This window comes from Escherichia sp. E2562 (assembly GCF_005781075.1).
GTDB lineage: Bacteria > Pseudomonadota > Gammaproteobacteria > Enterobacterales > Enterobacteriaceae > Escherichia.
The window spans coordinates 57,672-112,977 of the sequence record NZ_VATM01000012.1 but is presented as its reverse complement, the minus strand read 5'-3'; the positions used below and the strand labels follow the sequence as shown (position 1 = coordinate 112,977).

The 55,306-nt window shown below is 49.5% G+C and carries 55 protein-coding genes and 1 pseudogene (1 of these 56 running past the window's edge); 25 read left to right on the top strand and 31 right to left on the bottom strand.

What is annotated here, in order from left to right:
* From rsxC to blr, 6 genes are all read right to left on the bottom strand, one after another.
* A partial coding sequence (gene rsxC, locus FEK43_RS17160) for an electron transport complex subunit RsxC (protein WP_138158649.1) occupies positions 1 to 1,981 on the bottom strand: 1,981 nt, incomplete at its 3' end.
* Entirely contained in the window at positions 1,974 to 2,552 is a 579-nt protein-coding gene (gene rsxB, locus FEK43_RS17155; RefSeq protein WP_130209361.1) for an electron transport complex subunit RsxB, read from the bottom strand. The genes rsxC and rsxB, both read right to left, overlap by 8 nt.
* Entirely contained in the window at positions 2,552 to 3,133 is a 582-nt protein-coding gene (rsxA, locus tag FEK43_RS17150; protein ID WP_000133193.1) for an electron transport complex subunit RsxA, read from the bottom strand. The genes rsxB and rsxA overlap by 1 nt, the downstream gene beginning before the upstream one ends.
* A gap of 76 nt (positions 3,134 to 3,209) precedes the next feature.
* The gene (locus FEK43_RS17145) at positions 3,210 to 3,650 is read right to left on the bottom strand and encodes a DUF2569 domain-containing protein (RefSeq protein WP_130209359.1); all 441 of its coding nucleotides are present in this window, start codon (positions 3,648 to 3,650) and stop codon (positions 3,210 to 3,212) included.
* Positions 3,651 to 3,736: 86 nt separating this feature from the next.
* Positions 3,737 to 3,952 carry a transcription modulator YdgT gene (gene ydgT, locus FEK43_RS17140; RefSeq protein ID WP_064530017.1) on the bottom strand — a complete coding sequence of 72 codons (216 nt, stop codon included), beginning with the start codon at positions 3,950 to 3,952 and terminating at the stop codon, positions 3,737 to 3,739.
* Between the two features lie 272 nt (positions 3,953 to 4,224).
* A complete protein-coding gene (gene blr, locus FEK43_RS17135) occupies positions 4,225 to 4,350 on the bottom strand; it encodes a division septum protein Blr (RefSeq protein ID WP_032147885.1) in 126 nt (41 codons plus the stop codon).
* Positions 4,351 to 4,592: 242 nt separating this feature from the next.
* Here blr and FEK43_RS17130 point away from each other — a divergent pair, with 242 nt between their 5' ends.
* Positions 4,593 to 5,633 (top strand): oxidoreductase, encoded by a 1,041-nt coding sequence (locus FEK43_RS17130; protein ID WP_135406742.1) that lies wholly within the window; start codon positions 4,593 to 4,595, stop codon positions 5,631 to 5,633.
* Positions 5,634 to 5,668: 35 nt separating this feature from the next.
* On the opposite strand, the gene add is transcribed toward FEK43_RS17130, so the two are convergent.
* The 3 genes from add to malX form a co-directional block, all read right to left on the bottom strand.
* On the bottom strand, positions 5,669 to 6,670 hold the full coding sequence (gene add, locus FEK43_RS17125; protein WP_138158647.1) for an adenosine deaminase: 1,002 nt from the start codon (positions 6,668 to 6,670) through the stop codon (positions 5,669 to 5,671).
* A gap of 103 nt (positions 6,671 to 6,773) precedes the next feature.
* Positions 6,774 to 7,946: a bifunctional maltose regulon transcriptional repressor/cystathionine beta-lyase MalY gene (gene malY, locus FEK43_RS17120; RefSeq protein WP_135406739.1), complete on the bottom strand. Its 1,173-nt coding sequence runs from the start codon at positions 7,944 to 7,946 to the stop codon at positions 6,774 to 6,776.
* 9 nt (positions 7,947 to 7,955) lie between these two features.
* A complete protein-coding gene (malX, locus tag FEK43_RS17115; protein ID WP_130258952.1) occupies positions 7,956 to 9,548 on the bottom strand; it encodes a PTS maltose transporter subunit IICB in 1,593 nt (530 codons plus the stop codon).
* A gap of 174 nt (positions 9,549 to 9,722) precedes the next feature.
* On the opposite strand from malX, the gene malI reads away from it, so the two are divergent.
* The 6 genes from malI (at position 9,723) to uidC (ending at position 17,321) form a co-directional block, all read left to right on the top strand.
* On the top strand, positions 9,723 to 10,751 hold the full coding sequence (gene malI, locus FEK43_RS17110; protein ID WP_135406734.1) for a mal regulon transcriptional regulator MalI: 1,029 nt from the start codon (positions 9,723 to 9,725) through the stop codon (positions 10,749 to 10,751).
* A 111-nt stretch (positions 10,752 to 10,862) separates the two neighbouring features.
* Complete coding sequence (gene hdhA / locus FEK43_RS17105; protein ID WP_130209347.1) at positions 10,863 to 11,630, top strand: 7-alpha-hydroxysteroid dehydrogenase; 768 nt, start codon at positions 10,863 to 10,865, stop codon at positions 11,628 to 11,630.
* Positions 11,631 to 11,863: 233 nt separating this feature from the next.
* Positions 11,864 to 12,451: a DNA-binding transcriptional regulator UidR gene (gene uidR / locus FEK43_RS17100; protein WP_130209345.1), complete on the top strand. Its 588-nt coding sequence runs from the start codon at positions 11,864 to 11,866 to the stop codon at positions 12,449 to 12,451.
* Positions 12,452 to 12,835: 384 nt separating this feature from the next.
* On the top strand, positions 12,836 to 14,647 hold the full coding sequence (gene uidA / locus FEK43_RS17095; RefSeq protein WP_135406731.1) for a beta-glucuronidase: 1,812 nt from the start codon (positions 12,836 to 12,838) through the stop codon (positions 14,645 to 14,647).
* On the top strand, positions 14,644 to 16,017 hold the full coding sequence (uidB, locus tag FEK43_RS17090; protein WP_130260597.1) for a glucuronide transporter: 1,374 nt from the start codon (positions 14,644 to 14,646) through the stop codon (positions 16,015 to 16,017). Before uidA ends, uidB begins: the two co-directional genes overlap by 4 nt.
* Positions 16,018 to 16,055: 38 nt before the next feature.
* Positions 16,056 to 17,321, top strand: coding sequence for a glucuronide uptake porin UidC (uidC, locus tag FEK43_RS17085; RefSeq protein ID WP_138158645.1), 1,266 nt, complete (start codon positions 16,056 to 16,058; stop codon positions 17,319 to 17,321).
* Positions 17,322 to 17,365: 44 nt separating this feature from the next.
* Here uidC and FEK43_RS17080 read toward each other — a convergent pair whose 3' ends face one another.
* On the bottom strand, positions 17,366 to 18,874 hold the full coding sequence (locus tag FEK43_RS17080) for a YdgA family protein (protein WP_130209337.1): 1,509 nt from the start codon (positions 18,872 to 18,874) through the stop codon (positions 17,366 to 17,368).
* A gap of 100 nt (positions 18,875 to 18,974) precedes the next feature.
* A complete protein-coding gene (manA, locus tag FEK43_RS17075; RefSeq protein ID WP_135406727.1) occupies positions 18,975 to 20,150 on the bottom strand; it encodes a mannose-6-phosphate isomerase in 1,176 nt (391 codons plus the stop codon).
* 198 nt (positions 20,151 to 20,348) lie between these two features.
* Here manA and fumB point away from each other — a divergent pair, with 198 nt between their 5' ends.
* Both fumB and fumC read left to right on the top strand, forming a co-directional pair.
* The gene (gene fumB, locus FEK43_RS17070; protein WP_130209333.1) at positions 20,349 to 21,995 is read left to right on the top strand and encodes a class I fumarate hydratase; all 1,647 of its coding nucleotides are present in this window, start codon (positions 20,349 to 20,351) and stop codon (positions 21,993 to 21,995) included.
* A gap of 137 nt (positions 21,996 to 22,132) precedes the next feature.
* Positions 22,133 to 23,536 (top strand): class II fumarate hydratase, encoded by a 1,404-nt coding sequence (fumC, locus tag FEK43_RS17065; protein ID WP_135405875.1) that lies wholly within the window; start codon positions 22,133 to 22,135, stop codon positions 23,534 to 23,536.
* Here fumC and tus read toward each other — a convergent pair.
* The 3 genes from tus to rstA form a co-directional block, all read right to left on the bottom strand.
* Positions 23,533 to 24,462: a DNA replication terminus site-binding protein gene (gene tus, locus FEK43_RS17060; RefSeq protein WP_135406723.1), complete on the bottom strand. Its 930-nt coding sequence runs from the start codon at positions 24,460 to 24,462 to the stop codon at positions 23,533 to 23,535. The two genes, fumC and tus, sit on opposite strands and share 4 nt — an antisense overlap.
* Before the next feature lie 74 nt (positions 24,463 to 24,536).
* On the bottom strand, positions 24,537 to 25,838 hold the full coding sequence (rstB, locus tag FEK43_RS17055; protein WP_135406720.1) for a two-component system sensor histidine kinase RstB: 1,302 nt from the start codon (positions 25,836 to 25,838) through the stop codon (positions 24,537 to 24,539).
* Positions 25,839 to 25,841: 3 nt separating this feature from the next.
* On the bottom strand, positions 25,842 to 26,561 hold the full coding sequence (gene rstA, locus FEK43_RS17050; protein ID WP_130209325.1) for a two-component system response regulator RstA: 720 nt from the start codon (positions 26,559 to 26,561) through the stop codon (positions 25,842 to 25,844).
* 128 nt (positions 26,562 to 26,689) lie between these two features.
* Here rstA and FEK43_RS17045 point away from each other — a divergent pair, with 128 nt between their 5' ends.
* Positions 26,690 to 27,025, top strand: coding sequence for a GlpM family protein (locus FEK43_RS17045; RefSeq protein ID WP_135406715.1), 336 nt, complete (start codon positions 26,690 to 26,692; stop codon positions 27,023 to 27,025).
* Here FEK43_RS17045 and folM read toward each other — a convergent pair.
* The 3 genes from folM to ydgH form a co-directional block, all read right to left on the bottom strand.
* Positions 27,022 to 27,744, bottom strand: coding sequence for a dihydromonapterin reductase (gene folM, locus FEK43_RS17040; protein ID WP_130209321.1), 723 nt, complete (start codon positions 27,742 to 27,744; stop codon positions 27,022 to 27,024). The two genes, FEK43_RS17045 and folM, sit on opposite strands and share 4 nt — an antisense overlap.
* A 37-nt stretch (positions 27,745 to 27,781) precedes the next feature.
* A complete protein-coding gene (locus FEK43_RS17035) occupies positions 27,782 to 29,164 on the bottom strand; it encodes an amino acid permease (RefSeq protein WP_130209319.1) in 1,383 nt (460 codons plus the stop codon).
* Between the two features lie 188 nt (positions 29,165 to 29,352).
* Positions 29,353 to 30,297, bottom strand: a complete 945-nt coding sequence (ydgH, locus tag FEK43_RS17030) for a DUF1471 family protein YdgH (protein WP_130209317.1) — start codon at positions 30,295 to 30,297, stop codon at positions 29,353 to 29,355.
* A gap of 521 nt (positions 30,298 to 30,818) precedes the next feature.
* Between ydgH and pntA the strand changes: the two genes are divergently transcribed.
* A complete protein-coding gene (gene pntA, locus FEK43_RS17025) occupies positions 30,819 to 32,351 on the top strand; it encodes a Re/Si-specific NAD(P)(+) transhydrogenase subunit alpha (protein ID WP_130219055.1) in 1,533 nt (510 codons plus the stop codon).
* A 10-nt stretch (positions 32,352 to 32,361) separates the two neighbouring features.
* A complete protein-coding gene (gene pntB, locus FEK43_RS17020; RefSeq protein WP_130209313.1) occupies positions 32,362 to 33,750 on the top strand; it encodes a Re/Si-specific NAD(P)(+) transhydrogenase subunit beta in 1,389 nt (462 codons plus the stop codon).
* A 24-nt stretch (positions 33,751 to 33,774) separates the two neighbouring features.
* Here pntB and tqsA read toward each other — a convergent pair whose 3' ends face one another.
* Complete coding sequence (gene tqsA / locus FEK43_RS17015) at positions 33,775 to 34,809, bottom strand: AI-2 transporter TqsA (RefSeq protein ID WP_130209311.1); 1,035 nt, start codon at positions 34,807 to 34,809, stop codon at positions 33,775 to 33,777.
* Positions 34,810 to 35,215: 406 nt separating this feature from the next.
* Between tqsA and mdtJ the strand changes: the two genes are divergently transcribed.
* Positions 35,216 to 35,581 (top strand): multidrug/spermidine efflux SMR transporter subunit MdtJ, encoded by a 366-nt coding sequence (gene mdtJ / locus FEK43_RS17005; protein ID WP_130209307.1) that lies wholly within the window; start codon positions 35,216 to 35,218, stop codon positions 35,579 to 35,581.
* Entirely contained in the window at positions 35,568 to 35,897 is a 330-nt protein-coding gene (gene mdtI / locus FEK43_RS17000; RefSeq protein ID WP_130219061.1) for a multidrug/spermidine efflux SMR transporter subunit MdtI, read from the top strand. Before mdtJ ends, mdtI begins: the two co-directional genes overlap by 14 nt.
* A 38-nt stretch (positions 35,898 to 35,935) precedes the next feature.
* On the opposite strand, the gene FEK43_RS16995 is transcribed toward mdtI, so the two are convergent.
* The 4 genes from FEK43_RS16995 to FEK43_RS16980 form a co-directional block, all read right to left on the bottom strand.
* Positions 35,936 to 36,757: a serine protease gene (locus FEK43_RS16995; RefSeq protein ID WP_130209303.1), complete on the bottom strand. Its 822-nt coding sequence runs from the start codon at positions 36,755 to 36,757 to the stop codon at positions 35,936 to 35,938.
* Between the two features lie 99 nt (positions 36,758 to 36,856).
* Entirely contained in the window at positions 36,857 to 36,940 is an 84-nt protein-coding gene (locus FEK43_RS16990) for a hypothetical protein (protein WP_000233091.1), read from the bottom strand.
* 92 nt (positions 36,941 to 37,032) lie between these two features.
* The gene (gene asr / locus FEK43_RS16985) at positions 37,033 to 37,341 is read right to left on the bottom strand and encodes an acid resistance repetitive basic protein Asr (protein WP_214251102.1); all 309 of its coding nucleotides are present in this window, start codon (positions 37,339 to 37,341) and stop codon (positions 37,033 to 37,035) included.
* A 413-nt stretch (positions 37,342 to 37,754) separates the two neighbouring features.
* Positions 37,755 to 39,008, bottom strand: coding sequence for an MFS transporter (locus FEK43_RS16980; RefSeq protein ID WP_135406712.1), 1,254 nt, complete (start codon positions 39,006 to 39,008; stop codon positions 37,755 to 37,757).
* A 106-nt stretch (positions 39,009 to 39,114) separates the two neighbouring features.
* Between FEK43_RS16980 and FEK43_RS16975 the strand changes: the two genes are divergently transcribed.
* The 3 genes from FEK43_RS16975 (at position 39,115) to bioD (ending at position 42,184) form a co-directional block, all read left to right on the top strand.
* Positions 39,115 to 40,008 carry a LysR family transcriptional regulator gene (locus FEK43_RS16975; protein ID WP_130209297.1) on the top strand — a complete coding sequence of 298 codons (894 nt, stop codon included), beginning with the start codon at positions 39,115 to 39,117 and terminating at the stop codon, positions 40,006 to 40,008.
* A gap of 134 nt (positions 40,009 to 40,142) precedes the next feature.
* Positions 40,143 to 41,363, top strand: a complete 1,221-nt coding sequence (gene mlc, locus FEK43_RS16970) for a sugar metabolism global transcriptional regulator Mlc (RefSeq protein ID WP_130209295.1) — start codon at positions 40,143 to 40,145, stop codon at positions 41,361 to 41,363.
* A gap of 125 nt (positions 41,364 to 41,488) precedes the next feature.
* Entirely contained in the window at positions 41,489 to 42,184 is a 696-nt protein-coding gene (gene bioD / locus FEK43_RS16965; protein WP_130209293.1) for a dethiobiotin synthase, read from the top strand.
* On the opposite strand, the gene clcB is transcribed toward bioD, so the two are convergent.
* The 4 genes and pseudogenes from clcB to FEK43_RS16945 form a co-directional block, all read right to left on the bottom strand.
* Positions 42,137 to 43,429 (bottom strand): voltage-gated ClC-type chloride channel ClcB, encoded by a 1,293-nt coding sequence (clcB, locus tag FEK43_RS16960; protein WP_135406709.1) that lies wholly within the window; start codon positions 43,427 to 43,429, stop codon positions 42,137 to 42,139. The genes bioD and clcB overlap by 48 nt on opposite strands.
* Positions 43,430 to 43,588: 159 nt before the next feature.
* Positions 43,589 to 44,203: a Tat proofreading chaperone DmsD gene (gene dmsD / locus FEK43_RS16955; protein ID WP_135406705.1), complete on the bottom strand. Its 615-nt coding sequence runs from the start codon at positions 44,201 to 44,203 to the stop codon at positions 43,589 to 43,591.
* Positions 44,204 to 44,245: 42 nt separating this feature from the next.
* Positions 44,246 to 44,332 (bottom strand): annotated as a pseudogene (locus FEK43_RS23160) (hypothetical protein); the annotation flags it as partial.
* A gap of 52 nt (positions 44,333 to 44,384) precedes the next feature.
* Positions 44,385 to 44,690: a DUF1161 domain-containing protein gene (locus tag FEK43_RS16945; RefSeq protein WP_130219129.1), complete on the bottom strand. Its 306-nt coding sequence runs from the start codon at positions 44,688 to 44,690 to the stop codon at positions 44,385 to 44,387.
* A gap of 106 nt (positions 44,691 to 44,796) precedes the next feature.
* On the opposite strand from FEK43_RS16945, the gene FEK43_RS16940 reads away from it, so the two are divergent.
* A complete protein-coding gene (locus tag FEK43_RS16940) occupies positions 44,797 to 45,507 on the top strand; it encodes a YnfC family lipoprotein (protein WP_135491348.1) in 711 nt (236 codons plus the stop codon).
* Positions 45,508 to 45,509: 2 nt separating this feature from the next.
* On the opposite strand, the gene speG is transcribed toward FEK43_RS16940, so the two are convergent.
* Both speG and FEK43_RS16930 read right to left on the bottom strand, forming a co-directional pair.
* A complete protein-coding gene (speG, locus tag FEK43_RS16935) occupies positions 45,510 to 46,070 on the bottom strand; it encodes a spermidine N1-acetyltransferase (protein WP_064529978.1) in 561 nt (186 codons plus the stop codon).
* Between the two features lie 34 nt (positions 46,071 to 46,104).
* On the bottom strand, positions 46,105 to 46,446 hold the full coding sequence (locus FEK43_RS16930; protein WP_135406702.1) for a DUF1283 family protein: 342 nt from the start codon (positions 46,444 to 46,446) through the stop codon (positions 46,105 to 46,107).
* A 134-nt stretch (positions 46,447 to 46,580) separates the two neighbouring features.
* Between FEK43_RS16930 and FEK43_RS16925 the strand changes: the two genes are divergently transcribed.
* From FEK43_RS16925 to FEK43_RS16895, 7 genes are all read left to right on the top strand, one after another.
* Entirely contained in the window at positions 46,581 to 46,907 is a 327-nt protein-coding gene (locus tag FEK43_RS16925) for a YnfA family protein (RefSeq protein WP_135406698.1), read from the top strand.
* A gap of 219 nt (positions 46,908 to 47,126) precedes the next feature.
* Complete coding sequence (rspA, locus tag FEK43_RS16920) at positions 47,127 to 48,341, top strand: starvation-sensing protein RspA (protein WP_135406695.1); 1,215 nt, start codon at positions 47,127 to 47,129, stop codon at positions 48,339 to 48,341.
* 11 nt (positions 48,342 to 48,352) lie between these two features.
* Positions 48,353 to 49,372 carry a Zn-dependent oxidoreductase gene (locus FEK43_RS16915; protein WP_130260609.1) on the top strand — a complete coding sequence of 340 codons (1,020 nt, stop codon included), beginning with the start codon at positions 48,353 to 48,355 and terminating at the stop codon, positions 49,370 to 49,372.
* A 44-nt stretch (positions 49,373 to 49,416) separates the two neighbouring features.
* Entirely contained in the window at positions 49,417 to 50,391 is a 975-nt protein-coding gene (locus tag FEK43_RS16910) for a TRAP transporter substrate-binding protein (protein ID WP_130209277.1), read from the top strand.
* A gap of 50 nt (positions 50,392 to 50,441) precedes the next feature.
* On the top strand, positions 50,442 to 50,918 hold the full coding sequence (locus FEK43_RS16905; RefSeq protein WP_130209275.1) for a TRAP transporter small permease: 477 nt from the start codon (positions 50,442 to 50,444) through the stop codon (positions 50,916 to 50,918).
* Between the two features lie 24 nt (positions 50,919 to 50,942).
* Positions 50,943 to 52,226 (top strand): TRAP transporter large permease, encoded by a 1,284-nt coding sequence (locus FEK43_RS16900; RefSeq protein WP_130260610.1) that lies wholly within the window; start codon positions 50,943 to 50,945, stop codon positions 52,224 to 52,226.
* A gap of 135 nt (positions 52,227 to 52,361) precedes the next feature.
* Positions 52,362 to 53,822: a mannitol dehydrogenase family protein gene (locus tag FEK43_RS16895; RefSeq protein WP_135406691.1), complete on the top strand. Its 1,461-nt coding sequence runs from the start codon at positions 52,362 to 52,364 to the stop codon at positions 53,820 to 53,822.
* Between the two features lie 39 nt (positions 53,823 to 53,861).
* Here FEK43_RS16895 and ydfZ read toward each other — a convergent pair whose 3' ends face one another.
* The 3 genes from ydfZ to ydfG all read right to left on the bottom strand — a co-directional run.
* A complete protein-coding gene (gene ydfZ, locus FEK43_RS16890) occupies positions 53,862 to 54,065 on the bottom strand; it encodes a putative selenium delivery protein YdfZ (RefSeq protein ID WP_000214710.1) in 204 nt (67 codons plus the stop codon).
* A 175-nt stretch (positions 54,066 to 54,240) separates the two neighbouring features.
* Positions 54,241 to 54,927, bottom strand: a complete 687-nt coding sequence (rspR, locus tag FEK43_RS16885) for a DNA-binding transcriptional regulator rspR (protein ID WP_130209269.1) — start codon at positions 54,925 to 54,927, stop codon at positions 54,241 to 54,243.
* Between the two features lie 88 nt (positions 54,928 to 55,015).
* Positions 55,016 to 55,306, bottom strand: the 3' end of a protein-coding gene (gene ydfG, locus FEK43_RS16880) for a bifunctional NADP-dependent 3-hydroxy acid dehydrogenase/3-hydroxypropionate dehydrogenase YdfG (protein WP_130260613.1). Its footprint extends 456 nt past the window's final position; only the last 291 of its 747 coding nucleotides appear in the window; the start codon falls outside the window, past its right edge; it ends in the stop codon at positions 55,016 to 55,018.

Below are 55,306 nucleotides of genomic sequence, written 5' to 3'. Positions count from 1 at the left end.
GGGCGATAGCGGCTTCAACGGCAGCTTTACGCGGATCAACCTGTTCCTGCGGTTCTTCGTTAGCAGGCTGCTGTTCCAGCTTGCGCGCTTTGGCACGGGCGATAGCGGCTTCAACGGCAGCTTTACGCGGATCAACCTGTTCCTGCGGTTCTTCGTTAGCAGGCTGTTGCTCCTGCTTGCGAGCTTTAGCACGGGCGATAGCCGCTTCGACGGCAGCTTTACGCGGGTCAACCTGTTTCTGCGGCTCTTCGTTAGCAGTCTGTTGCTCCTGCTTGCGTGCTTTGGCGCGAGCAATTGCGGCTTCCACTGCCGCTTTCCGCGGATCGGCAACGGTTGCGGCTTCGTTAGTCTGTTGCAATTCAGCCTGTTTCGCTCTGGCTTGCGCTTTACGCGCTTCCCGTGCCGCAATAATCGCGCTGTTATCCGGGCGTTCGCCAGCTTTTATCACAATAGGCTGTGTGGCCTGGGCCTGTTTTTCTTTTACGCGTGCCAGTGCGGCAGCAATCGCATCTTTGTCTTTGGCCGCAGGTTGAACCGCCGCGTTCTTGTGTCGTTCAAGACGTGCGGCTTTTTCACGTTCCAGACGTGCCTGACGAGCTTCAAAGCGTGCTTTTGCTTCGGCTGCGCGTTTTTCTTCCTGACGAATGGCGGCAATCTCGGCTTTTTCCTGACGGAAATATTGCACAAGAGGGATATTGCTTGGGCAAACCCACGCACAGGCCCCGCATTCAATACAATCGGCAATGTTATGTGTAGTGGCTTTATCGTGCTGCTGGCCTTTGCTGAACCAGTACAACTGTTGCGGCAGGAGATCTGCAGGGCAGGCATCAGCACAGGCGCTACAACGGATGCAGCTTTGTTCTTCCTGTGGTTCGCCAAGTTCATTGGCAGACGGTGCCAGTAAACAGTTGGTGATTTTTACGACCGGAACATCCAGCCACGGCAAGGTAAAGCCCATTAGCGGGCCGCCCATAATCACCATTTGATCGGCAGAAGGGCAGAATCCTGCATCGTTCAATAAATGACGGACCGGCGTACCCAGTCGTGCCCAGACGTTGCCGGGGCGTGCAATTGCTTCGCCAGTCAGCGTCACGACACGCTCGGTAATCGGCTCGCCATCAATAACGGCTCGTTTCACTGCGTAAGCCGTGCCGACGTTTTGCATTAACACGCCGATATCTGATGAACGACCGCCGTGTGGAACCTGCTTTCCGGTCAGGATGTAGGTTAACTGTTTGGCGCCGCCAGAGGGATATTTGGTCGGAATAACTCGCAGAGAAATATCGTGAGAATCCGCCAACACTGCACGCAGCATGGAAATTGCCTGCGGTTTGTTATCTTCAATTCCGATCAGAATTTCGCGTGGCTGTAGAATATGCCCGAGAATGCGAATACCTTCTACGACCTGGGCGGCGCAATCCTGCATCAAACGGTCATCGGCGGTAATGTATGGCTCGCATTCTGCGGCATTAATGATCAACGTTTCGATTTTATCGCCGCCGCCCTGCAATTTAACGCCAGTAGGGAAGCCAGCACCACCCAGTCCGGCGACGCCAAATTGATGAATGCGTTCGATTAATTCTTCCCGAGTGCGTGAGCGATAATCGGTCCAACCGTCACGTGGGATCCAGCAATCTTCCCCATCGGCATCAATAATCACGCTTAATTCAGCTAACGCTGAAGGATGAGCCGTAGAGTGGGGCGCAATAGCCGTAACGGTGCCAGACGTTGGTGCGTGAACCGGTAGCATTTTGCCGCGTCCACGGGTGAGTGGCTGTCCGCGCAGTACCTTATCACCAACGTTAACGCACAGCTCGCCTTCAGCACCAATATGCTGTTTCAGTGGAATAACAAATCGCTGCGCCAGCGGAACCTGGCGCAGGGGAGTACCGTTGGACTGAGTTTTCATCTCCGGTGGATGAATGCCGCCATCGAAGTCCCAGATTTTATTTTTTTTGAAAGCAGAGAATAACTTAAGCATGGTGTTCCACGGGAATGATGCGCACGGGAATGGTGTTCAGATCCCATTTCCAGCTGTCTGGCGTTTCTGCAACCGGTTGTAAGGAGATGCAATGCGTTGGGCATGGGTCTACACACAGATTACAACCTGTGCACAGATCGCTCATGACGGTATGCATTGCTCGGGTAGCGCCGACAATGGCGTCCACCGGACACGCCTGAATACACTTAGTGCAGCCAATACAGTTATTTTCATCGATAACCGCTACCATACGCGCAGGCGTCAACTCCTGCGCTTCGCCATCCAGCGGCTGTGGTTCGACGTTGAGCAACTCGGCAATTTTCAGCATTACAGCTTCGCCACCAGGGGCGCAGCGGTTGATTTTTTCACCGTTGCAACTGATAGCCTCCGCATACGGCCGGCAGCCAGGATAACCGCATTGACCACACTGGCTCTGCGGTAAAATTTCGTCAATTTTCTCAACGACCGGATCGTCTTCCACCGCAAAACGGCGGGAGGCATAACCCAGAATGGCGCCAAACGCCAGGCCCAGCAGGCTGATGGCGGCAACGGCAATCCAGATAGCATTCATTACAACTTCACCAAACCACTAAAGCCCATAAAGGCCAGAGACATAAGACCTGCGGTAATCAGCGCAATGGCATTACCACGAAAAGGTGCCGGGACATCAGCCACAGCCAGGCGCTCGCGGATGGCTGCGAAAAGCACCATCACCAACGAGAAGCCGACAGCTGCTGAAAAACCGTACAGCGCCGACTGCAAGAAATTATGCCCGAGATTAATATTCAGCAACGCGACACCAAGCACCGCACAGTTGGTGGTAATAAGCGGCAGAAAAATCCCCAGCAGACGATAAAGCACCGGGCTGGTTTTACGCACCACCATCTCGGTGAACTGCACCACTACAGCGATCACTAAAATAAACGCTAACGTGCGCAGGTAAATCAGGTTGAGTGGAATCAAGATCCACGTGTCGATAAGCCAGGCGCAGATTGACGCCAGCGTCATCACAAATGTTGTTGCCAGCCCCATCCCCATTGCAGTTTCCAGCTTTTTGGAAACGCCCATAAACGGACAGAGGCCCAGAAACTTAACCAGTACAAAGTTATTGACCAGTACAGTTCCGACAAACAGTAACAGGTAGTCAGTCATTTTTCGGCCTGAAATAAAAAAGCCGCCTATTATCCGTTAATCCAGAGCAGGCGACAACAGGTTAACTGTAAGGTTATTACGGATTCACAAACGTCGCTTTGACCCGCAACGAGCGTTTGAAATAGGGGACTATCAATGCGGTTGCCAGCAAAGTGAACAACAACTGGCGCACGGCTACGCCATCTGCAACTGGCGAAAAAGCGAAGGTTTTAACAGCCAGTAATACGGAGATCAGTAGCCAGATAATATAGTGTTTAGGAACACAACGCCGACGTTTAAAGAAAGCGATGGTCAACCACAAAGTGTAATACCACATGGCGATGGCGGTAATAAAAGAAACGCCCCATAAGATTTGCGTTGTCAGTGCTTGTTCGCCGATCGTTTTATATGTTTGAGGAGAAGATAACGCTGCGGTATACAGTAACAGCGTCAGCGTCGTACTCAATAGAGCGACTAACAGCCAGGCCAAAGGGCCAAGCAACCAGCCTCCAATACGTTGTGGCGTTGTGGTGGTCATAGGTTCTCCAGAATAGCGACAGCAAACAGGCAAATCTAATTTTAGGGGCGTTATTATAAGGTTTTTATTATCAATCGCTACTTTCTTTATTGGACATAATGCCAGACGGACTTCGGCACCTGGCCCAGGTCAAACAAACGCCCGCCAGACACCAGCTCTGCGCGGCGGTGATCGGCGGCGCGATACATGTTGATAAGGTCCTGATCGTCCGTCAGTGTGTAATTAAGATGATCGTAGAGTTTTTCCAGGCTTTCGAGTGAACTGATTTTGCGAAATTTTAATAAGTAGTCCTGAACAGTCATAAAAGGCCTATAAAATAATTAATACCAAAGTGGTAGGTATTATATGTAATGATAAAACTTCACCAAAAGTGAACGCTTATTTAATAACAATAATAAGAATGTGCTGATGGTAAATATTCAGGGATGAAATACTGTCATGAAAAGAGTAACGCGCTTTACTATCCCTGCCAATCGCCGACAACACACCACAAGATAATAAATTCCTGGTTTAATACCCGACAAGTTAAAACATGCATCCGGACGGGCTGCATGCTGTTCTGCAAGTGCAGGTATTACTTATGTTGTACTGGTGTACTCTGTTCTGGCGGCTGGTAGTTGTCAATGTGACTCGCCACGCCAAGGAGAATGACAGAAACGACAAGAACGATCCAACCTGTTAATTCAATAAGACGATTCATTACTGCCCACATCTATGTTGAGTGATCCATTAACTTCAGGGGGTAAATGTTACTTAGCAATAATTGCCCCAGCAAGATTTTTGCTGAGGTTTTTGCGATATTTAGCTTTTATCATTAGAAAATTCGCCATTTCTTTGACTTAAGTTAAATAACATCCCTTATTGCGGGCTGGTTATTAAACTGTTGAGAGAGGGTAAAGGATAGTGTCAAATAGCGATCGTACTTCTCTGAGAGGCAATGAAATGAGCGACAACATCCGTGTTGGGTTGATTGGGTATGGTTATGCGAGCAAAACCTTCCATGCGCCCCTGATTGCGGGCACGCCCGGACTAGAACTGGCAGTAATTTCCAGCAGTGACGAAACAAAAGTAAAAGCCGACTGGCCAACAGTGGCGGTTGTCTCTGAACCAAAGCATCTTTTTAATGATCCCAACATAGACTTGATTGTCATTCCCACACCAAATGATACCCATTTCCCGTTAGCCAAAGCGGCGCTTGAAGCGGGTAAACATGTGGTCGTCGACAAGCCTTTTACCGTGACACTGTCACAAGCTCGAGAACTGGATGCGTTGGCAAAAAGTCTGGGTCGCGTATTGTCGGTGTTTCATAATCGTCGCTGGGATAGCGATTTTTTGACACTAAAAGGTTTGCTCGCGGAAGGCTCGCTGGGTGAAGTTGCGTACTTTGAGTCTCATTTTGACCGCTTTCGGCCGCAGGTGCGCGATCGCTGGCGTGAACAGGGCGGCCCTGGCAGCGGTATCTGGTACGATTTGGCACCGCATTTGCTCGATCAAGCTATTACGCTTTTTGGCTTACCCGTCAGTATGACGGTGGATTTAGCACAGTTGCGCCCAGGGGCGCAGTCGACTGATTATTTCCACGCCATTTTGTCCTACCCACAGCGGCGGGTCATTTTACACGGCACCATGTTGGCGGCAGCTGAGTCAGCACGTTATATCGTGCATGGCTCCCGTGGCAGCTATGTTAAATACGGCCTCGATCCGCAGGAAGAGCGGTTGAAAAATGGTGAGCGTCTGCCGCAGGAAGACTGGGGCTACGATATGCGTGACGGTGTACTAACCCGTGTTGAAGGCGAGGAACGTGTTGAAGAAACGCTGTTGACCGTGCCGGGGAATTATCCGGCTTACTATGCTGCCATTCGTGATGCGTTGAGTGGCGACGGTGAAAACCCGGTGCCAGCAAGTCAGGCCATTCAGGTAATGGAGTTGATTGAGCTGGGCATCGAGTCCGCCAAACATCGCTCGACTTTGTGCCTTGCTTGAAAAGGGGATGGTGCAATTAGCACCATCCATTTTTGTTACTTCGCTGCGACTGTTTCTCGCAGTGCGCGTTTTTCCTCTGCGCTGAGGAAAGCCATTTCCAGACCATTAATCTGCGCCTGGCGGATTTGCTCGCGAGATAAACCTGCAGCGGGCGCGGCAACGGTATATTCGTGAATGATATCGACGCCCTGAACACCCGGGTCGTCGGTGTTAATACTGGCGCAGATACCATGCTCAAGGAACGTTTTCAGCGGATGTGCCGCCAGAGATGCCACGGTACTGGTCTGAATATTGGAGGTCAGGCAGGATTCTATGCCAATTTGTTGCTCGGCGAGGAAATCCATCAGCGCCCGATCTTCAATGGCTTTTACGCCATGCCCAATGCGTTCAGCTCCCAGCTCACGAATGGCTTGCCAGATACTTTCTGCCCCGGCAGCTTCGCCTGCATGGACGGTAATATGCCAGCCTGCATCACGCGCGTGGTTGAAGTGAGAGAGGAACAAACTCCCCGGAAAACCAAGTTCATCACCGGCTAAATCCAGTGCGGTAATCTGATCACGGTGGGCTAAAAATGCCTCCAGCTCTTGCTGGCAGGCAGCTTCGCCAAAGGTCCGGCTCATAATGCCGATAAGTTTCGCCTGCACACCAAAGGTGCGGCAACCGTCACGTACGCCGTCAATAACGGCTTCGACAACGCCCGCAACAGGCAACTGATGCGTCATTGCCATATAACCTGGCGAAAAACGCAGTTCGACATAGTGCAGACCGTTTCGGGCAGCATCTTCAATATTTTCAAACGCCACGCGACGGCATGCGTCGAGCGAGGCGAGAACTTTAACGCCCCAGTCAAGCTTAGTCAGAAAACTCACCAGATCGGGTTCGTTGGCAATGACCTGAACGTGTGGAATTAGCGTTTCCAGGGATTGTGCAGGTAGCGAGATATTATACTGGCGGCCAAGTTCAAGGACGGTCTGGGGACGAATGTTGCCATCAAGGTGGCGATGGATATCAGTTAATGGCAGGGTGGTATCAATCATGGTCGCACTCTTTTTCTGGATATAAAAGTGCGCACCATTATAAAAACAAAGCAGGGTAAAAATCTACGATTGCGCAACGATTATTTGCGTTGCGCAATCGCAATTAGCGTACAGCTCGGATGGCGTTAATTAATCCAGCGACACCTTTTTCCAGTTTAGAACGTGGGCATCCGGCATTGAGCCGAACAAAGCCACGGCCTTCTTCACCGTAGGTATATCCCGGCATGATTGCCACTTTTTCTTGTTCAATCAGGACTTTTTGCAACGCGTTGTCATCAATGTTCAACGGACGTAAATCAAGCCATGCGAGATAAGTGGATTGGGGAATCTGCCAGTTGAGTTCAGGGAACGCGGCGTTCATCGTCTCTGCGATATACGTCAGGTTATCTTTCAGATAAACGCGTAAGGCATCTAGCCATGGCGCGCCTTGCTGATAGGCGGCGATATGGGCGGTTAACGCCAGTACCGCAGGGGAGGAAAGCCCATCACGGCTTTTCAGGGCCGATAAATACGCTTCACGGCTGTCGTTATTTTCAATAATCCCGTAAGCCCCGGTCAGAGCCGGAATATTGAAACTTTTCGAACCAGAAGTCAGTAGCGCCCAGTCGCCGCGAGCTACATTGCTCCAGGGAATATGCGGTTGCTCACCCCATACCATATCCATATGGATTTCATCGGAGATAACGCGCACACCATAGCGTTCGCACAGGTCAGCCATTGTTTCCAGTTCATCGCAAGTCCAGACTTTACCGGTAGGATTCTGAGGGCTACACAGGAGCATAATTTTACACTCCGGTTTCGCCAACACGGCTTCCAGTTTACCCATATCGCAAAACCAACCATCAACCCGCTTCTCTAAAGCAACGGGCATCACGGTGCGCTGATTACCTTCAATGGCTTTGTAAAATGCGTCGTAGGCCGGGGTATGGATCACCACACCTTCACCGACAGCGGACCACTGACGAATCAGCTCCGACACCATATAGATAACGGAAGGGCCATATACCACCGACTGCGTATCAATGGCGGTGTAATGCTGTGTGGAAAACCAGTGGGCGATAGCCGCGAGAAATTCATCGTTTTTCCAGCGACTGTAGCCAAACACGCCGTGCATCAGGCGCTGGTTCAGCGCCTCGATAATGCAGGGAGCGGTGGCAAAATCCATGTCTGAAATCGTGAACGGTAACAGGTCAGCAGTGCCGAAACGGTCAGCGACATAATCCCACTGTGTGCACCATGTGCCATGACGATCCACGACCTTCGAAAAATCGAACATATCTTATCCTTATGCCTGAACAGTACGCATCAGACCGGCCATTTCATCTTTGACTGACTGAACTTGCGGCCCGATAACAACCTGCAGGTTATGTTGATTAAGTTGTACTACGCCAATTGCCCGATTGTCCTTCAGTGCCTGCACATTAACAAGGGACATATCTTTCACTGACAAACGCAGACGAGTAATGCAGTTATCGAGGCTGACAATATTGTCGGCACCGCCTAAGGCTTCGAGGATTGCCGGAACGTTGTAACCTGATTTACCTGGCGTACCGGCAACGGCTTTTTCGATTGAGCTGGCAATTTCGCTATCGCGGCCAGGGGTTTTCAAATTGAAGCGGGTGATAGCGAAACGGAAGATGACATAGTAAACAACAAACCAGATTGCCGCCACCACTGGCACCATGTACCACTTGGTTGACAGTCCATGCAGAATACCGAACACCACAAAGTCGATGATATTGCCGTCGGTATTACCGATGGTGACACCGAGCACAGACATGACGGTGAAGCCGAGGCCGGTTAACAGCGCGTGGATGACATACAGAACTGGCGCTACGAACAGGAACAGGAATTCCAGCGGTTCGGTAGTGCCGCCAACGACACAGGCGATCAGGCCAGAAATCAGCAGGCCTTTAATTTTATGGCGATTTTCCGGGCGCGCACAGTGATACATAGCTAACGCTGCGCCTGGCAGACCACCGAGGAATGCAGGCATTTTGCCCTGCGAGAGGAAACGCGTGGCGCTTTCAGAAAAACCGTGAGTGGTCGGGCAACTCAATTGCGCCTGGAAGATGGTTAGTGCGCCGCTGACGGTTTGACCGCAGACTTCCTGCGTGCCGCCTGCGTCGGTAAAGCGAATTAATGCCACCAGAATGTGATGCAGACCAAATGGTAACAGCAGACGCTCACCCGTACCAAACAGCATAGGTCCGAAATCACCCGCGCTGTTAATCATATGGCCTAATCCACTAATGCCCATGGCGAAGATCGGCCAGACCAATGGAATCACCAGACCGACAAGGCCCATCACCAGCGAGGAGATGATTGGTACGAAGCGCGTACCGCCGAAGAATGCCAGCGCATCCGGCAGGCGGATATTATGGAAACGCTCATGCAGCATCCAGACGATAATACCGGCGATCACCGCACCGAGGATCCCGGTGTCGATCGACTGGATCCCAAGAATGCTTTGAATGTTATTGGCTTTCAGCACAGCAGCATCGGTGGTCGGCAGAATGCCTTTATTGGTCAACCAGAAGTTCACCGCCAGGTTCATTACCGCGTAACCAACAAAACCAGCGAACGCCGCGACGCCTTTGTTTTCGCGCGCCAGACCCAGCGGGATGGCGATACAGAACATCACTGGCAGGAAACTAAACGCGAACGAACCAACCTTACTCATCCAGGTAAAGATGGCCTGCAACACAGGATTACCCAATGCCGGGATCAGTGTGATGACATCGTGGCTACTAAGGGAACTGCCAATCCCCAACATAATGCCGCAGAACGACAGTAATGCGACAGGCAACATAAAGGTTTTGCCTAGCTGCTGGAAGAATTCCCACAGTGTGACTTTTGGTGCTGCTTTCGCCGTCATAAAACGACTCCTCGTAGAGAACAATCTGGATTCAGTAAATTGCGCGAGAAGATAAAACGTTTTATCAAATTTTAGTGAGGCATAAATCACATTACGCAACGATAATAGCGGGTATAAGATAAATAAAAGGTAAAACGTTTTATCTGTCACAAAATCAGGGAGTAGGTCATCTGCATGGCTACCGCCAAAAAAATCACCATTCATGATGTTGCGCTGGCTGCGGGCGTGTCGGTCAGTACTGTTTCGCTGGTGCTAAGTGGCAAAGGGCGAATATCTACCGCTACAGGAGAACGTGTTAACGCCGCCATTGAAGAACTGGGGTTTGTGCGCAATCGCCAGGCGTCGGCACTACGCGGCGGGCAGAGTGGTGTGGTTGGCTTAATTGTGCGTGACTTGTCTGCGCCGTTTTACGCTGAATTAACAGCCGGGCTGACGGAGGCACTGGAAGCGCAGGGGCGAATGGTTTTTTTGCTCCACGGCGGTAAAGACGGCGAGCAACTGACCCAGCGCTTTTCACTGCTACTGAACCAGGGCGTCGATGGCGTCGTCATTGCCGGTGCGGCGGGTAGCAGTGATGACCTGCGGCGCATGGCAGAAGAAAAAGGTATCCCGGTGATTTTCGCTTCCCGAGCCAGTTATCTTGATGATGTTGATACTGTTCGCCCGGATAACATGCAGGCAGCGCAGTTATTGACGGAGCATCTCATTCGCAATGGACACCAGCGTATTGCCTGGCTGGGAGGGCAAAGTTCCTCTTTAACCCGGGCGGAACGAGTGGGTGGCTATTGCGCGACACTATTAAAATTCAGCCTGCCGTTTCACAGTGATTGGGTACTGGAGTGTGCCTCGAGTCAGAAGCAAGCTGCGGAAGCCATTACGGCGCTTTTGCGTCATAACCCGACCATCAGCGCCGTGGTTTGTTACAACGAAACCATTGCAATGGGGGCATGGTTTGGCTTGCTGAAAGCAGGACGACAAAGTGGCGAAAGTGGCGTCGATCGTTACTTTGAACAACAGGTTTCACTGGCGGCATTTACCGATGCGACGTCAACTGCACTTGATGATATACCCGTTACCTGGGCCAGCACGCCTGTGCGGGAACTTGGTACGACACTTGCGGATCGCATGATGCAAAAAATCACCCATGAAGAGACGCATTCACGTAATCTTATTATTCCCGCCCGGCTCATTGCGGCGAAATAATCCTCTCTTTATCTGCTATACCTGGTAGTGTCCTTTCCTCAAGGTTAATGATAAAAAATGTGGCACACAGGCGGTGCCTTTTATTTTTACTGAAGTTCACAGGAGGTTTATGTGTTTAATTCTGACAACCTGAGACTCGACGGAAAATGCGCCATCATTACAGGTGCGGGTGCAGGTATTGGTAAAGAAATCGCCATTACGTTCGCGACAGCTGGCGCATCTGTAGTGGTCAGTGATATTAACGCCGATGCAGCTAATCATGTTGTAGATGAAATTCAACAGTTGGGTGGGCAGGCATTTGCCTGGCGCTGTGATATTACTTCCGAACAGGAGTTATCTGCTCTGGCAGGCTTTGCCATCAGTAAGCTGGGCAAAGTTGATATTCTGGTTAACAATGCTGGTGGTGGTGGTCCTAAACCGTTTGATATGCCAATGGCGGATTTCCGCCGCGCTTATGAACTGAATGTGTTTTCTTTTTTCCGTCTGTCACAACTCATTGCGCCTGAAATGGAAAAAAATGGCGGAGGCGTTATTTTGACCATCACATCTATGGCGGCAGAAAATAAAAATAAAAACATGACCTCCTATGCGTCATCTAAAGCGGCGGCCAGCCATCTGGTCAGGAATATGGCGTTTGACCTGGGTGAAAAAAATATTCGGGTGAATGGCATAGCGCCTGGGGCAATATTAACTGATGCCCTGAAATCCGTTATTACACCAGAAATTGAACAGAAAATGTTGCAGCACACGCCAATCAGGCGTCTGGGCCAACCGCAAGATATTGCCAACGCGGCGCTATTCCTCTGTTCACCAGCTGCCAGCTGGATAAGCGGGCAAATACTCACCGTCTCCGGCGGTGGGGTACAGGAACTTAATTAATACGCTAACAGGTCGGTAAACAACCGAGTGAGTGTTGTTTACCGACACCGCTTGTCGAGTAGGGAAAAGCCTCCACCAGACAACTGGTAGCCAAATTCCGCCTGTTGGTTGACCAATTATCGTGCAAATAGTAAACGAAACGGGTGTACCTTCGCACAATTCAACTGCAATGATAGGCGCTCACCGGACAACGCGGTAAACTAGTTATTCATGCTAACTATATTGGTTTAACGATGGATAACATGCAAACTGAAGCACAACCGACACGGACCCGGATCCTCAATGCTGCCAGAGAGATTTTTTCAGAAAATGGATTTCACAGTGCCTCAATGAAAGCCATCTGTAAATCCTGCGCTATCAGTCCCGGGACGCTTTATCACCACTTCATTTCGAAAGAAGCCTTGATTCAGGCGATTATTCTCCAGGACCAGGAGAGGGCGTTGGCCCGCTTCCGGGAACCGATTGAAGGGATCCATTTCGTTGACTATATGGTCGAGTCGATAGTCTCTCTCACCCATGAAGCCTTTGGACAACGAGCGCTGGTGGTCGAAATTATGGCAGAAGGGATGCGCAATCCACAGGTTGCCACCATGCTTAAGAATAAACATCTGACCATCACGGAATGTATTGCCCAGCGCATGAGGGATGCCCAGCAAAAAGGCGAGATAAGCCCTGATATTAACACGGCAATGACCTCTCGTTTACTGCTGGATCTGACCTATGGCGTGCTGGCCGATATCGAAGCGGAAGACCTGGCGCGAGAAGCGTTATTTGCCCAGGGGCTACGTGCGATGATTGGCGGTATCTTGACCGCATCCTGATCCTCACTTTCCGCGGGCCGGTGAAGAGAGTGCCCGCGTTCAATGCCTCAACACTGCTGAACAAAAAGCGTTCTCCCCTGGTCGAAAAATCCCACTAAAACATTCGTCGAAACCATATGTCATGGGAATTTATCGCTTTATAAGCACTCGAACGAGCGTTCGATTGCTTATTTTGTGTCTTCTGTCAACGCTGTTTTAAATATTAATGCGATCCATATCACGCTGTGGGTATTGCAGTTTTGGGTTTTTTGATCGCGGTGTCAGTTCTTTTTATTTCCATTTCTCTTCCATGGGTTTCTCACAGATAACTGTGTGCAACACAGAATTGGTTAACTAATCAGATTAAAGGTTGACCAGTATTTTTATCTTAATGAGGAGTCCCTTATGTTACGTCCTGTAGAAACCCCAACTCGTGAAATCAAAAAACTCGACGGCCTGTGGGCATTCAGCCTGGATCGGGAAAACTGTGGAATCTCTCAGCGTTGGTGGGAAAGCGCGTTACAAGAAAGCCGGGCAATTGCTGTGCCTGGCAGTTTTAACGATCAGTTCGCCGATGCAGATATTCGTAATTATGTGGGCAACGTCTGGTATCAGCGCGAAGTCTTTATACCGAAAGGCTGGACGGGGCAGCGTATCGTCCTGCGTTTCGATGCGGTCACTCATTACGGCAAAGTGTGGGTAAATAATCAGGAAGTGATGGAGCATCAGGGCGGCTATACGCCGTTTGAAGCCGATGTCACGCCGTATGTTATTGCCGGGAAAAGTGTACGTATTACCGTTTGTGTGAACAACGAACTGAACTGGCAGACTATCCCGCCGGGAATGGTGATTACCGACGAAAACGGCAAGAAAAAGCAGTCTTACTTCCATGATTTCTTTAACTACGCCGGGATCCATCGCAGCGTAATGCTCTACACCACACCGAACACCTGGGTGGGCGATATCACCGTGGTGACGCATGTCGCGCAAGACTGTAACCACGCGTCTATTGACTGGCAGGTGGTGGCAAATGGTGATGTCAGCGTTGAACTGCGTGATGCAGATCAACAGGTTGTTGCAACTGGACAAGGTACCAGCGGGACTTTGCAAGTGGTGAATCCGCACCTCTGGCAACCGGGTGAAGGTTATCTCTATGAACTGTGCGTCACAGCCAAAAGCCAGACAGAGTGTGATATCTACCCGCTGCGCGTCGGCATCCGGTCAGTGGCAGTGAAGGGCGAACAGTTCCTGATCAACCACAAACCGTTCTACTTCACTGGTTTTGGTCGTCATGAAGATGCGGATTTACGCGGTAAAGGATTCGATAACGTGCTGATGGTGCACGATCACGCATTGATGGACTGGATTGGTGCCAACTCTTACCGTACCTCGCATTACCCTTACGCTGAAGAGATGCTCGACTGGGCTGATGAAAATGGCATTGTGGTGATTGATGAAACTGCTGCCGTCGGCTTTAACCTCTCTTTAGGCATTGGATTTGAAGCGGGTAACAAGCCAAAAGAACTCTACAGCGAAGAGGCCGTCAACGGGGAAACTCAGCAGGCGCACTTACAGGCGATTAAAGAGCTGATTGCGCGTGACAAAAACCACCCCAGCGTGGTGATGTGGAGTATTGCCAACGAACCGGATACCCGTCCGCAAGGTGCACGGGAATATTTCGCACCACTGGCGGAAGCAACGCGTAAACTCGACCCGACGCGACCGATCACCTGCGTCAATGTAATGTTCTGCGACGCTCACACCGATACCATCAGCGATCTCTTTGATGTGCTGTGCCTGAATCGTTATTACGGTTGGTATGTCCAAAGCGGCGATTTGGAAACGGCAGAGAAGGTACTGGAAAAAGAACTGCTTGCCTGGCAAGAGAAACTGCATCAGCCGATTATCATCACCGAATACGGCGTAGATACGTTAGCGGGTCTGCACTCGATGTACACCGACATGTGGAGTGAAGAGTATCAGTGTGCATGGCTGGATATGTATCACCGCGTCTTTGATCGCGTCAGCGCCGTCGTCGGTGAACAGGTATGGAACTTCGCTGATTTTGCGACCTCGCAGGGCATTATGCGCGTTGGCGGCAACAAGAAAGGGATCTTCACCCGCGACCGCAAACCGAAATCGGCGGCTTTCCTGCTGCAAAAACGCTGGACTGGCATGAATTTCGGTGAAAAACCGCAGCAGGGAGGCAAACAATGAATCAACAACTCTCCTGGCGCACCATCGTCGGCTACAGCCTCGGTGACGTCGCCAATAACTTCGCCTTCGCAATGGGGGCGCTCTTCCTGTTGAGTTACTACACCGACGTCGCAGGCGTCGGTGCCGCTGCGGCGGGCACCATGCTGTTACTGGTGCGGGTATTCGATGCCTTTGCCGACGTCCTGGCCGGGCGAGTAGTGGACAGTGTGAATACCCGCTGGGGAAAATTCCGCCCATTTTTACTCTTCGGCACAGCGCCGTTAATGATCTTCAGCGTACTGGTATTCTGGGTGCCGACCGACTGGAGCCATAGCAGCAAAGTGGTGTATGCATATTTGACCTACATGGGCCTCGGGCTTTGCTACAGCCTGGTGAATATTCCTTATGGTTCACTTGCTACCGCGATGACCCAACAACCACAATCCCGCGCCCGTCTGGGCGCGGCTCGCGGGATTGCCGCTTCATTGACCTTTGTCTGCCTGGCATTTCTGATAGGACCGAGCATTAAGAACTCCAGCCCGGAGGAGATGGTGTCGGTATACCATTTCTGGACGATTGTGCTGGCGATGGCCGGAATGGTGCTTTACTTCATCTGCTTTAAATCGACGCGCGAGAATGTGGTACGCATCGTGGCACAGCCGTCATTGAAGATCAGTCTGCAAACGCTGAAACGGAATCGTCCGCTGTTTATGTTGTGCATCGGAGCGCTGTGTGTGCTGATTTCGACCTTCGCTGTTAGCGCCTCGTTGTTGTTCTATGTGCGCTATGTGTTGAATGATACTGGCTTGTTCACCGTACTGGTGCTGGTGCAAAACCTGGTCGGTACCGTGGCATCGGCACCGCTGGTGCCGGGGATGGTCGCCAGAATCGGTAAAAAGAACACCTTCCTGATTGGCGCGCTGCTGGGAACCTGTGGTTATCTGCTGTTCTTCTGGGTTTCCGTCTGGTCGCTGCCGGTGGCACTGGTTGCGTTAGCCATTGCCTCAATTGGTCAGGGCGTTACCATGACCGTGATGTGGGCGCTGGAAGCCGATACCGTAGAATACGGTGAATACCTGACCGGTGTGCGGATTGAAGGACTTACCTATTCGCTATTCTCATTTACGCGCAAATGCGGCCAGGCAATAGGAGGATCAATTCCCGCCTTTATTTTGGGATTAAGCGGATATATTGCCAATCAGGTGCAAACACCGGAAGTTATTATGGGGATCCGCACATCAATTGCCTTAGTACCCTGCGGGTTTATGCTACTGGCATTTATAATAATCTGGTTTTATCCGCTCACGGATAAAAAATTCAAAGAAATCGTAGTTGAAATTGATAATCGCAAACAAATGCAGCAGCAATTAATCAGCGATATCACTAATTAATATTCCATAAAAATAATCAGAACATCAAAGGTGCAACTATGAGAAAAATAGTGGCCATGGCCGTTATTTCCCTGACGGCTGCCTCTGGCCTTACCACCGCTTACGCGGCACAACTGGCTGACGATGAAGCGGGACTACGCATCAGACTGAAAAATGAATTGCGCAGGGCCGACAAGCCCAGTGTTGGCGCGGGAAGAGACATTTACGCATGGGTACAGGGAGGATTACTCGATTTTAATAGTGGCTATTATTCTAATATTATTGGTGTCGAAGGTGGGGCGTATTATGTTTATAAATTAGGTGCTCGTGCTGATATGAGTACCCGGTGGTATCTTGATGGTGATAAAAGTTTTGGCTTTGCCCTGGGGGCAGTAAAAATAAAACCCAGTGAAAATAGCCTGCTTAAATTAGGTCGCTTCGGGACGGATTATAGTTATGGCAGCTTACCTTATCGCATTCCGTTAATTGCTGGTAGTTCGCAACGGACATTGCCGACTGTTTCCGAAGGGGCGTTAGGTTACTGGGCTTTAACGCCAAATATTGAATTGTGGGGAATGTGGCGTTCACGAGTATTTTTATGGACCGATTCAACAACCGGTATTCGTGATGAAGGGGTTTATAACAGCCAGACGGGAAAATACGATAAACATCGCGCACGTTCTTTTTTAGCCGCCAGTTGGCATGATGATACCAGTCGCTATTCTCTGGGGGCATCGGTACAGAAAGATGTTTCCAATCAGATACAAAGTATTCTCGAGAAAAGCATACCGCTCGACCCGAATTATACGTTGAAAGGGGAGTTGCTCGGCTTTTATGCGCAACTCGAAGGTTTAAGTCGTAATACCAGCCAGCCCAATGAAACGGCGTTGGTTAGTGGACAATTGACCTGGATCGCGCCGTGGGGAAGCGTATTTGGCAGTGGCGGTTATTTGCGTCATGCGATGAATGGAGCCGTAGTGGACACCGACATTGGCTATCCCTTTTCATTAAGTCTTGATCGTAACCGCGAAGGAATGCAGTCCTGGCAATTGGGCGTCAATTATCGTTTAACCCCGCAATTTACGCTGACATTTGCACCGATTGTGACCCGCGGCTATGAATCCAGTAAACGAGACGTGCGGATTGAAGGCGCGGGTATCTTGGGTGGTATGAACTATCGGGTCAGCGAAGGGCCGCTACAAGGGATGAATTTCTTTCTTGCAGCCGATAAAGGGCGTGAAAAGCGTGACGGCAGCGCGTTAGGCGATCGCCTGAATTACTGGGATGTGAAAATGAGTATTCAGTATGACTTTATGCTGAAGTGAGAAAAAACGCCGGAGTGAAAATTCTCCGGCGTTTTGGCTGTGAATTACTGCTGCGGAATTGCCGGTACAGCCGGAACGTTAAGAGCTGGCATCGCAAACATGCCAACAAAATCTTCTAACGACATTTTCTGTCCGTTTAACGTGATCTGACCGTTAGCATATTGCAGGCTGGTGGTGATGGTATTGTCCTGCAAGGTGGTCAGACGGAACATCTGGCCCATTGCTGACGCACCTTCAACTTGCTGTTTCGCCAGTTTTTTCGCTTGATCTTCCTGATATCCTTCCAGCTTCGCTACCTGAGTCATCAGCTCAGTTGCCATATCCACCGGAATGGTCAGTTTCGCATCCAGAGATTTAACCGAGCGGTCTACTTCCTGCGCCAGCGTTTGCGGCGCTTCTTTAGTCGTTGCCGGATCTTTCAGGAACAGCGACAGATTCAGCGCACTTTCACCCTGACTGTTTTTCCAGCTCAGTGGTGCGATAGTAATCACCGGATCGCCTTTCAACATCAGCGGCAGGGCGCTAAAGAAGGCTTCCGTCACTTTCTCCTGATAAAGTTCGGGATTGTTGGCAATTTCTGGCTGTGACAGCAGCGCCTGAGTTTGCGCGTTATATTGCTGGCTAAACTGATGCCAGGCTTCGCCATCAATTTGGCCGACTTTTAAAGTCAGCTTGCCACTGCCCAGATCCTGATTCTGAACCTTCAGGCTATTTAGCGAGTAATCCAGTTGGCTATTGATCGTTTTCCCGTCATTGACCAGATCCGATTTACCGCTGATCTCCATGCCTTCCAGCAATGCCAGCTCTTTGCCTTCCACTGAAATGGTCATTTTTTCCAGCGAGACTTTTTGATTGCCCACGCGTTCACCAAAACTTGCCAGTGAGCTGGAACCGTCAGTTTTCAGATTATTAAAGGTCAACTGCACTTTCTGGTTGTATTCGTTAACCGCATCCACCCGACCGCTTTGTGCTTCCCCTGACAGGGAGATGGCTTTGCCGTCTCTGTCTGCATTTAACTGGAACTCGCCGCCGCTAAAGGCGACTTTTTCATCCTTTTGCTCGTAATTCAGTGGCTTGAGCGAAATATCGGAACTGGAATCACCGCTGTAACCAATGCGGGAGTTAATCTCAAAAGGCGTTTCACCTTTTGCCATATCAAACAGTGGTTTGCTTACTTCATTATTGACCAGCGTGGTTTGAATTGATGCCATCGACGGAATCAGGTTCAGTTTTTTAAGCTGGGCAAGGGGGAAGGGACCATGATCAACCGATTCGTTGAAGATGACGCTCTGACCGCTTTTAATCCACGGATTTTCTTTCCCGGCAATGGGTTTCACCACCAGTTGCAACTGGCTGCTGAATACGCCGCGATGATAGTTTTGATAACTCACTTCCAGGTTGGATTCAGGAGCTGTTAGTTTGAGTTGCGCGTTCGCCTGCGCGACCATGTCTTCGAGATGGGTTTCAATCTTCTTGCCTGTGTACCATGCGCCGCCTGTCCAGACTACGCCGAGCGCAACAATGACGCCTACCGCTACCAGCGATTTATTCATAATGATTATCCATAAAATAAAATCAGGCGGACTGGCCGCCTGAAGGTGTTATAAGCCTTTAATAAGCTTAGCAAGAGATGTTAATTTTTTCAGTAAGCTCTTACAGCTTGTTGTAAACCCGCGCTAAACGGCCGTGGCCTTTGACAGTCACCGGTGACTCGTTGGCGGCAATAAACGCTGATTCACCCGGTTTAAGCTGTAACTGCTGAGAACCTTTACACAGCGTTGCATCGCCCTCGACGCAGAACAAAATGGCGGCACTTTGCTGGCTGATGGTGGTTTCTTCATCGCTAAGGTCATGCAGCGAGAAGGCAAAATCATCAACCGGAATCGGGAAGTCCAGCTCTGAGCCTTGTTTCACTGGCTCGGTCAACAACTGGTTGGCCGGTTTGGCTGCAAACTTCACGTTGGCAACCAGCTCTGGAATATCAATGTATTTAGGCGTCAGACCCGCACGCAGCACGTTATCGGAGTTCGCCATCACTTCCAGCGCCACGCCTTGCAGGTAAGCGTGCGGTGTTTCAGCGAACAGAAACATCGCTTCGCCAGGATTCAATTTGACCACATTCAGCAATAGCGGGGAGAACAGACCGCTGTCATCCGGGTAAAATTCAGAAATTAAACGAATCGTTTGCCACGGTTCACCCTGCTGGCTGTCGAGCGCCGATTTTAAAATCGCCAGCGCGCGGGATTTTTCTTCACCCTGCATATTTAACAGGCTGGCAAACAGTTCACTTAAACTTTCGGCATTGGGCTGCTGCAAAAAGTGAGCAATCGCCGGATGTGCGCCCGCGACTGGCTGAAGCAGGGAGACAATGTCGGAAAACTCACGAAATGCGTTCATCGCGAGGAAAGGGGTCAGGGCGAAAACCAGCTCAGGCTTGTGATTAGGATCTTTATAATTACGCTCGGCGGCATTCATCGGAATACCGGCCGCATTTTCTTTGGCAAAACCGATTTCAGAATTGCGTTTGTTCGGATGCACTTGAATGGAGAGCGGCTGGGCTGCGCATAATACTTTGAACAGGAAAGGCAACTCGCCAAAGCGTTTGGCAACGGCATCTCCCAGCAGAGTCGCTTTATCACTCTCAATCACATCACGCAGTGAAACGATATCTCCTGCGGCATCGTGCACACGTGAACTGCTCTTTGGATGCGCGCCCATCCACAACTCGGCCATCGGCTGGCTGGACGGATTTTCCATGCCATAAAGTTCAGTCAACGCCGTTTTGCTGCCCCAGGCATAGTTTTGCACTGAGTTAATGAGTTTTTGCATGATCAATCCCTGTTTAGATGTGGAAATTAATCCCGCTATTAAAGCAAGAATCCTACGGGAAGTAACCTGGAGCCGCAAAAAGTCGTACTAGTCTCAGTTTTTGTTAAAAAAGTGTGTAGGATATTGTTACTCGCTTTTAACAGGGCAACGGAACACCCGCCCAGAGCATAACCAAACCAGGCAGTAAGTGAGAGAACAATGTCAAACAAACCCTTTCATTATCAGGCTCCTTTCCCACTCAAAAAAGATGATACCGAGTACTACCTGCTGACCAGCGAACATGTCAGCGTATCTGAATTTGAAGGGCAGGAGATTTTGAAAGTTGCACCAGAAGCGTTAACTCTTCTGGCGCGTCAGGCGTTTCATGATGCGTCATTCATGCTGCGTCCGGCCCATCAACAGCAGGTAGCCGATATTTTGCGTGATCCGGAAGCCAGCGAAAACGACAAGTATGTGGCACTGCAATTCCTGCGAAACTCCGATATCGCCGCAAAAGGTGTTCTGCCAACCTGCCAGGACACCGGCACCGCGATTATCGTTGGTAAAAAAGGGCAGCGTGTATGGACCGGTGGTGGCGACGAAGCGGCGCTGGCGCGCGGTGTCTATAACACTTACATCGAAGATAACCTGCGCTACTCGCAAAACGCGCCGCTGGATATGTATAAAGAGGTGAATACCGGCACTAACTTGCCAGCGCAGATCGATCTTTATGCCGTTGATGGCGACGAGTACAAATTCCTCTGTATCGCCAAAGGTGGCGGTTCGGCAAACAAGACGTATCTCTATCAGGAAACCAAAGCGTTACTGACGCCGGGAAAACTGAAAAATTATCTGGTTGAGAAAATGCGCACACTGGGTACGGCGGCGTGTCCTCCGTATCATATTGCGTTCGTTATTGGCGGAACTTCTGCGGAAACTAACCTTAAAACGGTGAAACTGGCTTCCGCTAAATACTATGACGAACTGCCAACGGAAGGGAACGAGCACGGTCAGGCGTTCCGCGATGTGGAACTGGAAAACGAATTGCTGATTGAAGCGCAAAATCTCGGTCTGGGCGCGCAGTTTGGCGGGAAATATTTCGCCCATGACATTCGCGTTATTCGCCTGCCACGCCACGGCGCATCCTGCCCGATTGGTATGGGCGTCTCCTGTTCTGCTGACCGTAATATCAAAGCGAAGATTAACCGTCAGGGGATCTGGATCGAAAAACTGGAACATAATCCTGGCAAATACATCCCTGAAGAACTGCGTAAAGCGGGAGAAGGCGAAGCGGTACGCGTTGACCTTAACCGTCCAATGAAAGAGATCCTCGCACAGTTGTCGCAGTATCCCGTTTCTACACGCTTATCGCTTAACGGCACGATTATCGTCGGTCGTGATATCGCTCATGCCAAACTGAAAGAGCGGATGGATAACGGCGAAGGGCTGCCGCAGTATATTAAAGATCATCCAATTTACTACGCGGGTCCGGCCAAAACGCCGGAAGGTTATGCCTCCGGTTCTCTTGGCCCAACGACTGCCGGACGTATGGATTCTTACGTCGATCAACTGCAAGCGCAGGGCGGCAGCATGATCATGCTGGCGAAAGGCAACCGCAGCCAGCAGGTGACGGATGCCTGTAAAAAACATGGCGGTTTCTATCTCGGCAGTATCGGCGGTCCTGCGGCAGTGCTGGCGCAGGGGAGTATTAAAAGTCTGGAATGTGTTGAATATCCGGAACTGGGAATGGAAGCCATCTGGAAAATCGAAGTGGAAGATTTCCCGGCGTTTATCCTGGTGGATGATAAAGGAAATGACTTCTTCCAGCAGATACAACTCACGCAGTGTAGCCGCTGCGTGAAATAAGCAGCCGCCCTTCGGGGCGGCTTTTTTACATGGCACGAAATACCAAACATTTGTTATCAAATAGTAAATAATAAGTGAGCTAAAAGTTGCTTAACGTAAGCAAAGAAGAAAAAAATTAATCAGGTGAGGAGCAGGCCATGAAAACAGTACGCAGCGAAAAAGATTCGATGGGTGCGATCGATGTCCCGGCAGATAAGCTGTGGGGCGCACAAACTCAACGTTCGCTGGAGCATTTCCGCATTTCGACGGAGAAAATGCCAACCTCACTGATTCATGCGCTGGCGCTAACCAAGCGCGCAGCGGCAAAAGTTAATGAAGATTTAGGCTTGCTGTCTGAAGAGAAAGCGAGCGCCATTCGTCAGGCGGCGGATGAAGTGCTGGCGGGGCTGCATGATGATGAATTCCCACTGGCAATCTGGCAGACCGGTTCCGGCACGCAAAGTAATATGAACATGAACGAAGTGCTGGCCAATCGAGCGAGCGAACTGCTCGGCGGTGTGCGCGGGATGGAACGTAAAGTTCACCCTAACGACGATGTGAACAAAAGCCAGAGTTCCAATGATGTCTTTCCAACAGCAATGCACGTTGCGGCGCTGCTGGCGCTGCGTAAGCAACTCATTCCACAACTTAAAACCCTGACACAGACGCTGAGTGAAAAATCCCGCGCATTTGCCGATATCGTCAAAATTGGTCGTACCCATTTGCAGGATGCTACGCCGCTGACCCTGGGGCAGGAGATTTCCGGCTGGGTAGCAATGCTTGAGCATAATCTCAAACATATCGAATACAGCCTGCCTCACGTGGCGGAACTGGCTCTGGGCGGTACAGCGGTGGGTACTGGACTAAACACCCATCCGGAATATGCCCGTCGCGTGGCGGACGAGCTTTCGGTCATTACCTGTGCGCCGTTTGTTACCGCACCGAACAAATTTGAAGCACTGGCGACCTGTGATGCGCTGGTTCAGGCGCACGGTGCGTTAAAAGGATTGGCGGCGTCACTGATGAAAATTGCCAATGACGTCCGCTGGCTGGCTTCCGGTCCACGTTGCGGCATTGGCGAAATCTCAATCCCGGAAAACGAGCCGGGCAGTTCAATCATGCCGGGAAAAGTGAACCCAACGCAGTGTGAAGCGTTAACCATGCTTTGCTGCCAGGTGATGGGGAATGACGTGGCAATCAACATCGGCGGCGCTTCTGGGAACTTCGAACTGAACGTCTTCCGTCCGATGGTGATCCACAATTTCCTGCAATCGGTACGCTTGCTGGCAGATGGCATGGAAAGTTTTAACAAACACTGCGCGGTGGGAATAGAGCCGAATCGTGAGCGTATCAACCAATTACTCAATGAATCGCTGATGCTGGTGACCGCGCTAAACACCCATATTGGCTATGACAAAGCTGCGGAGATCGCCAAAAAAGCGCACAAAGAAGGGCTGACCTTAAAAGCTGCCGCCCTTGCGCTGGGCTATCTTAGCGAAGCCGAGTTTGATAGCTGGGTACGACCAGAACAGATGGTCGGCAGTATGAAAGCAGGGCGTTAATCTGCAACATACAGGTGCAGCCGTGGAATGATCAAACGAAGCGGCTGTGGCTGGGGTTTAAAACGATGCTGAACATTGTCGGCATCGTAATTTAACAGCTCACCAACGTCTGGCATGCCTGCGCCATTATCCCTATTTATCAGCGCGATAAGCGGTGTCGGGCAGGCGTGCTGAACTTGTTTTTGATCCCCCTTGTACCAGACACGGGCAATTGGCTGAACCTTCACCGGACGTTTGATTTTTAACTTCGCATCCTGTGGCAGGGCGGCAATATCCTGATACTCGCGTTCCAGTTTTCCCTGCCACTCCTCGCGCGTCCACGGTGCAACGCTACGTGGCGATTTCAGGCTCTTTTCCAACTGCGCCAGCACCTCATCACGATGCAAATTTTTAATGATATGTTTATTCGCCCAGCCAAAACGTAAAGTGGCGGGGTCGTGCAGAACGGTGAGCGTGCGATAAGCGTTAAGGGTAATCAGCCCCGGCAAATGACGATGTACCCATTCAAAACGCGCTGCCGTAGGCAGTTCTGACTCAACCGTGACGATATGCTCGAAAGTGGTTTTAAGTTGATTGATGCGCTGTATATGACTTGCCAGCGCCGTTTGTGAAAGATTATCGACCTGATAGCACAACACGCCAGGCAGACGAACAGCCGCCTTGCTGCTGCGATTTTCGGACTGTTGTTGAATAAACAAATGGCGGAAATGACGCAGTGCCAGCGCCTGCGCTTCTTTCCCGAGATGTTGCTTAACCTCAATGCGATTAAGCGGATTATGCTCATCCTCCTTTTTGACCTCCGGTAACGAGAACACGCGGGCAACCAGCAACTTGTGTTGTTCAAGTTCAGCGGCAAACGTTGCCAGTTCTTGTTCCATCTGGCGAAAAGTCGTATTGAGTCGGTCAACAAGATCGTAACGGGCCATAAAATTACCACTTTAGTTACAACATACTTTATTTATAGCACATTGACGACAACTTAACCACCGTGCGTTTGGTGTCAGGCAGAAGTAAATTGCGGGATGTTGTGCCACAGTGGCCAGCTGAACGAGAAGCGTGCGCCCCCCAGTTCGCTGGTGTCACAATTGACCGTGCCGCCCATTGCCAGAGCGATGGAGTGGACAATCGCCAGCCCCAGCCCACAGCCGCCAGTTGCACGGTCCCGGCTGGGATCGAGGCGAACAAAGGGTTCAAAGATATGCTCGCGATTTTCTGCCGCAATTCCCGGACCATCATCTTCAACAATCAATGTTGCTCTGTTTCCTGCCAGTAGCAGGCTGGTTTCAACGGTTGAATAGCAGTAGCGCAGGGCGTTGTTGAGCAAGTTATCCAGCACGCGCTCCATTAAGCGCATATCCAGTGCCGCGTAATTACCTGGCGTGATCGTTTTTATCCGTACCGTTTTGTCGGGGGTCACGGCCTGAATATCTTGCAGATGTGTTGACAGCCACAACGGCAGGTCTGGTTCGCTAAGATGCAGTTCATTTTGTGGGCGATCGAGCCGGGCATAAGTCAGCAGTTCTTCAATTAAGGCTTCCAGTTGACTGATATCGCGATTCAAGGCCTGGGACTCTATGGCGTTCAGGTTGTCGCTCATCTCCAGCCGATAACGCAGGCGCACTAATGGTGTTCGCAGTTCATGGGCAATGCCATCAATAAGCTGCTTTTTACTGGCAATCAACGCGTTGATATTGTCCGCCATCTGGTTAAACGCCACGCCAAGTCGTTCAAAGCTTGAACCATCATCAAAGTGAATACGCTCATTGAGATGCCCATCGCCGAATCGTTGCGCCGCCGCTTCCAGTTTTAACATGTCTTTCCAGTGCGGACGCATCCAGATAAACACCGGAAAGGCGAGGGAGATGGCAATAAAGGCGATCAGCACGATATCCAGCAAACGCATTTGATGGAGGAAATAAAGATAAGGAACGGGACCCACGGCGAGAACGTAGTGGCTGCGCGGGATACGCTGTAAAAAGGTGTACTGATCATCCAGAGCAACAATCTCTCCGCCACGCAATCGGTGCATGGCGTTATTATCGAGATGATATTTACTCAGCGGCTCGACGCGCAGATCGAAAGAGAGATTTAAATCCATCTCCTTCAACGTTTTTCCCCAGTCGTGTGGAGGGATCTCGCGTAATTCGCTACGCATCAGATACAGCGAGCTGTTCATCAAATCATCCAGCGACTGTTTGCCTGCACGTTCGGCGGTAAATTTGTACACCAGGCCAACCAGTAGAGACATCACCAGAAAGCAGACAAACAGCAAAAGATAAAACTGGATAAACAGTTTTTTCATCGTTTATTCCCACGCATGAGGCGCAAAAAGATAGCCTTTGTTACGCACGGTTTTAATGCGGTAGGGTTCGGCAGCGTTATCGAGCAGTTTTTTTCGTAACCGCGAAATAGCTACATCCACGCTACGATCCAGCCCGTCATAACTGACGCCGCGTAAATTCTTCAGCAGCGCATCGCGGTCCATAATTTGTCCGGCATGGGTGGCTAGTTCCCATAACAATTCAAAATCAGCCGTCGAGAGTGAAATCTCATGGTTAGCAAGTGTCACTACGCGGTTGATGGGGTCGATAGTTAACGTACCGAAATGCAATGGTTTGTAAGGTGTCAGAGACGTTTCCTGAATACCTTTGGTCAGCGTCGCTTGTTCGTTCTGACGCAAATGTAAACGTAAACGCGCCAACAGAACAGCGGGGGGCGTTGTTTTGAGAATATAGTCGCAGGCGCCCATTTCCAGCGCCAGAATGTGGTTCATATCGCTATCGAGAGAGGTCAGCAGAACAATCGGTCCGGACCACTTTGCGCGTAAATCGCGGCAGATGGACATTCCGTCTTTGCCAGGCAGCATGATATCGAGCAGCACCAGATCCGGATTTTCCCGCAGAATTGTCTCTTCGGCATGGTCGCCGCGCGGTTCCACGGTAACCTGCATATCATGCTTTGCCAGGTACGCGGCAATCAGTGAACCAACTTCAGTGTCATCTTCCACAAATACGATAGTGTTCATATTATTCACGGCAGATATAAAAACGTCACAATACACCGCGCTGATTTTACTTACTATCAATCGTTTCTAAACAAGGTTGCATCGGGTATTCTACAGATGACTTGTTATGGAAGTGTTAAGGTAAAACAATGGGGCTGGTAATCAAAGCCGCGCTTGGTGCGCTGGTGGTGGTGTTGATTGGTATATTAGCAAAAACGAAAAATTACTATATCGCCGGGCTGATCCCGCTTTTCCCGACTTTTGCGCTCATCGCGCATTATATTGTTGTCAGTGAACGTGGGATTGAAGCCTTACGCGCCACAATCGTTTTCAGTATGTGGTCGATTATTCCCTATTTTGTTTATCTGGCGTCGTTGTGGTATTTCACCGGAATCATGCGCTTGCCCGCTGCTTTTGTGGGTTCTGTTGCGTGCTGGGGGCTAAGCGCATGGGTGCTAATTATTTGCTGGATGAAACTGCATTAACGCAAATGACGACCGCCATCAAGCGGGAAACTGCGTCCGGTTACAAAGCAACTGGTGAGTAAGTAATCGACAAGATCGATAACTTCTTTCTCACCAGGCGCGGTTTTCATCAGTGATTTATTCAGCGCCTGTTGGCGATATTCGGCATCATCATGCTCGTTAAACAGGATCAGCGATGGTGCAATAGAATTCACTTTCACTTCCGGTGCCAGCTTGCGGGCAAATGAACGGGTCATATTATCCAGTGCCGCTTTGCTTGCAGCATAGGCAATATGTTTGTCGCTTCCGCGCTCCACCACATAATCGGTGAAGTGAATGATATCGCTGGCGGCGTGTCCGTGACCGCGCAGTAATCTTTCCAGCGCATGGTTGAGCAGGTAAGGGGTATTAACATGGATCTGCATCATGCAGGCCAGAACATCAGTCAGTGGCATACCTGGTTTTTCTGCCATCCACGCACTGGCGTTATGCAAAATGGCACGCAGGCCGTGGGTGGTTTTTAACACTTCATCGGCAAACGCCATCACGCCGTCGTTCGTTGAAAAATCAGCCTGAATACACTGCGCACCTGCATTAACCAGTCCATCAATGGCAGGATAGTGCGTCCGATAGCTGACAATCACCGGTTGCTTTTGATTAATGAAATGCCAGGCGAGAGCGAGGCCGATACGACGGCCTCCGCCAGTGATTAATATTGGCAAGGGCTGGGTTTTCCCCATCGTTAATCTCCTTTGCAAGCAAACGATGGGACGAAAGTTATCCCACCAGCATCCAGGTGGCCGGAACTGCGGCAATTAACAACATGCCAATCAGCACCATTTCCTGACGATTCAATACATTATCATGTGTATGCGTTTTACGCGCGTACAGGAAGACCAGTAGCCCTGGCGCATACAAAACGACGGACAACAACAGGTGCATTGGGCCTGAAGCGTATAATAACCATAAGCCATAAATGCAGGCACCGACACCTACCGCTTTATGCAGTGGACGAGTAGCGATTTTCAACAAGAACGCGCCAACCAGGAAATAGGGCACCAGAATCATCTCTGAGGCGATGGTTAGCAACGTGTTGTAATCAGAGCCGGTCAGCCAGATCAGCACCAGACAAATTTGCACGCAGATGTTGGTCAGCCACAGCGAGGCAGACGGTGCGGCTTGTGCATTCTGGCGCGCAAAAATACGCGGGAATGCCTTATGCGTCGCTGCCAGGAAGGGGACTTCTGCCGCCATAATGGTCCAGCTTAGATACGCGCCACAGACAGAAACGATCAATCCGGCAGCGATGATAATCTCGCCCCACGGCCCCATCATTTTCACCATCAGACCGGCCATAGACGGGTTACGAATCTCAGCCAGTTCAGGACGAGCAACCACCCCCAGCGAAAGCAGGGTGACCAATAAATAAACGCCCAGTGCAGAAAGCACCGCCAGAAGCGTTGCTTTGCCAACATCATGTTTATTCCGCGCCCGTGAAGAAACAACCACCGCACCTTCCACACCAATGAATACCCACAGTGTGATCAGCATGGTGTTTTTCACCTGTTCCCATACCGGCACGCCAAGCGCAAGGCCAGTAAAGTCGAGCTTGAAGGTGTCCAGTTTGAACATCATCATCGCCAGCACAATAAACAAACCAAGCGGCAATAATTTTGCCAATGTCGCCACCAGGTTAATGCTGGCGGCGGTTTGTACGCCGCGCAGGATCAAAAAGTGAACAATCCACAACAATGCCGATGCACCGACGATCGATTGCCAGGTGTTACCATCGCCAAACAGGCGTAGTTCCGGCGTATCGGTGAAGAAACTTAATGCGGAAAAGACGATAACCAGATAAGAGACGTTGGCGATAACCGCACATAGCCAGTATCCCCACGCGGAGCAGAAGCCGATTAACTCGCCAAACCCTTCCCGTGCATAGGTAAAAATACCGCCGTCAAGGTCGGGACGAATGCGTGTCAGGATCAGCATGGCAAAGGCCAGCAATAAGATGCCAGCGCCAGTAATACCCCAGCCGATGAGCAGTGCTGCCGGGCTGGCAACCGCCGCCATATTTTGCGGCAGACTGAAAACACCCGCGCCCAGCATTGAGCTTAATACCAGCGCGGTGAGTGCGCTCAGTCCCAGTTTCTTTTCCATCGATATCCAGTGTTTAAAACGTGTTCAGAAGAATAAATATTAGGGCAAAACGCATAAAAATGGTGAATGCCACTAAAGCGCGGGATTTTACGAAGAGAAGTGGCGGCATGCAATGGTTGCGGGAAAATTTGTAGCTAAAAATCTGAAAGGCGGCATAAAGCCGCCTTAATGTGATACTGAATAGTTATTTATTTATACAGGTCTGCACTGATGGTCAGGTTGTTACCACGTTCCTGCCACTGGCGGGTGATGTGGTAATACTTAGCACCTTTCTTCGCGGCACGTTTAGCAACCTGGTAGGAGACTTCGGTCATGTTGCCGTAGTTACCCGAGAACTTAATGCTATCGAACGGGACCATCATTGCTGCGGTCGCTTTGTTCAGTTCTTCTACTTTGGTGCCGTCAGGAAGCGTGACAGTGTAACGCCCGCCTTTTGAGGACTGAGTTTCAAAGAAACGACCAACTTCAGCACTTGGTGATGCAGTGGTGGCAACGCCCGGGATTTCAACTTTCTTCGCGGCTTCGCCACCTGCGGCCAGTGCCGCGCGACCAGCATCAGAATCCGCAGGGATCACATCCGGGCTCTGGACGATGCGTTTTTTAGCATCTTGTTTGTAGATGAACGCAGTAATACGCTGGTTGCCGCCCTGGTTGGCATCTATCTGGCGAACGATGTAGTAAGAGTAGGCACCTTTCGCTTTTGCTGCTTTGGTGATGGCATCGTTCACTTCCGGTTGGCTGCGGAAGAAGCCCTGGACGGTCACGGTGTCATACGGTTCGATCAAAACAGCCTGGTCTTTAGGCAGTTCAATAACGCCATTAAAAACGCGATTCTTATCAGCTTCTGCTTTTTCAGCATCGGCTTTATAAAGATCGGCAACTACACGCCAGTTACCGCTGTTACCGAAATCTGAAGTGTCGACAACATAAAAAGAGGCGGCGCCTTCTTTATCAGCGCGACGGGAAACGGCTTTAACCGCTTCACCAATGGCATTAAAACGACCGGTAACCACTACACGGTCAAAAGGTTTAACCGCTGCCGCTTGCTCCGGTGTCAGTTCTGTTGCTGCGTTAACGGAAAATGCCGTAGCAGAAAGCAGTGCCGACGCCAGGAGGGTGTTCTTAAGCTTCATAAAAATAATCCTTCGCCTTGCGCAAACCAGGTACTGGTATTGTTATTAACGAGAAACGTGGCTGATTATTGCATTTAAAGTGTGTAACTGTCTGCGTGATTTTTTCATATCAGACTTCATGATTTGATTTTAAATCTGATCGAATGAGCATCGCGCTTAAAAAATAGCCACAATAACAGAGGAATGACTGAACTGGCTGAATTGTATAAGTTAATTTAATGTTAACCGGTGGCTAGCGTCGGTGAAATCTCATGTTTTACTTGATTATCAAAGACAATTATCGCCCATTATCCTGTGTTCTATGGTGTTTATCCCGCTATCAAGGCTGAATCGTTAATATTTTGCGAGTTCACGCCGAAATACTGATTTTTGACGCTAGATCACAGGCATTATTTTCAGTACGTTATAGGCGTTTGTTACTAATTTATTTTAACGGAGTAACATTTAGCTCGTACATGAGCGGCTTGTGTATCAAAAACACAGGCAAACCATCATCAATAAAACCGATGGAAGGGAATATCATGCGAATTGGCATACCAAGAGAACGGTTAACCAATGAAACCCGTGTTGCAGCAACGCCGAAAACAGTGGAGCAGTTGCTGAAACTAGGTTTTACCGTCGCGGTAGAGAGCGGCGCAGGTCAACTGGCTAGTTTTGACGATAAAGCGTTTGTGCAAGCGGGCGCCGAAATTGTAGAAGGGAATAACGTCTGGCAGTCAGAGATCATTCTGAAGGTCAATGCGCCGTTAGATGATGAAATTGCGTTACTAAATCCGGGAACCACGCTGGTAAGCTTCATCTGGCCCGCGCAGAATCCGGAGTTAATGCAAAAACTCGCGGAGCGTAACGTAACCGTGATGGCGATGGACTCTGTACCACGTATCTCACGTGCTCAATCGCTTGATGCGTTAAGTTCGATGGCGAACATCGCTGGTTATCGCGCCATTGTTGAAGCGGCTCATGAGTTTGGGCGTTTCTTTACCGGGCAAATCACAGCAGCAGGTAAAGTGCCGCCAGCAAAAGTGATGGTGATTGGTGCGGGGGTTGCAGGTCTGGCCGCCATTGGCGCAGCAAACAGCCTCGGCGCAATTGTGCGTGCATTCGATACCCGCCCGGAAGTGAAAGAACAAGTTCAAAGTATGGGCGCGGAATTCCTCGAGCTGGATTTTAAAGAGGAAGCCGGTAGCGGCGATGGTTACGCCAAAGTGATGTCGGAAGCGTTCATCAAAGCAGAAATGGAACTCTTTGCCGCCCAGGCAAAAGAGGTCGATATCATTGTGACCACCGCGCTTATTCCAGGCAAACCAGCACCGAAACTGATTACCCGTGAAATGGTTGATTCTATGAAATCGGGTAGTGTGATTGTCGACCTTGCAGCCCAAAACGGTGGTAACTGTGAATACACCGTGCCGGGTGAAATCTTCACCACGGAGAATGGTGTCAAAGTGATTGGCTACACCGATCTTCCTGGTCGCCTGCCGACGCAATCCTCACAGCTTTACGGCACCAACCTTGTCAATCTGCTGAAACTGTTGTGCAAAGAGAAAGACGGCAATATCACGGTTGATTTTGATGATGTGGTGATTCGCGGCGTGACCGTGATCCGTTCTGGCGAAATTACCTGGCCGGCGCCGCCGATTCAGGTTTCAGTCCAACCGCAGGCAGCACAGAAAGCGGCACCTGATGTTAAAACCGAAGAAAAATGTGCCTGCTCACCGTGGCGTAAATATGCGCTGATGGCGCTGGCAATCATCCTTTTCGGCTGGTTGGCAAGCGTAGCACCGAAAGAATTCCTCGGGCACTTTACCGTTTTCGCGCTGGCCTGCGTCGTAGGTTATTACGTGGTGTGGAATGTCTCCCACGCGTTGCATACGCCGCTGATGTCGGTTACTAACGCGATTTCAGGGATTATTGTTGTCGGAGCTCTATTGCAGATTGGCCAGGGCGGCTGGGTTAGCTTCCTTAGTTTTATCGCGGTGCTTATCGCCAGCATTAATATTTTCGGTGGCTTTACCGTGACTCAGCGCATGCTGAAAATGTTTCGCAAAAACTAAGGGGTAACATATGTCTGGAGGATTAGTTACAGCTGCATACATTGTTGCCGCGATCCTGTTTATCTTCAGTCTGGCCGGGCTTTCTAAACATGAAACGTCTCGCCGTGGTAACAACTTCGGTATCGCCGGGATGGCGATTGCGTTAATTGCAACCATCTTCGGGCCGGATACTGGCAATGTTGGCTGGATCCTGGTTGCGATGGTCATTGGTGGCGCGATTGGTATCCGTCTGGCGAAGAAAGTCGAAATGACTGAAATGCCGGAACTGGTGGCAATCCTGCATAGCTTCGTGGGGCTGGCGGCGGTGCTGGTTGGCTTTAACAGCTATCTGCATCATGACGCGGGAATGGCACCGATTCTGGCCAACATTCACCTGACGGAAGTGTTCCTTGGCATCTTTATTGGTGCGGTAACCTTTACCGGTTCGGTTGTGGCGTTCGGTAAGCTGTGCGGAAAGATTTCGTCTAAACCGTTGATGCTGCCAAACCGCCATAAAATGAACCTGGCTGCATTGGTCGTTTCCTTCCTGCTGTTGATGGTGTTTGTTCGTACCGATAGTGTTGGCTTGCAGGTGCTGGCATTGCTGATAATGACCGCTATAGCGCTGGTCTTCGGTTGGCATTTGGTGGCTTCCATCGGTGGCGCTGATATGCCAGTGGTGGTGTCGATGCTGAACTCCTACTCCGGTTGGGCGGCGGCAGCGGCGGGCTTTATGCTCAGTAACGACCTGCTGATTGTGACCGGTGCGCTGGTCGGTTCGTCGGGCGCGATTCTTTCTTACATTATGTGTAAGGCGATGAACCGTTCCTTTATTAGCGTCATTGCGGGCGGTTTCGGCACTGATGGTTCCTCTACCGGCGATGACCAGGAAGTGGGCGAGCACCGCGAAATCACTGCAGAAGAGACGGCGGAGCTGCTGAAAAACTCGCATTCAGTAATCATTACTCCAGGGTATGGGATGGCGGTAGCGCAGGCACAGTATCCGGTCGCAGAAATCACCGAGAAACTGCGTGCGCGCGGTATCAATGTGCGCTTCGGTATTCACCCGGTTGCGGGGCGTTTGCCAGGGCATATGAACGTGTTGCTGGCGGAAGCGAAAGTACCGTATGACATCGTGCTGGAAATGGACGAAATCAACGATGACTTCGCTGATACCGATACCGTACTGGTGATTGGTGCCAACGATACGGTTAACCCGGCGGCACAGGACGATCCGAAGAGCCCGATTGCTGGCATGCCTGTTCTGGAAGTGTGGAAAGCGCAGAACGTGATTGTCTTTAAACGCTCGATGAACACCGGCTATGCTGGCGTGCAAAACCCGCTGTTCTTCAAGGAGAACACCCACATGCTGTTTGGTGACGCCAAAGCCAGCGTGGATGCAATCCTCAAAGCTCTGTAACCTCAACGGCCTCTACGGAGGCCGTCACTCTTTATTGAGATCGCTTAACAGAACGGCGATGCTTTGGCCTCCCGCCGTTTGCTCAAGTGCAATTTTGACAATAATCGTCAACGGCACAGAAAGCAGCATACCTACAGGTCCTAACAACCATCCCCAAAAAATTAATGACAAAAAAACCACCAGTGTGGAAAGTCCTAACCCGCGCCCCATAATGCGTGGTTCCAGAATATTGCCGAAGACCAAATTAATCAGCAGATATCCCGCCAGTACAAGTAACGCCTCGTAGAAACCATTAAACACCAGTACCTGAGCAATAGGGGGAATTGCTGCCAGAACTGAACCAATATTGGGTATGTAATTAAGCGCAAAGGCCAGCAATCCCCAGACAAAAGCAAAGCGAACATCCAGTGCAGCGAGCATCGCCCAGGCGACCAGTCCGGTGACGATGCTGATAGCCGTTTTTAGTACCAGGTAATGCGACACACTGTCAATCGCGCGCTGTATTGCCGCCATCCCTTCAACCGGACGCGCCATCATTTGCTGGAGTTTACCGGGTAGTTGTGGAACTTCGAGCAGCATAAACAACACCGTCAGCAACAATAAAAATATTGACGACATGGCATTAGATAACTGAGTCAGTAAGTTGGTGAGCAACGTCATTGCCGAGTTCGGATCAATGTAATGAGCCAGTTGGTCAACTGAGACATCAATACCCACGCGCTGTAATAAAGGTTCCAGAGCCTGCAGCGGTTTTATGATTGAGCTGCGATACTGTGGCAAAGTGCGGGTCAGTTCATTGAGTGTTGAACCGAGATAGGCCAGCATTAACACCATCGCCATCACGATAATGGTCATCAAAATTGACACCGCCAGTACGCGCGGCACTCGCCAGCGAACCATGCGTTGTACCAGAGGATTAAGTATTACCGCGATAAATAGCGAGAGGATAAAGGGGACGATGATATCGGCGGCAAACCGGATACCGCACAGAATAATGACCAGCATTCCCAACATTATGACGATTTTTAGACCATTGAGTGTGATGATCGGCTTTGCCATGCTTATCCCCGTATATTCTTCCTTCGCTAATAATATTTTATTTTTAGCGGCGGCATTATAACGAAAATCAAACCACTCAGGTAAAGAAATGAAAATGTTTTGAGTTAATTCTTAAGCTATGATACAAATCAGACGTGTTCAACTACCGAGGACAATTATCATCCGCGATGACGAGAAGCAACACTGCGGATAATTGTAATTTTATGGACAATTTGTTCAGGACGTTATTTTCTACATTTACCCATCTTCGTACCTCATCCACTATCTTGCTCGCAGGTGAGCAGCACTGGCGCAACGCGCTTTAGTCTTTTCTTCTGCCGAAGCTTGCGCTATGCGCTGGGCTTGACCTCTTTACTTTCGCTGAATTAAGCGAATATTAAAATAATTCTCTTGCAGGAGAAGGACGATGTATTTTTATTGGATTTTATTAGGTCTGGCTATTGCCACAGAAATTACCGGCACGTTATCTATGAAATGGGCTAGCGTCAGTGATGGAAACAGCGGGTTTATTTTAATGCTGGTGATGATTTCTCTGTCATATATACTTCTCTCTTTCGCCGTTAAAAAAATTGCGTTAGGCGTAGCCTATGCGCTGTGGGAAGGTATCGGTATTTTATTTATTACGCTGTTTAGCGTTCTGTTATTTGATGAAAGTTTATCGCTGATGAAAATTGTCGGGTTAACAACTCTGGTTGCCGGGATTGTCTTGATCAAATCGGGTACACGTAAAGTGCGTAAATCTACGCTGGAGCAGAATCATGGCTCAGTTTGAATGGATTCACGCCGCCTGGTTGGCACTGGCGATAGTGCTGGAAATTATTGCTAACGTCTTTTTGAAATTTTCTGATGGCTTTCGCCGTAAAGTCTATGGCTTGTTGTCGCTGGCGGCGGTACTTGCTGCTTTTAGTGCACTATCCCAGGCAGTGAAAGGGATCGACTTGTCAGTGGCGTATGCGCTGTGGGGTGGGTTTGGTATTGTCGCCACATTAGCAGCCGGTTGGGTCCTATTTGGTCAGCGGTTAAACCGCAAAGGCTGGGTTGGTCTGGTCCTGTTGTTAGCCGGAATGATCATGGTGAAACTCGCCTGATGTTTATGCTGCCCGTATTTTCGGGCAGCATTTAAACGCTATTGCCGGGATAACTCTTCCAGTTTGTCGCGAAAGCCGGTAACAGAGATAGCCCGGTTATCAGCCCGCCAGCGATCCTTAGCCGCAGGCGCCGAACTTTGCACGCCAATCAACTGCCAGCCGTCATCAGTATGCAGCATTAGCGGCGAACCGCTGTCACCCGGCAGGGTATCGCACTGATGCGACATCACCGACGTTTGCGCCCAGCCAGTCACTTCGCAATTTTTATGACTGTACAACGTATCCAGGTGATCCTCGGGATAGCCTGCCTGGGTCACTTTACGACCTGCCGTTTTTAATGCGGCGGTGAGTGCTGCTTTGTCTCCCTCGAAAAGTGGTAAGGGTGTAATGCCAGAAGGCGGATTGCGCAGCACAATCAAACCAAAATCCCACGGCGCGGCAGCAGGCGGGACAATCCAGCCATCTCCATTAGCCTTTAACCGTTTACCTAATGTCGGATCAACGCGGCCTTCAATGTTGTGGATCTCATAGCGCCATAGCCCCTTATTCGACACAAAACGCAGCGCAATTGCTTTGTCTGGTTTGCCTTTTGGCGGCGTTAATAAACAGTGCCCCGCCGTTAATGCGAGATTGGGCGCAATCAGGGTGGCCGTGCAGAGATTTCCACTGGCAGTCTCCAGTTGCCCAACCGCATCCCACGGAGATTGGGTCGTGTTAATTACTGGCACTCGATCGTCATGACCAAAAAAAAGGGTGCTGACTTCATCATTAGCCGATTCAGGACTGTCAGGTTTATCTGCAAATACCAATGCAGATGTCAAACTAATTGCACCCAGTACTACAGCAATGGTTGTACGCATATCACACTCTGGTGGGTAATTATGATTATTAAAAGCAAACCCTCATAAATACTATAGCCGGGACGGGATTAAAGTGGGAGTGAAATCAGATAACTACGATCAGAAAAGATAAAAGCGAGTGGCAATCAATGCACATAAAATAAGGATGATAAGAATGAACTCAAAGCGATAACGGCCCACCATAGTACCCTCCGCTTAAGGCGGCGCTAAACGTTATCCGTCTAGCGCCGTAATTTTCAGGCGCGAGGGGGCGCGCCATTATTGCTGCTGAAAACTTAAGCTGCTGGTTGGGCAGCTGGTTTTGCAGGTTGCTGATGGCTGTGTTTCTTGGTGTGCTTTTTCGCGGCTTGTGCTTTTTGTTCCGGAGCTTTCTGTTCGGTTTTCGCTTTTTTATGATGCTTTTTAGCCGCCTGCGCTTTTTGGGCAGGTGCTGCTTTATGCTGTTTTTTATGATGCATGGTTTTTGCAGGTGCAGCTTTGGTGACAGTAGTTGCAGGGGCAGGTGTGGTCGCAGTCTCTGCGGCAAAAGCGGCAGAAGAGAGACTCATCGCAGCGGCAACAACCAGAGCTAATACTTTTTTCATTGTCATACCCTCAATTTGGTTTTTTTATGCAACCCCACTACGGGGCCGATGTAATGACTATATCTCGGGTAATGAGAGGCTTCCGTGAGTGGTTGGTTTCGGCATGTAACGATATGTACAAAGTAAATTGGTAAATAATAACGCGATGTGACTTAAGGTAAATTCCCTACTAATATCAGTAGTCTTGATCGAGTTTACTATTTCTCTGTTCCCAAAACGGTAGAATTACTTTGCATCATCAATAAATGACACACAGTAAATGAATCCGCTAATTTGGGTATTTATTATCCTGATGACATTAGATGCGCTGCGGGAATTGGCTGGCGCTTCGTCTATTTTAGGATGGTTATTAACGTTGAGTTGAGCAGACAATAAGCCCGGGTGGGTATTTTACTCAGCCCGGGCTTATTTTTTCAGGCGTGCAATCGATGGTGCAAACGTGTACCCACTATAATCGCGGCCACCAGCATCGACGCAATAAAGGCGCCAACGCCGTTCCAGCCGTAGTTATGCCAGAAGACCCCACCTAATGTTCCGGCAATACTTGACCCCACGTAGTAACTGAACAGATACAGCGAGGAAGCCTGGCCTTTGGCGCGTTTAGCTCGGGGGCCAATCCAGCTGCTGGCGACCGAGTGAGCGGCAAAGAATCCGGCTGAGAAGAGCAGCATCCCGGCAAAAATCAGCCATATCGAACTGAACAATGTCATTAACAGGCCAACAAGCATGACACCTGTCGAAGACAGCATCACCGGACCGCGTCCGAAGCGGGTGGTCATGGTTCCGGCTTTTGGTGAACTCCAGGTACCGGTCAAATAGACCAGGGATAATAAACCCACCACCGCCTGGCTGACATGCCACGGGGAAAGCATCAAGCGATAGCCAATATAATTAAACAGGGTGACGAATGAGCCCATCAGCAAAAAACCTTCTGCGAATAATAAAGGCAATCCCTGGTCGCGCCAGTGCAGACGGAAGTTGATAAACAATGTTTTAGGGCGCAGTGAGGAAGGGCGGAAATGGCGAGATTCTGGAAGAATTTTCCAGAACATTAACGCCGAGGCCAGTGCGAAACAGCCAATCGCTGCCAGTGCAATTCGCCAGTTGAAGAAATCGGTGAAGACACCGCTAATTAAGCGTCCGCTCATGCCGCCAATCGAGTTACCGCTGATGTACAACCCCATCGAAAAGGCGACAAAACTCGGGTGGATCTCTTCGCTAAGGTAGGTCATGCCCACCGCAGCCACGCCGCTTAATGAAAGGCCAATCAAGGCGCGCATCACCAAAATGCCGTGCCAGCTGGTCATCATCGTCGAAAGTAACGTGCAGATGGAGGCCAATAACAGCGCCGTAACCATCACTGGCTTGCGACCAATGGCATCGGAAAGCGGGCCAGTAAACAGCAATCCGATAGCCAACATTGCCGTTGAAATTGACAGTGAAATACTACTGTTTGCGGGTGTTAAGCCAAACTCCTGTGAAAGAACCGGAAGGATAGGTTGCACACAATAGAGAAGTGCGAAGGTTGCCAGTCCGGCAGAAAAAAGCGCCAGGGTCACGCGCATAAATTGCGGCGTACCGCGTTTGATGAACAGGTTTGGCTGGGAAACGTTTTGCTTGTCAGTGGCGCTTGCCGGAGCGCCATCAACAGTTGTGGTACGACTCACTTGAAATCCTTACTAAATATGCGCGTTGTGTTAGCTCAGGAATAGAGTAGGAAAATCGAATTGTTATGTCTAATATATTAATAGTCTCAAATAATATGTATGAAATATGAATATCGAATTGCGTCACCTACGTTACTTCATCGCTGTTGCAGAAGAATTGCATTTTGGTCGAGCTGCTGCGCGCCTGAATATTTCTCAACCGCCACTAAGCCAACAGATTCAGGCGTTGGAGCAACAAATTGGCGCGCGCCTGCTGGCCAGAACTAATCGAAGCGTCGCGCTCACCGCTGCAGGCAAACAATTTCTTGCCGATAGTCGTCAAATTCTTTCTCTGGTAGACGATGCCGCCGCGCGAGCAGAACGACTGCATCAGGGGGAGGCGGGAGAGTTACGCATTGGTTTTACCTCATCGGCGCCATTCATTCGCGCAGTGTCAGATACCTTATCGTTATTTCGCCGCGAATTTCCTGATGTCCATTTGCAGACGCGCGAGATGAATACCCGCGAGCAAATTGCGCCCCTTATCGAAGGGACGCTCGATATGGGACTGTTACGCAATACTTTGCTGCCGGAGACGTTGAACCATGCGGTAATTGTGCATGAACCGCTTATGGCGATGATTCCGCACGATCATCCGTTAGCCGGTAAATCTGTAGTTACGTTGGCGGAACTGGCAAAAGAGCCGTTTGTTTTCTTTGATCCTCACGTCGGGACCGGGCTTTATGATGACATTCTGGGCCTGATGCGACGCTACAATCTTACACCGGTTATTACCCAGGAAGTGGGCGAGGCGATGACCATCATTGGCCTTGTGTCTGCCGGTTTGGGCGTTTCGATTTTGCCCGCCTCATTTAAGCGTGTTCAGCTTAATGAAATGCGTTGGATACCTATTGCTGAAGAAGATGCGGTTTCTGAAATGTGGTTGGTCTGGCCGACGCATCATGAACAAAGTCCGGCAGCGCGAAACTTTCGTATTCAGCTGCTGAATGCTCTCAGGTGAGGTAAAATTCAGCTAAAAAACCCGAAAAGTGTGCTGTTAATCACATGGCTAAGTAAAAATTTGACGGCACGCATTGAAGTGTTTCACCATAGCCTACAGATTATTTCGGAGCGCGAAAATATAGGGAGTATAAGGTGGTTGCAGAAAACCAGCCTGGACATATTGATCAAATAAAGCAGACCAACGCGGGTGCTGTTTATCGCCTGATTGATCAGCTTGGTCCCATTTCGCGTATCGACCTTTCCCGCATGGCGCAACTGGCTCCCGCCAGTATCACCAAAATTGTCCGCGAAATGCTAGAAGCGCATCTGGTGCAAGAGTTAGAAATTAAAGAAGGGGGAAACCGTGGCCGCCCTGCGGTGGGGTTGGTGGTGGAAACAGAAGCCTGGCATTATCTTTCTCTGCGCATCAGTCGTGGTTTAATTTTTCTTGCCCTGCGTGATTTAAGCAGCAAGCTGGTGGTGGAAGAGACACAGGAGCTGGCGCTTCAGGATGAATTGCCTTTGCTGGAACGTATCATTGCGCATATTGATCAGTTTTTTATCCGTCATCAGAAAAAACTCGAACGCCTGACATCCATCGCCATTACTTTGCCGGGAATTATTGATACGGAAAATGGTATTGTGCACCGGATGCCGTTTTACGAGGATGTGAAAGAGATGCCGCTCGGCGAAGCGCTGGAGCAGCACACAGGTGTACCGGTTTACATTCAGCATGATATTAGTGCATGGACGATGGCCGAGGCATTATTTGGAGCCTCTCGCGGGGCGCGCGATGTGATTCAGGTGGTAATTGATCACAATGTTGGCGCGGGCGTGATTACCGACGGTCACTTGTTACATGCTGGAAGCAGTAGCCTGGTAGAAATTGGTCATACCCAGGTGGATCCGTATGGTAAACGCTGTTATTGCGGTAACCACGGTTGTCTGGAAACCATCGCCAGTGTGGACAGCATCCTCGAACTGGCGCAATTACGCCTTAATCAGTCAATGAGTTCGATGTTGCACGGGCAGCCTTTGAGCGTGGATTCATTATGCCATGCGGCGTTGCAGGGTGACTTGCTGGCAAAGGATATTATCACTGGCGTAGGCGCGCATGTTGGGCGCATTCTGGCCATCATGGTGAATTTATTTAACCCACAAAAAATACTGATTGGCTCGCCGTTAAGCAAAGCGGCAAATATTCTGTTCCCTGTGATTTCTGACAGCATCCGCCAGCAGGCGCTTCCAGCATACAGCCAGCATATTAGCGTTGAGAGCACTCAGTTCACCAATCAGGGGACAATGGCAGGGGCCGCGCTGGTAAAAGATGCGCTATATAATGGATCTTTGCTGATTCGTCTGTTGCAGGGTTAACATTTTTTAACTGTTCTACCAAAATTTGCGCTATCTCAAATTGAGTGCAGAAAGCATAACTTAGACTTTCCACGTTGAATTATTTTCCTGGCTTATATTAGTGAAGCATAACGGTGGAGTTAGTGATGCTGAAGCGTTTCTTTATAACAGGTACAGACACTTCTGTAGGGAAAACGGTGGTTTCCCGCGCATTGCTACAAGCGTTAGCCTCCCAGGGAAAAACAGTTGCGGGATACAAACCCGTAGCGAAGGGGAGCAAAGAGACACCTGAGGGGCTGCGTAATAAAGATGCCCTGGTGTTGCAGAGTGTTTCATCAATTGAACTGCCTTATGAAGCAGTCAATCCCATTGCGTTAAGCGAAGAAGAAAGTAGCGTGGCGCACAGTTGTCCTATCAATTACACGCTCATTTCAAATGGTCTGGCTAACCTGACAGACAAAGTTGATCATGTTGTCGTTGAGGGGACTGGCGGATGGCGCAGCCTGATGAATGATCTGCGTCCGCTCTCTGAATGGGTGGTCCAGGAGCAGCTACCAGTGTTGATGGTGGTGGGTATTCAGGAAGGCTGTATTAACCATGCGCTTCTGACCGCACAAGCGATTGCGAACGACGGTCTGCCTCTCATTGGCTGGGTGGCTAATCGTATTAACCCTGGGTTAGCGCATTATGCTGAAATCATTGATGTGCTGGGTAAAAAACTTCCGGCACCGCTCATTGGTGAACTGCCTTATCTGCCCCGAGCTGAACAGCGAGAACTGGGTCAATACATCCGCTTAGCCATGCTGCGTAGTGTGCTGTCGGTAGATAGAGTCAGGGTGTAAGGTCCGCGACATTACCGACGCGATCACGCAGGCAATCAATAAACCGGGGAGTAGCTGATACTCCCCGGTCATTTCACATATCATCAATGTCGACATAATTGGCGCATCCGTGGTCGCAGCCAGCAGAGTTGCCATCCCTGTTAGTCCGAGTAAAAGCGTCATTTCTTCGCCGCCTGGAAGCCATAACCCCAGGCTACGTCCATACAGCATGCCAATTGCAAGCCCGATAAATAGCGTTGGCGTAAACACGCCGCCAGGCGCGCCGGAACCGCTACTGGCCAGCACGGCAAAAAGTTTGCAGATGAAGATCGCAGCAATGACCGTAAACAGTGGTGGGGTGGTTAAAAAGGATTGCACCGTACTATAACCATTGCCCCATACGGCAGGCGTGAGCAGGGAAAGCAGGCCGACGATCACCCCCCCTAACGCCAACTGCCAGGGCGGCGTCAGTTTTAGGTGAACAAAACCTTGATGACTGGCGCTCATCATTTTCAACAGTAATGGTCCGCAAAGACCAGCCAGTACGCCGGTACTGATAATTAGCGCATAGTCCCGCACATGCAGCGTCACCTCGAGCTGAACGCTGTAGAGCAATGCATCGCTGTGATTAATAAGATTGCTGACAAGCAATGCCACCACGGCTGAAATCACCACAGGGCCAAGAGAGGCAAGCATCATGGTGCCAAACAGCACTTCGGCAATAAATAAACTCCCGGCAAGCGGTGCGCGATAGGCTGCAGCCATGCCTGCCGCAGCACCGCAGGCAATCCATAATTTCCACTCTTCACGCGGCGTAAAACGTTGGGCAAACCAGCATGCAGCAAGAGCCGCCAGCAGAATCATCGCCCCTTCACGGCCAATTGCGCTACCGCTTGTCACCACCAGCAGAGAGGCAAGTGATTTTACCAGGCTTGCTGCGTAATCGAACTGCCCCTCGCTCTGCAAAGCTTCCATATAATCGGTCGGCGCATGGGGTCGTTGCTGCGTAACTCTCTGCCAACCCATGAGCAATAAACCTGCCACCAGACCACCGAGCGCAGGAGTTAACAAGCGTCGCCACGGAGAAAGGTTTGTCGCAGCATTGACCAGACTCCCGGAATCATTGCTCAGGAACAACCACTCCAGCAACAGCATGGCATGACGGAATCCAGCAACGGCAAACGCCGCGAGAATACCGATTATCATTGCGATAAGCAGACGACGAAACAGGGTGCGCAGATCCGGGTAAAGGTGTAGATGATGCATGAGTAGAAATAGCAATTTAAACACGGGCATCTATTTTGAGGGAAAAGACGTCAGGCGCAAAAGCTGTGCGTGCTTTAAGTAGGGAAATGGTGTGACACTGTAACTTATTTAATATGGGATGGCGCGATATTGCCGCCATCCGGTAATGCTACGGGAACCTTAACGAAAAAGTGGCTTAACTGCGACGGGAATCAGCAATTGTGACTGCCACTCAGCCAGCGTTAAGCGAGCCAGTTCACCAAGCGTGCGATAAAAAGGGTGTTCTGCTTTTTCGATAAACACCTCGAGAAAGCGCGTCGACCACGGTAAAAGATGCCACGCCAGCAACTCTTCGCACTCTGTCTGACGACCGCTCTCCGCCAGCCAGGCCGCCATCAGTAGCAAGGAGCCAAAATGATCTTCAGGTTCGTTTTGCTTCATCTCAAACTGAATGCCTTTTTCGCGCATCCATTGACGAAGTGCCAACGTTGAATCGCCAAACAGTACCGATTCACGATCCAACCAGACCGATCCCCACGGCGGGGACGGCAACGCCCACGGGCCAACGAATAAACGCTGCCAGGCCTGTGTACGCGACTCTTCACTCTGTTGCTGAAAAGCCGTTACCAGCGGCACTAAAGAAGTTTGCGGCAGAGGCCACTGAGTTTCCCAGCCATCGCTGGTCATTGCAGAAGCCAGAGGCGCGGCTTCCTCGCTTTCTGGGGCGTAATAAAACAGCGCCCCCAGCACACGCGCCGCGACAGAAAAATTATCTTGTTGTGAAAAATGCGTCATTCTTATCATCCTGAAACGTGCGGCTTGCCCCGCACCAAGTTGTTAACCTGCGACGGCCATTCCTACCGTCATATGCAGGCCATAAAATCGCGCTCGCCCGATCATCTCACCGCCCGGTATGAGACACAAGCACGTTGCAGTATGTAGACCTGATAAGACGCGCCAGCGTCCATCATACTTTTTACTGCGGTTCGGCAGGCGCGCCATCTTGAGTCGGTTGTGCAGGGGCAGAATTGTTACCGCTGGTGGTGCGGTCATAGAGAATTTTATGAGTATCATTGGCACAATGGCCAACCACCCTGGTGTCAGGTTGATCGATCTGATCATTTGGCACAATACTTAAAGTAAAGCTACTTTCTGGCACACCGTTGTTGATAATACGCTGTGAAATATCGCTCTTTATCCGTTCACAAGAATCTGGCGCGGCCAGCACGGCGGGTGAGGCAATTGTGAGCAGTAGCGCGGCGCAATAAGTTGAGATTTTCATCATTGGCTCCTTAAATGAATATTACTCACTAAGCATAGCATTTCACGTGTAAAGCACTGTATTTACTACTATGATTGATAATAATCTCTACTGTCTGGTGACTAAAGTGAATTTCAAATTACTGCCATGTTTGCTCGCGATAATGCTTACAGGATGCGATCGCGCAGAAGTGACGTTTTCTTTTACGCCAGAGATGGCCAGCTTCTCTAATGAATTTGATTTCGATCCGCTGCGTGGTCCGGTTAAAGATTTCACCCAGACATTGATGAATGAACAAGGGGAAGTGACGAAACGTGTTTCAGGCAGCTTATCGGAAGAAGGTTGCTTTGATTCGCTTGAATTATTGGATCTGGAAAATAATACCGTGGTTGCCTTAGTGCTGGATGCGAATTATTACCGTGATGCGCAGACACTGGAGAAAAAAGTACGTTTACAGGGTAAATGCCAGTTAGCAGAATTACCTTCCGCCGGAGTGAGTTGGGAAACCGATGATAATGGCTTTGTCGTTAAAGCCAGCAGTAAACAGATGAAAGTGGATTATAGGTATGATGAACAGGGCTATCCGTTGGGTAAAACCACGGTAAGCAACGATAAAACGTTATCAGTCACTGCAACACCATCAACTGATCCGATCAAAAAACTCGATTACACGGCGGTTACTTTACTGAATAATCAACAAGTTGGTAATGTGAAGCAAAGCTGTGAATATGACAGTCACGCCAATCCGGTGGACTGCCAATTGATCATTGTTGATGAAGCGGAAAAACCCGCCATCGAACGGGTTTACACTATCAAAAATACCATTGATTATTATTAACGCTATTGCGCGGTCGGCTTCAGCATCGCCTGACCCGGCGTTTTATGTTCCGCCAGATACTGATGCTGGAATATACACATGCGAATGGCATTGCGATATTGACCATTAATAAAGAATTCATGCATCAGTTCACCTTCGACCGTAAAACCGAGCTTACGGTAAATGTGAATCGCTTTTTCATTCTCTTTATCGACAATCAGATACAGCTTATAGAGATTAAGAACAGTGAAGCCATAATCCATTGCTAATTTTGCTGCGCGTGTTGCCAGACCTTTGCCCTGGTATTCCGGGGAGATGATTATCTGAAATTCTGCGCGGCGGTGGACATGGTTAATTTCAACCAGTTCCACCAGACCCGCTTTTTCACCATCGCACTCCACCACGAAACGGCGCTCACTCTGATCGTGAATATGCTTATCGTACAGATCAGAGAGTTCAACAAAGGCTTCGTAGGGTTCCTCAAACCAGTAACGCATCACGCTGGCGTTATTGTCGAGTTGATGCACATAGCGTAAATCTTCACGCTCCAGCGGACGTAGCTTAACACTGTGGGCGCTTGTCATAACGTGTCCTTACATTCCTTATATCAATAACAGGTTAGGGGGTAATTACGCGGCCAGTACGACGGTCCAGGCAACGTAAAGTATTCGGTTCCCAGTAGGCATTAATGTTGGCACTTTGTTCGCATTTATCGCGGCTATCGAATGCGGAGTCAACTTTATCCCATTCTTTCTCGGCGCGTTTATTGACTTTTTGACGCAAATTGCGAGTTTCATTCCATTGCTCTTTTTGCATTGTCGCCTGTTGGCGACTCTGTGCGCTGTCGCCAGACTCAATCACCAGTTTATTGGTTTCTGCATGAGTAGTTGCACTAAATGCCAGTGCGCAAGGTAGCAGAAAAGCGAGCAGTCCGAGCCGTTTGCAGAAAATAAGATTCATGATTCATTCCTTACATGAATGTTTAAAGGGGATTTTACACGATCCACTGCGAACGCAAAACGTACCAGAAGGATGTATAGGGTGATGATATTATGTCGAGCCATAAATATACATGATGTCAATGAGTGACAAAGATGATTAAAACAACGTTACTGTTTTTTGCTACCGCCTTGTGTGAAATTGTCGGATGCTTCCTGCCCTGGCTATGGCTTAAACGGAACGCCAGCGTATGGCTGCTGGTTCCGGCGGGGATTTCTCTGGCGCTTTTCGTCTGGCTGTTAACATTGCATCCGGCGGCCAGTGGGCGAGTGTATGCCGCTTATGGTGGCGTTTATGTTTGCACGGCGCTGCTGTGGCTGCGGGTTGTGGATGGCGTAAAACTCAGTCTCTACGACTGGAGTGGGGCATTGGTCGCGCTATGCGGGATGTTGATTATTGTTGCTGGCTGGGGACGAGTTTGATTTTGCCTGGAATGATAAATCTCTTTTATTATTAATAAGATATGCCATACATGGCGTCCAAAATAACAGTGAAATCTGGCTGTCTTTAGATCTATTCACGGCGCAAATACGCGCTTTTTTTTGTGATCATTCTGGCTTTTTTGTGTCTTCATACTTGTATGGCAGTGGTTCAACTGCGTAGATTTCATGCATCACGAAGATCGATGCAAGGAATAAAACATGAAGATCGTAGGGGCTGAAGTTTTTGTCACCTGTCCAGGACGTAATTTTGTCACCTTAAAAATCACCACCGAGGATGGTATTACCGGTCTTGGCGATGCCACGCTTAACGGACGCGAGCTTTCGGTAGCATCTTATCTGCAAGATCATCTTTGCCCACAACTCATTGGTCGCGATGCACACCGTATCGAAGATATCTGGCAGTTTTTCTATAAAGGGGCGTACTGGCGTCGCGGTCCAGTCACCATGTCGGCCATTTCAGCTGTTGATATGGCGCTGTGGGACATTAAAGCCAAAGCCGCCAACATGCCGCTTTATCAGCTACTGGGTGGCGCGTCTCGCGAAGGGGTTATGGTTTATTGTCACACGACCGGTCACTCCATTGATGAGGCACTGGATGATTATGCTCGTCATCAGGAACTGGGATTCAAAGCCATCCGCGTACAGTGCGGCATTCCAGGCATGAAGACCACCTATGGCATGTCCAAAGGCAAAGGGCTGGCTTATGAACCTGCGACAAAAGGGCAGTGGCCGGAGGAGCAGTTGTGGTCGACGGAAAAATATCTCGACTTCATGCCAAAACTGTTCGACGCGGTACGTAACAAGTTTGGTTTTGATGAACATCTGCTGCATGACATGCACCATCGCTTAACGCCTATTGAAGCGGCGCGCTTTGGTAAAAGCATTGAAGATTATCGCATGTTCTGGATGGAAGACCCGACGCCTGCGGAAAACCAGGAGTGTTTCCGCCTCATTCGCCAACACACCGTCACGCCAATTGCGGTGGGTGAAGTCTTCAATAGCATTTGGGACTGCAAACAACTGATAGAAGAACAACTCATCGACTATATCCGCGCCACGCTGACTCATGCGGGCGGCATCACCGGTATGCGTCGGATCGCTGATTTTGCATCCCTGTATCAGGTACGCACTGGCTCACACGGTCCTTCTGATTTGTCACCTGTCTGCATGGCAGCGGCGCTGCACTTTGATCTGTGGGTACCAAATTTCGGCGTTCAGGAATATATGGGCTATTCCGAACAAATGCTCGAAGTCTTCCCGCATAACTGGACGTTTGATAACGGCTATATGCATCCGGGCGATAAACCGGGTCTTGGCATCGAGTTTGATGAAAAGCTGGCAGCGAAATATCCCTATGAACCTGCATATCTGCCAGTCGCACGCCTGGAAGATGGCACACTCTGGAACTGGTAAGGACGGAATATATGGTTAGTGTTGTGGTTGAAAAACCTGGACAAATGCATCTGATTGATAGCGTTTCTTCTGCGCCAAAAGCTGATGAAGTTTGTGTCAAAGTTGAGTATGCAGGGATATGTGGTTCAGACCTGCATATTTATCATGGCGCAAATCCTTTTGCGGTTTACCCTCGTATCGTAGGACATGAATTTGTCGGAACGATAACCAGTGTAGGGGACAATATCTCTCCGCAACGCATTGGTGAACGCGTCGTGGTTGATCCTGTCATTAGCTGCGGTCATTGTTATCCATGTTCAATTGGGCGCCCGAATGTGTGCGAAAGCTTAAACGTATTAGGCGTTCATCGCGATGGTGGCTTTACCGATTATACCTGTGTTCCAGCAACTAACATCTGGCGAGTGCCGGAATCTATACCAGCAAACCTTGCAGCGGCAATTGAACCGTATGCGGTAGCCGCCAATGTAACCAATCGTACGGGGGTTTTCCCAACGGATGTTGCACTGGTATATGGAGCAGGTCCGGCAGGTTTAACAATTATTGATGTTTTGTGTAACGTCTGGCAGATTCCAGTCATTGTGGTGGATCAACGCGAAGATCGCTTGCTTATGGCAGGACGTTGTGGTGCGACTCATACTTTTAATAACCGGAATGGTTCATTACGGGAATTTCTGCACAATAATAAACTAACACCTACGTTAATTTATGATGCGGTTTGCCATCCATCTATCCTGGAAGAAGCCGTGACGTTAATCTCTCCTGCCGGGCGAATTGGACTTTTAGGTTTTTCTGCGACACCGTCCGCAATAGCGCAACAAGAATTAACTCGTCGTGAGTTAACCCTCTATTCATCGCGTTTAAATTGTCGTATGTTCCCTACAGTTATTGAGTGGATGGTGATGGGATTAATTCATCCGGAGAATATTATAAGTCATGTTTTTGATATTCAACATGTACATGAAGCATTTAAACTCATCGAGTCTCAACAAGAAGGGCTGTGCAAAGTATTATTGAAATTCCCCGAGTCCTGAATGTCTTATATAAAAGTAACTGTACCTACAAAGGAACATTAATCATGGAAAAGAAAAAGCTATCTCTGGCACTTTGTACTCTGTTTGGTGGATTATTAAGTTTTTCAGCTATCGCCGCAGATGTTACCCTAAAATTAGGGCATCCTGTAAATGAAGAACATAGTTGGCATAAAGCCTCACTGAAGTTTGCTGAGTTGGTAAAGCAAAAAACAAATAATGCGGTAGAAGTTAAAATCTATCCTAATGAATCATTAGGTAAAGAAATGGATATTATTAACGCAATTCAGCTAGGAAGCGTTGATATGACCATTACAGGTGAGTCATTACAAAACTGGGCACCTTCTGCGGCATTGCTGGCAGTGCCTTATATGATTACTTCTTCAGAACAAATGGCAAAAATTGTTAATGGTGAAGTTGGCGCACAAATATCCAAAGATATTGAAGAGCGTGTGAAACTGAAAACTATCGCCTGGTTTGAACGCGGCCCCCGTAACCTGACGTCTAACCGTCCGATTACCAATCCGGAAGAACTTAAAGGGCTGACTCTACGTTTACCGAACGTACCAATGTTCATCAACGTTTGGAAAGATTTGGGCGCTCAACCGACACCAATGGCATTTTCTGAAGTCTTTACTGGTTTGCAGCAGGGAGTGATTGAAGGGCAGGAAAATCCACTTTCTATGATTATGAGTGGTAGTTTCTTTGAAGTACAGAAGTATCTTAACAGGACAGAACATGTTCGTAGCTGGATCTATCTGGTTATGGGGACGAAGAAGTTTAATAAGCTGAAGCCAGAATACCAGCAGGCTATTATTGATGCAGGCAAAGAGGCACAGGCCTATGAACACGAACTATATTTACAGGATGAAGCTAAATTAGTTGAAGCTCTGCAAGCGAAAGGGATGACGCTGGTTGATGTACATCAGAACGAGTTTGCTCGGATAGCAAATGAATCAGTTGAAAAATCAATTAATCCACAAATCAAACCTCTTTACGAAAAAGCTCGAGCAACAAAATAATATTAAACGGGGGGAGATATTCCCCCTTTTTGAGCTACTGAGGGGAAAATATGTTTAATAAGTTATATGGATATATAGAAAAAATTTATTTAACTATTGGTACGGTTTTATTAGTTGCGCTCATTGGTGTAGTATTGCTCCAGGTTATATCTCGGCCATTACCAATAAGTTCGCCAGCATGGACAGAGGAGGTCGCTCGCTTTCTACTGGTTTACGTTGTCGCATTTGGTTGTGCACTGGCAACGGGTAAACGTGAATTGGTGAACGTTGATTTGGTAGTAAGTCTGCTGCCATCTGGTTTGAAAAAATATCTGGTGCTACTTATTGATTTGGTTATTCTTACCTGCTCAATTACTCTAATGATCAATTCCGTAGAATATGTAGAAAGCACAATGTGGCGTATGGCTACTACACTGCCTATTTCACAGGCATGGGTGACATCCTCGGTGATTATCATTACCGGAAACATATCGCTTTTTACTTTGTTTAATTTGATTCGGGATTTTACGCCGCAAGGGCGGAAATAGAATTATCTAATGTGAGAACAGCGCATGAATCCGACTATTGGTCTGTTTGTGATATTCTTTGTTTCACTTATGCTGGGAGTTCCGGTTATTTTCTCCCTTGCGTTATCGTCAATCTTCTATCTACTGGTCACTGATATGGGACTCGCCATTATGGCGAATCAGTTCTTTAGTGGTATGGACTCTTTTGTACTGCTTTGTATCCCCGGTTTTTTGCTGGCGGGAGGATTAATGAACGGCGGCGGCATTACTGACCGAATTGTATCTTTCAGTAACGCATGGCTGGGTCACATTCGTGGCGGTTTAGCAATGGCCAACGTTAGCGGTTCAATGATCTTTGCAGGTATTTCCGGCACGGCAGTTTCCGAAGCCGCCAGCATTGGATCAGTAATGATCCCCGCAATGAAACGCAGTGGTTACGATGCACCATTTTCTGGGGCAATAACTGCAGTGGCATCGACAGTCGGTCCAATTATTCCGCCCAGTGTACCAATGATCATTGTTGGTACGTTAACCGGTTTGTCAGTGGGTAAACTTTTTATCGCTGGGGCAGTTCCTGGTTTAATGATGGGCTTAACCATGGCCAGTATCGCATGGTACCTGGCGCATAAACGGGGTTATCCAAAAGGTGAGCGGGCTACATTTCGTCAACGGTTACATGCTACGCGTGGGGCGATCTGGGCAATTCTAATGCCGGTCATGATTATCGGCGGTTTGGTTACTGGTCTGTTTACTCCGACTGAAGCATCTGTATTTGCTGTTGTGTTTTCGTTGATCGTGGGCTTTTTTGTCTATGGTGACTTGACTGTGAGCAAATTCATGGGATGTATGATGGAAAGCATCAGCGGTACGGCTGGCATTTTGATGCTGGTTGGTTTCGCCAATGTTTTTGCCTGGATCCTGACATCTGAAGGGATCCCGCAGCAAATTGCTGATGGCATGTTATCTATTACAAGCAACAAATATTTGTTAATTCTAATGATTAACCTGCTGCTGTTGTTGGTCGGCATGTTTATGGAAACCATCGCAGCACTATTGATTCTCTTTACCCCATTGCTATCAGTTGCGACAGCTATCGGTATGGATCCAATCCATTTTGCAGTAATGATGGTAATGAATCTTGTTATCGGCCTGACGACACCACCTGTTGGCGTGTGCCTCTTCGTTTCGCAGGGAATTGCCCGTGTTTCTTTAGGAGAGATCAGTAAAGCGGTAATTCCGTTTATTACAGGAAATATCATTTTGCTATTTATGGTTTCTTATATTCCGGGACTTTCGCTGTGGCTACCGGCATTGCTAGGTATGAAATAATCCATTTTTATTCGTTACCCGGTTATATTTTCCGATAGTGTGGCCGGGCTTTCGCTAATGATAAGAGAAAAAATATACCACTGCGATATTTGCAACAGATACATCGTAGTTTAATTGACAGAAACAGGTCTTCTTATGGAAAACAGACTTTTTAACGCCAGAGCGACACTCCCTGGTTATGATCGTAATAACCTGGCACCCAAAATTGTTCATTTAGGTTTTGGCGCATTTCATCGCGCGCATCAGGGTGTGTATGCCGACATCCTGGCTGCCGAGCATCACAGCGATTGGGGTTACTATGAAGTGAACCTGATCGGCGGTGAACAGCAAATAGCTGATCTAAAACAGCAAGATAATCTCTATACCGTTGCGGAAATGTCGGCCGATGCCTGGACCGCTCGTGTAGTGGGGGTAGTGAAAAAAGCGTTGCACGTGCAAATAGACGGTTTAGACGCTGTGCTTGCTGCCATGTGCGAACCGCAAATTGCAATTGTTTCTCTGACTATTACAGAGAAAGGCTATTTTCACTCTCCGGCGACCGGGCAGTTAATGCTGGATCACCCAATGATCGTTGACGATCTAAACAATCCCCACCAGCCGAAAACGGCACCAGGGGTTATTGTGGAGGCGCTGGCCCGGCGCAAGGCCGCAGGCTTACCGGCATTTACGGTAATGTCGTGCGACAATATGCCGGAAAATGGTCATGTAATGCGTGACGTTGTCACTTCTTATGCGCATGCTGTTGATGCGGAACTGGCGCAATGGATTGTCGAAAACGTGACTTTTCCTTCGACAATGGTCGATCGCATTGTCCCGGCGGTGACGGCTGAAACGCTGAATAAAATAGAGCAGCTCACCGGTGTGCGCGATCCAGCAGGTGTAGCCTGTGAACCGTTCCGTCAGTGGGTTATTGAAGATAACTTTGTTGCCGGACGTCCGGAATGGCAAAAAGCAGGTGCTGAACTGGTCAGCGATGTGCTGCCTTATGAAGAGATGAAACTGCGTATGCTCAACGGCAGTCATTCATTCCTGGCGTATCTGGGTTATCTGGCCGGATATCAGCATATTAATGACTGCATGGAAGATGAAAATTATCGCCGTGCGGCACATGCCTTGATGTTGCAGGAACAGGCGCCGACGCTGAAAGTGCAGGGCGTGGATCTGCAAAATTATGCGGATCGACTGATTGAACGCTACAGTAATCCAGCGTTACGCCATCGAACCTGGCAGATTGCGATGGATGGCAGTCAGAAACTCCCGCAGCGAATGCTGGATTCCATTCGCTGGCATCTGAAACAGGGCAGCGCGTTCGATCTGTTGGCGCTTGGCGTCGCCGGTTGGATGCGGTATGTCGGCGGTGTTGATGAGCAGGGTAATCCCATCGAAATTAGTGACCCGTTATTACCGGTCATTCAGGAGGCCGTGCAAAGTAGTGCAGAAGGGCAAGTGCGCGTGCAGTCCTTGATGGCGATTAATGCGATATTTGGTGATGATTTGCCGAACAATGCGTTGTTCACAGCAAAGGTGACGGAAGCGTATTTGTCTTTATTAGCGCATGGCGCGAAAGCGACCGTGGCGAAATATGCGGTGAAGTGATAAGTGACAGCAATGCCGCCATCGGCGGCATTCACACGCTTAGTTCATGCCGAGACGAATCAGGTCCAGAGGCGCGAGTTTTTCATCACAACCTTCAACTACTACGGTTTTACCGCGGCGGATTTGCTCTGCGGTCAGACCTTCAGTATCAATCGACAGGATCTTGCCAGTGTGACCGGTGCCGCTAACCATAACACGGCTGCCAGTAGTGATTGCGTTACGGTTACGATCGTAGGTCGTCATAGGTGTTTTCTCCTTTCTGATTTACAGTCGAAGCCCACGTAACGGGCGCAATATAAATACTCCTGTCGAGTGAATATTTTTTTGTTTATGATCAAGTTCACATCTTTTTTGATGCTTGCATAAACCAGAAGAAGGGGGATGAACTCTCACCCCGAATGGGATGAGAGGTAAAGAATTACTCTTCGCTGAACCAGTCGCTATTTTCCTGGCGGATTTGGCGCACAGATTCGCTGATTTCATGCAAATGTTGCGACATTGCACGTTCTACGGCATCGCCATCACGTTTTTGCAGAGCAGAGAAAATATCGAGATGTTGGCGTAACAGCATTTCTGGTGGGGAGACGCGGTCGAAACTCATATAGCGTACGCGATCAACGGTCGCTTTCAGATTCTCAATGGTATCCCACGCGAGTTGACAGTCAGCAATCTGAGTCAGGAGCTGATGGAAGTTGTCATCAAGTTCAAAAAAATCATCCAGTTGCTTGCGCTCAATGGCAATGCGTTGCTGATGAAGATTTTGCTCAAGTTGGTAGCACTGGCTTTCAGTGATCATGCTCGCTGCCCGCCGTGCCACCGCGCACTCAATGGCCTGTCGAATAAAACTGCCATTGCGAACCTGGGTCATGGAGATTTTATTGACGTAGCTGCCACGCTGCGGGCGAATTTGAATCAGGCCGTTTTCAGCCAGTTTAATGAAGGCTTCGCGAACCGGCTGACGTGACACATTGAAACGAACAGAAACTTCTTTTTCCGACAACGGCGTACCTGGTGCAATCAGGCAATGCACAATGTCGCGACGAAGAATACGATAAATTTGCTGATTGACAGGCTGTGTGGGATTAAGTTGTGTTTCGACGGTCATTCGTTATTGCTTTTGAGTGGGTTAACCGCAAGAGTCTACCACTTTTTTGTGACAAGCAATAACCCGGCGGTGAGGCCGGGTATAAAAATTAATGCCGATGGACATTCAACCCGGCATAGCTTTGGGTAACCGGCATCATTTCCAGGGTGTTGATGTTAACGTGAGCGGGAAGAGTGGCTACCCACCAGACGGCTTCGCTGACATCTTCTGGCGTCAGCGCAACGGTATTTTGATAGGTTTTTTCTGCTTTGCCGTCATCGCCTTTAAAACGGACATTGGAAAATTCGGTGCCGCCTACCAGTCCCGGTTCGATGTCTGTGACACGTACTGCCGTACCGTGCAGATCTGTGCGTAGATTCAGGCTGAACTGACGAACAAA

Excerpts from the sequence above, each read along its gene's own strand:
- rsxB (WP_130209361.1), bottom strand. The coding sequence starts at position 2,552 with ATGAATGCTATCTGGATTGCCGTTGCCGCCATCAGCCTGCTGGGCCTG.
- rsxA (WP_000133193.1), bottom strand. The coding sequence starts at position 3,133 with ATGACTGACTACCTGTTACTGTTTGTCGGAACTGTACTGGTCAATAAC.
- FEK43_RS17145 (WP_130209359.1), bottom strand. The coding sequence starts at position 3,650 with ATGACCACCACAACGCCACAACGTATTGGAGGCTGGTTGCTTGGCCCT.
- ydgT (WP_064530017.1), bottom strand. The coding sequence starts at position 3,952 with ATGACTGTTCAGGACTACTTATTAAAATTTCGCAAAATCAGTTCACTC.
- blr (WP_032147885.1), bottom strand. The coding sequence starts at position 4,350 with ATGAATCGTCTTATTGAATTAACAGGTTGGATCGTTCTTGTCGTTTCT.
- FEK43_RS17130 (WP_135406742.1), top strand. The coding sequence starts at position 4,593 with ATGAGCGACAACATCCGTGTTGGGTTGATTGGGTATGGTTATGCGAGC.
- add (WP_138158647.1), bottom strand. The coding sequence starts at position 6,670 with ATGATTGATACCACCCTGCCATTAACTGATATCCATCGCCACCTTGAT.
- malY (WP_135406739.1), bottom strand. The coding sequence starts at position 7,946 with ATGTTCGATTTTTCGAAGGTCGTGGATCGTCATGGCACATGGTGCACA.
- malX (WP_130258952.1), bottom strand. The coding sequence starts at position 9,548 with ATGACGGCGAAAGCAGCACCAAAAGTCACACTGTGGGAATTCTTCCAG.
- malI (WP_135406734.1), top strand. The coding sequence starts at position 9,723 with ATGGCTACCGCCAAAAAAATCACCATTCATGATGTTGCGCTGGCTGCG.
- uidR (WP_130209345.1), top strand. The coding sequence starts at position 11,864 with ATGGATAACATGCAAACTGAAGCACAACCGACACGGACCCGGATCCTC.
- uidA (WP_135406731.1), top strand. The coding sequence starts at position 12,836 with ATGTTACGTCCTGTAGAAACCCCAACTCGTGAAATCAAAAAACTCGAC.
- uidB (WP_130260597.1), top strand. The coding sequence starts at position 14,644 with ATGAATCAACAACTCTCCTGGCGCACCATCGTCGGCTACAGCCTCGGT.
- uidC (WP_138158645.1), top strand. The coding sequence starts at position 16,056 with ATGAGAAAAATAGTGGCCATGGCCGTTATTTCCCTGACGGCTGCCTCT.
- FEK43_RS17080 (WP_130209337.1), bottom strand. The coding sequence starts at position 18,874 with ATGAATAAATCGCTGGTAGCGGTAGGCGTCATTGTTGCGCTCGGCGTA.
- manA (WP_135406727.1), bottom strand. The coding sequence starts at position 20,150 with ATGCAAAAACTCATTAACTCAGTGCAAAACTATGCCTGGGGCAGCAAA.
- fumB (WP_130209333.1), top strand. The coding sequence starts at position 20,349 with ATGTCAAACAAACCCTTTCATTATCAGGCTCCTTTCCCACTCAAAAAA.
- fumC (WP_135405875.1), top strand. The coding sequence starts at position 22,133 with ATGAAAACAGTACGCAGCGAAAAAGATTCGATGGGTGCGATCGATGTC.
- tus (WP_135406723.1), bottom strand. The coding sequence starts at position 24,462 with ATGGCCCGTTACGATCTTGTTGACCGACTCAATACGACTTTTCGCCAG.
- rstB (WP_135406720.1), bottom strand. The coding sequence starts at position 25,838 with ATGAAAAAACTGTTTATCCAGTTTTATCTTTTGCTGTTTGTCTGCTTT.
- rstA (WP_130209325.1), bottom strand. The coding sequence starts at position 26,561 with ATGAACACTATCGTATTTGTGGAAGATGACACTGAAGTTGGTTCACTG.
- FEK43_RS17045 (WP_135406715.1), top strand. The coding sequence starts at position 26,690 with ATGGGGCTGGTAATCAAAGCCGCGCTTGGTGCGCTGGTGGTGGTGTTG.
- folM (WP_130209321.1), bottom strand. The coding sequence starts at position 27,744 with ATGGGGAAAACCCAGCCCTTGCCAATATTAATCACTGGCGGAGGCCGT.
- FEK43_RS17035 (WP_130209319.1), bottom strand. The coding sequence starts at position 29,164 with ATGGAAAAGAAACTGGGACTGAGCGCACTCACCGCGCTGGTATTAAGC.
- ydgH (WP_130209317.1), bottom strand. The coding sequence starts at position 30,297 with ATGAAGCTTAAGAACACCCTCCTGGCGTCGGCACTGCTTTCTGCTACG.
- pntA (WP_130219055.1), top strand. The coding sequence starts at position 30,819 with ATGCGAATTGGCATACCAAGAGAACGGTTAACCAATGAAACCCGTGTT.
- pntB (WP_130209313.1), top strand. The coding sequence starts at position 32,362 with ATGTCTGGAGGATTAGTTACAGCTGCATACATTGTTGCCGCGATCCTG.
- tqsA (WP_130209311.1), bottom strand. The coding sequence starts at position 34,809 with ATGGCAAAGCCGATCATCACACTCAATGGTCTAAAAATCGTCATAATG.
- mdtJ (WP_130209307.1), top strand. The coding sequence starts at position 35,216 with ATGTATTTTTATTGGATTTTATTAGGTCTGGCTATTGCCACAGAAATT.
- mdtI (WP_130219061.1), top strand. The coding sequence starts at position 35,568 with ATGGCTCAGTTTGAATGGATTCACGCCGCCTGGTTGGCACTGGCGATA.
- FEK43_RS16995 (WP_130209303.1), bottom strand. The coding sequence starts at position 36,757 with ATGCGTACAACCATTGCTGTAGTACTGGGTGCAATTAGTTTGACATCT.
- FEK43_RS16990 (WP_000233091.1), bottom strand. The coding sequence starts at position 36,940 with ATGGTGGGCCGTTATCGCTTTGAGTTCATTCTTATCATCCTTATTTTA.
- asr (WP_214251102.1), bottom strand. The coding sequence starts at position 37,341 with ATGAAAAAAGTATTAGCTCTGGTTGTTGCCGCTGCGATGAGTCTCTCT.
- FEK43_RS16975 (WP_130209297.1), top strand. The coding sequence starts at position 39,115 with ATGAATATCGAATTGCGTCACCTACGTTACTTCATCGCTGTTGCAGAA.
- bioD (WP_130209293.1), top strand. The coding sequence starts at position 41,489 with ATGCTGAAGCGTTTCTTTATAACAGGTACAGACACTTCTGTAGGGAAA.
- clcB (WP_135406709.1), bottom strand. The coding sequence starts at position 43,429 with ATGCATCATCTACACCTTTACCCGGATCTGCGCACCCTGTTTCGTCGT.
- dmsD (WP_135406705.1), bottom strand. The coding sequence starts at position 44,203 with ATGACGCATTTTTCACAACAAGATAATTTTTCTGTCGCGGCGCGTGTG.
- FEK43_RS16945 (WP_130219129.1), bottom strand. The coding sequence starts at position 44,690 with ATGAAAATCTCAACTTATTGCGCCGCGCTACTGCTCACAATTGCCTCA.
- speG (WP_064529978.1), bottom strand. The coding sequence starts at position 46,070 with ATGACAAGCGCCCACAGTGTTAAGCTACGTCCGCTGGAGCGTGAAGAT.
- FEK43_RS16930 (WP_135406702.1), bottom strand. The coding sequence starts at position 46,446 with ATGAATCTTATTTTCTGCAAACGGCTCGGACTGCTCGCTTTTCTGCTA.
- FEK43_RS16925 (WP_135406698.1), top strand. The coding sequence starts at position 46,581 with ATGATTAAAACAACGTTACTGTTTTTTGCTACCGCCTTGTGTGAAATT.
- rspA (WP_135406695.1), top strand. The coding sequence starts at position 47,127 with ATGAAGATCGTAGGGGCTGAAGTTTTTGTCACCTGTCCAGGACGTAAT.
- FEK43_RS16915 (WP_130260609.1), top strand. The coding sequence starts at position 48,353 with ATGGTTAGTGTTGTGGTTGAAAAACCTGGACAAATGCATCTGATTGAT.
- FEK43_RS16910 (WP_130209277.1), top strand. The coding sequence starts at position 49,417 with ATGGAAAAGAAAAAGCTATCTCTGGCACTTTGTACTCTGTTTGGTGGA.
- FEK43_RS16905 (WP_130209275.1), top strand. The coding sequence starts at position 50,442 with ATGTTTAATAAGTTATATGGATATATAGAAAAAATTTATTTAACTATT.
- FEK43_RS16900 (WP_130260610.1), top strand. The coding sequence starts at position 50,943 with ATGAATCCGACTATTGGTCTGTTTGTGATATTCTTTGTTTCACTTATG.
- FEK43_RS16895 (WP_135406691.1), top strand. The coding sequence starts at position 52,362 with ATGGAAAACAGACTTTTTAACGCCAGAGCGACACTCCCTGGTTATGAT.
- ydfZ (WP_000214710.1), bottom strand. The coding sequence starts at position 54,065 with ATGACGACCTACGATCGTAACCGTAACGCAATCACTACTGGCAGCCGT.
- rspR (WP_130209269.1), bottom strand. The coding sequence starts at position 54,927 with ATGACCGTCGAAACACAACTTAATCCCACACAGCCTGTCAATCAGCAA.